General features: G+C 72.1%; 50 protein-coding genes (2 of these 50 running past the window's edge). 32 read left to right on the forward strand and 18 right to left on the reverse strand.

The genetic code is table 11. From position 1 onward, the window contains the following. The 10 genes in view from ACLJPY_RS11525 to ACLJPY_RS11570 are tightly spaced (at most 17 nt apart) and all read left to right on the forward strand, a layout consistent with a single transcriptional unit that may run on beyond the window. Positions 1 to 456: the final stretch of an MCE family protein gene (locus tag ACLJPY_RS11525; protein WP_410588002.1), read on the forward strand. The gene continues 735 nt to the left of window position 1, outside the view; the window shows 456 of its 1,191 coding nt (coding positions 736-1,191); its start codon lies beyond the left edge, outside the window; it ends in the stop codon at positions 454 to 456. Continuing rightward, a complete protein-coding gene (locus ACLJPY_RS11530; RefSeq protein ID WP_410588003.1) occupies positions 453 to 1,469 on the forward strand; it encodes an MCE family protein in 1,017 nt (338 codons plus the stop codon). Before ACLJPY_RS11525 ends, ACLJPY_RS11530 begins: the two co-directional genes overlap by 4 nt. Further along, complete coding sequence (locus tag ACLJPY_RS11535; protein ID WP_410588004.1) at positions 1,466 to 2,461, forward strand: MCE family protein; 996 nt, start codon at positions 1,466 to 1,468, stop codon at positions 2,459 to 2,461. The genes ACLJPY_RS11530 and ACLJPY_RS11535 overlap by 4 nt, the downstream gene beginning before the upstream one ends. Continuing rightward, on the forward strand, positions 2,461 to 3,459 hold the full coding sequence (locus ACLJPY_RS11540; RefSeq protein ID WP_410588005.1) for an MCE family protein: 999 nt from the start codon (positions 2,461 to 2,463) through the stop codon (positions 3,457 to 3,459). The genes ACLJPY_RS11535 and ACLJPY_RS11540 overlap by 1 nt, the downstream gene beginning before the upstream one ends. Continuing rightward, complete coding sequence (locus ACLJPY_RS11545; RefSeq protein WP_410588006.1) at positions 3,456 to 4,427, forward strand: MCE family protein; 972 nt, start codon at positions 3,456 to 3,458, stop codon at positions 4,425 to 4,427. Before ACLJPY_RS11540 ends, ACLJPY_RS11545 begins: the two co-directional genes overlap by 4 nt. Then, the gene (locus ACLJPY_RS11550; protein WP_410588007.1) at positions 4,427 to 5,533 is read left to right on the forward strand and encodes an MlaD family protein; all 1,107 of its coding nucleotides are present in this window, start codon (positions 4,427 to 4,429) and stop codon (positions 5,531 to 5,533) included. Before ACLJPY_RS11545 ends, ACLJPY_RS11550 begins: the two co-directional genes overlap by 1 nt. Next, positions 5,530 to 6,027 carry a hypothetical protein gene (locus ACLJPY_RS11555; protein WP_410588008.1) on the forward strand — a complete coding sequence of 166 codons (498 nt, stop codon included), beginning with the start codon at positions 5,530 to 5,532 and terminating at the stop codon, positions 6,025 to 6,027. The genes ACLJPY_RS11550 and ACLJPY_RS11555 overlap by 4 nt, the downstream gene beginning before the upstream one ends. Beyond that, the gene (locus tag ACLJPY_RS11560; RefSeq protein ID WP_410588009.1) at positions 6,024 to 6,623 is read left to right on the forward strand and encodes a hypothetical protein; all 600 of its coding nucleotides are present in this window, start codon (positions 6,024 to 6,026) and stop codon (positions 6,621 to 6,623) included. Before ACLJPY_RS11555 ends, ACLJPY_RS11560 begins: the two co-directional genes overlap by 4 nt. 17 nt (positions 6,624 to 6,640) lie before the next feature. Beyond that, positions 6,641 to 7,816, forward strand: a complete 1,176-nt coding sequence (locus tag ACLJPY_RS11565) for an AMP-binding protein (protein ID WP_410588010.1) — start codon at positions 6,641 to 6,643, stop codon at positions 7,814 to 7,816. Next, positions 7,813 to 8,937 (forward strand): KR domain-containing protein, encoded by a 1,125-nt coding sequence (locus ACLJPY_RS11570; RefSeq protein WP_410588011.1) that lies wholly within the window; start codon positions 7,813 to 7,815, stop codon positions 8,935 to 8,937. Before ACLJPY_RS11565 ends, ACLJPY_RS11570 begins: the two co-directional genes overlap by 4 nt. Positions 8,938 to 9,066: 129 nt before the next feature. Here the strand turns inward: ACLJPY_RS11570 and ACLJPY_RS11575 are convergent, their stop codons facing one another. The 3 genes from ACLJPY_RS11575 to ACLJPY_RS11585 all read right to left on the reverse strand — a co-directional run bounded on the left by ACLJPY_RS11575 (position 9,067) and on the right by ACLJPY_RS11585 (position 13,757). Beyond that, positions 9,067 to 10,260: a PucR family transcriptional regulator gene (locus ACLJPY_RS11575; protein WP_410588012.1), complete on the reverse strand. Its 1,194-nt coding sequence runs from the start codon at positions 10,258 to 10,260 to the stop codon at positions 9,067 to 9,069. 24 nt (positions 10,261 to 10,284) lie between these two features. Then, positions 10,285 to 11,640 carry a helix-turn-helix domain-containing protein gene (locus tag ACLJPY_RS11580; protein WP_410588013.1) on the reverse strand — a complete coding sequence of 452 codons (1,356 nt, stop codon included), beginning with the start codon at positions 11,638 to 11,640 and terminating at the stop codon, positions 10,285 to 10,287. 917 nt (positions 11,641 to 12,557) lie between these two features. Then, positions 12,558 to 13,757 (reverse strand): helix-turn-helix domain-containing protein, encoded by a 1,200-nt coding sequence (locus ACLJPY_RS11585; RefSeq protein ID WP_410588014.1) that lies wholly within the window; start codon positions 13,755 to 13,757, stop codon positions 12,558 to 12,560. A gap of 180 nt (positions 13,758 to 13,937) precedes the next feature. Here ACLJPY_RS11585 and ACLJPY_RS11590 point away from each other — a divergent pair, with 180 nt between their 5' ends. Continuing rightward, positions 13,938 to 15,134: a helix-turn-helix domain-containing protein gene (locus tag ACLJPY_RS11590; RefSeq protein WP_410588015.1), complete on the forward strand. Its 1,197-nt coding sequence runs from the start codon at positions 13,938 to 13,940 to the stop codon at positions 15,132 to 15,134. 101 nt (positions 15,135 to 15,235) lie between these two features. Then, positions 15,236 to 15,946 (forward strand): GNAT family N-acetyltransferase, encoded by a 711-nt coding sequence (locus ACLJPY_RS11595; RefSeq protein ID WP_410588016.1) that lies wholly within the window; start codon positions 15,236 to 15,238, stop codon positions 15,944 to 15,946. Here ACLJPY_RS11595 and ACLJPY_RS11600 read toward each other — a convergent pair. Then, entirely contained in the window at positions 15,836 to 16,366 is a 531-nt protein-coding gene (locus ACLJPY_RS11600) for a GtrA family protein (RefSeq protein ID WP_410588017.1), read from the reverse strand. The two genes, ACLJPY_RS11595 and ACLJPY_RS11600, sit on opposite strands and share 111 nt — an antisense overlap. Before the next feature lie 38 nt (positions 16,367 to 16,404). Here ACLJPY_RS11600 and ACLJPY_RS11605 point away from each other — a divergent pair, with 38 nt between their 5' ends. Then, entirely contained in the window at positions 16,405 to 17,001 is a 597-nt protein-coding gene (locus ACLJPY_RS11605) for a hypothetical protein (RefSeq protein WP_410588018.1), read from the forward strand. A gap of 427 nt (positions 17,002 to 17,428) precedes the next feature. Here the strand turns inward: ACLJPY_RS11605 and ACLJPY_RS11610 are convergent, their stop codons facing one another. Next, the gene (locus ACLJPY_RS11610; protein ID WP_410588019.1) at positions 17,429 to 18,610 is read right to left on the reverse strand and encodes a lipase family protein; all 1,182 of its coding nucleotides are present in this window, start codon (positions 18,608 to 18,610) and stop codon (positions 17,429 to 17,431) included. After that, positions 18,607 to 19,173, reverse strand: a complete 567-nt coding sequence (locus tag ACLJPY_RS11615) for a hypothetical protein (RefSeq protein WP_410588020.1) — start codon at positions 19,171 to 19,173, stop codon at positions 18,607 to 18,609. Before ACLJPY_RS11615 ends, ACLJPY_RS11610 begins: the two co-directional genes overlap by 4 nt. 320 nt (positions 19,174 to 19,493) lie before the next feature. On the opposite strand from ACLJPY_RS11615, the gene ACLJPY_RS11620 reads away from it, so the two are divergent. The 3 genes from ACLJPY_RS11620 (at position 19,494) to ACLJPY_RS11630 (ending at position 23,233) form a co-directional block, all read left to right on the forward strand. Continuing rightward, complete coding sequence (locus ACLJPY_RS11620; protein ID WP_410588021.1) at positions 19,494 to 20,723, forward strand: DUF6801 domain-containing protein; 1,230 nt, start codon at positions 19,494 to 19,496, stop codon at positions 20,721 to 20,723. 79 nt (positions 20,724 to 20,802) lie between these two features. Beyond that, on the forward strand, positions 20,803 to 21,861 hold the full coding sequence (locus tag ACLJPY_RS11625) for a DUF6801 domain-containing protein (RefSeq protein WP_410588022.1): 1,059 nt from the start codon (positions 20,803 to 20,805) through the stop codon (positions 21,859 to 21,861). A gap of 34 nt (positions 21,862 to 21,895) precedes the next feature. After that, positions 21,896 to 23,233 carry a DUF2252 family protein gene (locus ACLJPY_RS11630; protein ID WP_410588023.1) on the forward strand — a complete coding sequence of 446 codons (1,338 nt, stop codon included), beginning with the start codon at positions 21,896 to 21,898 and terminating at the stop codon, positions 23,231 to 23,233. A 4-nt stretch (positions 23,234 to 23,237) separates the two neighbouring features. Here ACLJPY_RS11630 and ACLJPY_RS11635 read toward each other — a convergent pair whose 3' ends face one another. After that, positions 23,238 to 23,582, reverse strand: a complete 345-nt coding sequence (locus ACLJPY_RS11635; protein ID WP_410588024.1) for a hypothetical protein — start codon at positions 23,580 to 23,582, stop codon at positions 23,238 to 23,240. A gap of 197 nt (positions 23,583 to 23,779) precedes the next feature. Here ACLJPY_RS11635 and ACLJPY_RS11640 point away from each other — a divergent pair, with 197 nt between their 5' ends. The 5 genes from ACLJPY_RS11640 to ACLJPY_RS11660 are packed head-to-tail and all read left to right on the forward strand — an operon-like array spanning position 23,780 to position 27,818. Next, entirely contained in the window at positions 23,780 to 24,976 is a 1,197-nt protein-coding gene (locus ACLJPY_RS11640) for a PP2C family protein-serine/threonine phosphatase (protein ID WP_410588025.1), read from the forward strand. Further along, the gene (locus tag ACLJPY_RS11645; RefSeq protein WP_410588026.1) at positions 24,973 to 26,577 is read left to right on the forward strand and encodes a sensor histidine kinase; all 1,605 of its coding nucleotides are present in this window, start codon (positions 24,973 to 24,975) and stop codon (positions 26,575 to 26,577) included. The genes ACLJPY_RS11640 and ACLJPY_RS11645 overlap by 4 nt, the downstream gene beginning before the upstream one ends. Continuing rightward, entirely contained in the window at positions 26,574 to 27,014 is a 441-nt protein-coding gene (locus ACLJPY_RS11650) for a response regulator (protein ID WP_410588027.1), read from the forward strand. The genes ACLJPY_RS11645 and ACLJPY_RS11650 overlap by 4 nt, the downstream gene beginning before the upstream one ends. A gap of 34 nt (positions 27,015 to 27,048) precedes the next feature. Next, a complete protein-coding gene (locus ACLJPY_RS11655) occupies positions 27,049 to 27,405 on the forward strand; it encodes an STAS domain-containing protein (protein WP_410588028.1) in 357 nt (118 codons plus the stop codon). After that, the gene (locus ACLJPY_RS11660; protein WP_410588029.1) at positions 27,402 to 27,818 is read left to right on the forward strand and encodes an ATP-binding protein; all 417 of its coding nucleotides are present in this window, start codon (positions 27,402 to 27,404) and stop codon (positions 27,816 to 27,818) included. Before ACLJPY_RS11655 ends, ACLJPY_RS11660 begins: the two co-directional genes overlap by 4 nt. Before the next feature lie 38 nt (positions 27,819 to 27,856). Here ACLJPY_RS11660 and ACLJPY_RS11665 read toward each other — a convergent pair whose 3' ends face one another. From ACLJPY_RS11665 to ACLJPY_RS11685, 5 genes are all read right to left on the reverse strand, one after another. Beyond that, the gene (locus ACLJPY_RS11665; protein WP_410588030.1) at positions 27,857 to 29,476 is read right to left on the reverse strand and encodes a phospholipase C; all 1,620 of its coding nucleotides are present in this window, start codon (positions 29,474 to 29,476) and stop codon (positions 27,857 to 27,859) included. Positions 29,477 to 29,509: 33 nt separating this feature from the next. Beyond that, positions 29,510 to 30,706: a Dyp-type peroxidase gene (locus tag ACLJPY_RS11670; protein WP_410588031.1), complete on the reverse strand. Its 1,197-nt coding sequence runs from the start codon at positions 30,704 to 30,706 to the stop codon at positions 29,510 to 29,512. After that, complete coding sequence (locus ACLJPY_RS11675; RefSeq protein WP_410588291.1) at positions 30,703 to 31,860, reverse strand: EfeM/EfeO family lipoprotein; 1,158 nt, start codon at positions 31,858 to 31,860, stop codon at positions 30,703 to 30,705. Before ACLJPY_RS11675 ends, ACLJPY_RS11670 begins: the two co-directional genes overlap by 4 nt. Before the next feature lie 207 nt (positions 31,861 to 32,067). Continuing rightward, positions 32,068 to 32,844, reverse strand: coding sequence for an ArsR/SmtB family transcription factor (locus ACLJPY_RS11680; protein WP_410588032.1), 777 nt, complete (start codon positions 32,842 to 32,844; stop codon positions 32,068 to 32,070). Between the two features lie 76 nt (positions 32,845 to 32,920). Next, entirely contained in the window at positions 32,921 to 33,712 is a 792-nt protein-coding gene (locus ACLJPY_RS11685; RefSeq protein WP_410588033.1) for a hypothetical protein, read from the reverse strand. A gap of 175 nt (positions 33,713 to 33,887) precedes the next feature. Here ACLJPY_RS11685 and ACLJPY_RS11690 point away from each other — a divergent pair, with 175 nt between their 5' ends. Together ACLJPY_RS11690 and ACLJPY_RS11695 are read left to right on the forward strand one after the other, a co-directional pair. Next, entirely contained in the window at positions 33,888 to 34,676 is a 789-nt protein-coding gene (locus ACLJPY_RS11690) for a hypothetical protein (protein WP_410588034.1), read from the forward strand. Continuing rightward, positions 34,673 to 36,625: a serine/threonine-protein kinase gene (locus tag ACLJPY_RS11695; protein ID WP_410588035.1), complete on the forward strand. Its 1,953-nt coding sequence runs from the start codon at positions 34,673 to 34,675 to the stop codon at positions 36,623 to 36,625. Before ACLJPY_RS11690 ends, ACLJPY_RS11695 begins: the two co-directional genes overlap by 4 nt. On the opposite strand, the gene ACLJPY_RS11700 is transcribed toward ACLJPY_RS11695, so the two are convergent. Next, positions 36,603 to 37,025 carry a hypothetical protein gene (locus ACLJPY_RS11700; RefSeq protein WP_410588036.1) on the reverse strand — a complete coding sequence of 141 codons (423 nt, stop codon included), beginning with the start codon at positions 37,023 to 37,025 and terminating at the stop codon, positions 36,603 to 36,605. The genes ACLJPY_RS11695 and ACLJPY_RS11700 overlap by 23 nt on opposite strands. Positions 37,026 to 37,955: 930 nt before the next feature. On the opposite strand from ACLJPY_RS11700, the gene ACLJPY_RS11705 reads away from it, so the two are divergent. The 3 genes from ACLJPY_RS11705 to ACLJPY_RS11715 all read left to right on the forward strand — a co-directional run bounded on the left by ACLJPY_RS11705 (position 37,956) and on the right by ACLJPY_RS11715 (position 41,748). Further along, entirely contained in the window at positions 37,956 to 39,722 is a 1,767-nt protein-coding gene (locus ACLJPY_RS11705; RefSeq protein ID WP_410588037.1) for a chitinase, read from the forward strand. Between the two features lie 45 nt (positions 39,723 to 39,767). Continuing rightward, on the forward strand, positions 39,768 to 40,523 hold the full coding sequence (locus tag ACLJPY_RS11710) for an IclR family transcriptional regulator (RefSeq protein WP_410588038.1): 756 nt from the start codon (positions 39,768 to 39,770) through the stop codon (positions 40,521 to 40,523). Positions 40,524 to 40,596: 73 nt separating this feature from the next. Then, positions 40,597 to 41,748, forward strand: a complete 1,152-nt coding sequence (locus ACLJPY_RS11715; protein ID WP_410588039.1) for a 4-hydroxybenzoate 3-monooxygenase — start codon at positions 40,597 to 40,599, stop codon at positions 41,746 to 41,748. Here the strand turns inward: ACLJPY_RS11715 and ACLJPY_RS11720 are convergent. Together ACLJPY_RS11720 and ACLJPY_RS11725 are read right to left on the reverse strand one after the other, a co-directional pair. After that, on the reverse strand, positions 41,727 to 43,517 hold the full coding sequence (locus ACLJPY_RS11720) for a sensor histidine kinase (RefSeq protein WP_410588040.1): 1,791 nt from the start codon (positions 43,515 to 43,517) through the stop codon (positions 41,727 to 41,729). The genes ACLJPY_RS11715 and ACLJPY_RS11720 overlap by 22 nt on opposite strands. Further along, entirely contained in the window at positions 43,507 to 44,202 is a 696-nt protein-coding gene (locus ACLJPY_RS11725; protein WP_410588041.1) for a response regulator transcription factor, read from the reverse strand. Before ACLJPY_RS11725 ends, ACLJPY_RS11720 begins: the two co-directional genes overlap by 11 nt. Before the next feature lie 155 nt (positions 44,203 to 44,357). Here ACLJPY_RS11725 and ACLJPY_RS11730 point away from each other — a divergent pair, with 155 nt between their 5' ends. Then, positions 44,358 to 47,495: a GH92 family glycosyl hydrolase gene (locus ACLJPY_RS11730; RefSeq protein WP_410588042.1), complete on the forward strand. Its 3,138-nt coding sequence runs from the start codon at positions 44,358 to 44,360 to the stop codon at positions 47,493 to 47,495. 98 nt (positions 47,496 to 47,593) lie between these two features. Further along, the gene (locus tag ACLJPY_RS11735) at positions 47,594 to 48,610 is read left to right on the forward strand and encodes a helix-turn-helix transcriptional regulator (protein WP_410588043.1); all 1,017 of its coding nucleotides are present in this window, start codon (positions 47,594 to 47,596) and stop codon (positions 48,608 to 48,610) included. A 33-nt stretch (positions 48,611 to 48,643) separates the two neighbouring features. Here the strand turns inward: ACLJPY_RS11735 and ACLJPY_RS11740 are convergent, their stop codons facing one another. From ACLJPY_RS11740 to ACLJPY_RS11750, 3 genes are all read right to left on the reverse strand, one after another. Further along, on the reverse strand, positions 48,644 to 49,105 hold the full coding sequence (locus ACLJPY_RS11740; RefSeq protein ID WP_410588044.1) for a VOC family protein: 462 nt from the start codon (positions 49,103 to 49,105) through the stop codon (positions 48,644 to 48,646). Positions 49,106 to 49,217: 112 nt separating this feature from the next. Further along, complete coding sequence (locus ACLJPY_RS11745) at positions 49,218 to 51,809, reverse strand: glycoside hydrolase family 3 protein (protein ID WP_410588045.1); 2,592 nt, start codon at positions 51,807 to 51,809, stop codon at positions 49,218 to 49,220. A 308-nt stretch (positions 51,810 to 52,117) separates the two neighbouring features. Then, the gene (locus tag ACLJPY_RS11750; RefSeq protein ID WP_410588292.1) at positions 52,118 to 52,594 is read right to left on the reverse strand and encodes an Lrp/AsnC family transcriptional regulator; all 477 of its coding nucleotides are present in this window, start codon (positions 52,592 to 52,594) and stop codon (positions 52,118 to 52,120) included. Positions 52,595 to 52,728: 134 nt separating this feature from the next. Between ACLJPY_RS11750 and pdhA the strand changes: the two genes are divergently transcribed. The 4 genes in view from pdhA to ACLJPY_RS11770 are tightly spaced (at most 55 nt apart) and all read left to right on the forward strand, a layout consistent with a single transcriptional unit that may run on beyond the window. Beyond that, positions 52,729 to 53,805: a pyruvate dehydrogenase (acetyl-transferring) E1 component subunit alpha gene (pdhA, locus tag ACLJPY_RS11755; RefSeq protein WP_410588046.1), complete on the forward strand. Its 1,077-nt coding sequence runs from the start codon at positions 52,729 to 52,731 to the stop codon at positions 53,803 to 53,805. Next, entirely contained in the window at positions 53,805 to 54,800 is a 996-nt protein-coding gene (locus ACLJPY_RS11760) for an alpha-ketoacid dehydrogenase subunit beta (protein ID WP_410588047.1), read from the forward strand. The genes pdhA and ACLJPY_RS11760 overlap by 1 nt, the downstream gene beginning before the upstream one ends. Beyond that, positions 54,793 to 55,977, forward strand: coding sequence for a dihydrolipoamide acetyltransferase family protein (locus ACLJPY_RS11765; RefSeq protein WP_410588048.1), 1,185 nt, complete (start codon positions 54,793 to 54,795; stop codon positions 55,975 to 55,977). The genes ACLJPY_RS11760 and ACLJPY_RS11765 overlap by 8 nt, the downstream gene beginning before the upstream one ends. Positions 55,978 to 56,032: 55 nt before the next feature. Next, positions 56,033 to 56,439, forward strand: the 5' portion of a protein-coding gene (locus ACLJPY_RS11770) for a hypothetical protein (protein ID WP_410588050.1). It continues 142 nt past the right edge of the window; the window shows 407 of its 549 coding nt (coding positions 1-407); it begins with the start codon at positions 56,033 to 56,035; its stop codon lies beyond the right edge, outside the window.

The raw sequence follows: 56,439 nt of genomic DNA on the forward strand, positions 1-56,439 counted from the left end.
AGCGCCACCGGCCACCTGAACGAGTTCCTGCGGAGGAACAAGGACAACCTGATCGGCGTCTCGGCCGCGAGCCGGCCCACGCTGGAGCTGCTGTCGCGGTATTCGCCCGAGTTCCCGTGCCTGTTCGACGCGGTGAACCGGCTCAAGCCGCTGATGGAGCAGGCTCTCGGCAAGGGCACGAACGAGCCGGGCCTGCACGTGACGCTCACCGTGCAGGGCCCGCGCGAGAAGTACGTCCCCGGCCGCGACACCCCGCGGTTCGACGCCGTCGGCGGCCCGAAGTGCTACGGCGGCGGCGCGGCGGCAGCTTCCGATGGTGACTTGGGACCCGCGAACTCGGTGGGTGAGAGGCAGCTGGTCGCGGAACTGCTGCGGCCGACGCTGGGTGAGGTGCCGGACTGGAGCAGTGTCCTCATCGGACCGGCGCTGCGCGGGACGGAGGTGACCGTCCGATGAGGAGCGTCACCGGACCCGCCGTCAAGGGGCTGATCTTCTTCCTGGTCACCGCGGCGGCCACCGCCGTGCTGGCGATCACGATCGCCAACTCGAACGTCGGCACCACCATCGGGTACACGGCCCGGTTCACCGACGCGACCTCGGTCAACCCCGGTGACGAAGTCCGCATGGCCGGGGTCCGGATCGGCCAGGTCGACTCCGTGCGGGTGGTCGAGCACCGCCTCGCCGAAGTCGGGTTCTCCGTCGGCCGGACGCACCGGCTCACCGCGGCCGCCTCGGTCACCGTCCGCTACCGGAACCTGGTCGGCCAGCGGTACCTCTTGATCGACCCCGGCGCCACGGACACCTCGCCGACCCTGGCCGAAGGCGCGGAGATCCCGCTGGAGCGGACCAAACCGGCGCTCGACCTCACCGCGCTGTTCAACGGCTTCAAGCCGCTCTTCCAGGCGCTGTCGCCGAACGACGTCAACCAGCTGTCGTTCGAAATCATCCAGGTCCTGCAGGGGGAGGGCAGCACGATCGACAGCCTGCTGCGGCACACGGCGTCGCTGACCTCCACCCTCGCCGGGAAGGACGCCCTGATCGGGCAGGTCATCGGCAACCTCAACACCGTGCTCGACACGCTGAACGCCCAGGGCGACCAGTTCGACACGCTCGTCGACACGACCGCCCAGCTGGTCACCGGCCTCGCCGCGGACGCCAAGCCGATCGGGCAGGCCATCGGCGGCCTCGGCGAGCTGACCACCGCGACCGCCGGCCTGCTCGACCAGGGCCGTCAGCCGCTCAAGGACAGCATCACCGGCCTCGGCGACCTGTCGAAGAACCTGGCCGACAACACCCCGGTGTTCCAGCAGTTCGTCGACAACCTGCCGAAGAAGCTCGACCGGATCGGCACGCTGTTCTCCTACGGCTCGTGGGCGAACTTCTACCTCTGCGCGGTGCAGACGGATGCGAAACCAGCGCCCGGAGGATTGCCGCCGGGTATCCCTGTCACGGCTGCGAGGTGCCGGTGAAACCGTTCCGCAGCCGCAACCCGATCGCCGTCGGCGCGGTGACCGCCCTGGTCATGGCGCTGATCGGCACGGCGACCTTCTTCTCCGACGACCTGCCGCTCATCGGCGGCGGCACCACCTACCGCGCCGAGTTCCACGAGGCCGCCGGGCTCAAGCCGAACGACGAAGTCCGCGTCGCCGGGGTCAAGGTCGGCGAGGTCAGCGACGTTCGGCTGGCCGGCGACCACGTCGAAGTGCTGTTCCGGGTCCGCGACACCTGGGTCGGCAACCGGACCACGGCGGCGATCAAGATCAAGACGCTGCTCGGCCAGAAGAACCTGGTGCTGGACCCGGTCGGCAACGCCGAACTCGACCCCGCCCAGCCGATCCCGGCCGAGCGGACGAGCTCGCCCTACGACGTCACCGACGTCTTCAACGACCTGGCGAGCACGGTCGGCGCGATCGACACGAACCAGCTCGCGCAGGCGTTCCGCGTGCTGTCCGACACGCTCGGCGCGTCCGCACCCAGCGACGTCAAAACGGCGTTCACCGGCATCGCCGCCCTTTCGCAAACGCTGGCCTCGCGCGACGAGGAACTCGTCAAGCTGTTCCGGAACACCAACCAGGTCTCGAAGACGCTCGGCGAGCGGTCCGGCCAGATCCAGGCCCTGATCCGCGACGGCAACACGCTGCTCACCGAGCTGAACGCGCGCAAGGACGCCATCGCGAAGCTGTTCACCGGCATCAAGAACCTTTCGATCCAGCTGCGCGGGCTGGTCGCGGAGAACCAGAAGACGCTCGGCCCGGCGCTCGACCAGCTCGACCGCGTGGCCAGCGTGCTGCAGCAAAACCAGGGGAAGCTGGCGGACAGCCTGCGTCTGGCCGGCCCGTTCTACCGGCTGCTCGGCAACGCCGTCGGCAACGGCCGGTGGATCGACACCTACATCTGCGGCCTGATCCCCACCGGCACCACGCCGGGCAGCTGCCGGCCGCCGAAGAACGGGGGACGCTGATGGCCCACCAGCTGATCGACCTGGGTGCCCGGGCGCGACGGCGTAGCCGGCTGCGGGCGCTCACGCTCGGGGTCGTGCTCGCGCTCGTCGTCTCGGCCGCGTGGCCGGTGGTCACCGCGCCGGGGCAGCGGACGCTGACCGCGTACTTCGCCGCCGCCGTCGGCATCTACCCGAACTCCGACGTCCGCGTCCTCGGCGTCGCCGTCGGCTCGGTGTCCGAAGTGGAGCCGAACGGCACCGACGTCAAGGTGACCATGACGCTGAAGCCCGGCGTCCAGCTGCCCGCGGACGCCGGCGCCGTCGTCATCACGCCGAGCCTGGTGGCCGACCGGTACGTGCAGCTCACGCCGGTCTACCGCGGCGGGCCGCAGCTGCCCGACGGCGCGTCGATCCCGCGCGAGCGCACCGCGACCCCGGTCGAAGTCGACGACCTGCTGCACAGCCTCAACCAGCTGATGTCCGCGCTCGGGCCGCAGGGCGCCAACAAGGACGGCGCGGTCAGCGAGGTCCTGACGCGGTCGGCGGACTACCTGAACGGCACCGGGCAGACCATCGGGCAGTCGATCAAGAACCTCGGCGAGTTCGCCCGCGCCGCGAGCGACTCGAAGGACGACCTCTTCACCTCCTTCGACAACATCAGCAAGTTCACCGGGATGCTGGCGGCGAACGACGGCCAGGTGAAACAGGCCATCTCGCAGATCGCCTCCCTGAGCAAGGTGCTGGCCGGCCAGCGCGACCAGTTCTCCGGCGCCCTGACCGAGCTGACCCAGGCGCTGAGCGTCGTGCAGGGGTTCATCAAGGACAACCGCGGGAAGGTCCAGTCCGATGTGGACAAGCTGGCCGAGGTGACGAAGGTCCTCGTCGACCAGAAGAACTCGCTTTCCGAGGCGCTCGACGCGGCTCCGAACGCCCTGACGAACCTGCTGGGCGCCTACGACCAGGCCAACGGCACCATCGACGGCCGCGGCAACCTCCTCGAGTTCGCGGAGCCGAAGTGAAGCCCCCGGTGAAGCTCGCCGCGGTGCTGGCGCTGGCCCTGGTCACCACCGGCTGCGGCAGCGGCGTCAGCGTCTACGACATCCCGCTGCCCGGCGGTGCGGCGCTCGGCGACCACCCGATCCACGTCACCGCGAGCTTCACGAACGTGCTGGACCTGGTGCCGCAGTCCGGCGTCAAGGTCAACGACGTCCCGGTCGGCCAGGTCGTCAAGGTCGAACTGGCGCCCGACTCCCGCAGCGCGGTGGTCGACCTGCTGCTCAACGGCGACGTCGACCTGCCGGGCAACGCCGTCGCCCGGCTGCGGCAGGCCAGCATCCTCGGCGAGAAGTTCGTCGAACTCGCGGCCCCGGACGACGCGACGCCGTCGGGCCGGCTCCTCGACGGCGCCACCATCCCCCTGGACCGGTCGACTCTGACGCCCGAGATCGAGGAGGTCTTCGGTGCGCTGTCCCTGCTGCTCAACGGCGGTGGCGTCGCCCAGGTCCAGAACATCAGCCGCCAGCTCAACGACGCCCTCGGCGGGCACGAGACGGCCGCGCGCAGCCTGCTGTCCAGTTTGGACACCTTCGTGCGGGGGCTCGACGAGCACCGGGGCGAGATCACCCGGGCCATCGAGAGCGTCAACAAGCTCGCGGCCACGCTGAACGCGCACACCGACCGGATCACGACCACGCTCAACGGCCTCACGCCCGGCATCGGCGTCCTGAACCAGCAGCGGGAGGCGCTGGTCGGGATGCTGAAGTCCCTGGACGGGCTGACCTCCGTCGCCGTCGACACGGTGAACCGGAGCAAGGACGACCTGGTCGCCGACCTGCGCGCGCTGGCCCCGGTGCTGCGGCGGCTGGCCGACTCCGGCGACAAGCTGCCGAAGGCCATGGAGATGATCTTCACCTTCCCGTTCCCGGACGCCGCACTGGACACGATCCGCGGCGACTACCTCAACGGCTTCCTCAAGGCGGGCCACTGATGCTGACCCGGTTCGTGCGCGTGCAGGTGACGGCCTTCGTCGTCATCGCCGTGGTCGGCGTCGCCTACGTCGGGGCCACCTACGCCGGTCTGGACAAGGTGTTCTTCGACCGCGGCTACACCGTGACGGCGCAGTTCCCGACCGGCGGCGGCATCTTCACCAACGCCGAGGTCACCTACCGCGGGGTGCCGATCGGCCGCGTCGGCGAGCTGCGGCTGACGCCGGCCGGGATGGAAGCCGACCTCGAGATCGACTCCGGCACCGCACCCGTCCCGGCCGACACCGAAGCCGTCGTCGCCGACCGCTCGGCCGTCGGCGAGCAGTACGTCGACCTGCGGCCGCGCACCGACGGCGGGCCGGAGCTGCACGACGGCTCGGTGCTCACCCAGGCGGACACGAAGATCCCGCTGCCGGTCGACGTCGTCCTGTCGACAGTGGACTCGTTCGCGAACTCGGTGCCGAGGCCCGCGTTGCGCACGGTCGTCGACGAGCTGTACAACGCGACCTCGGACGCCGGCCCGGCGCTGGACCAGCTGATCGGCCGGGGCATCGAGTTCGTGCAGGCGGCGAGCGCGCACGTCGCGCCGCTGACCCGGTTCGTCACCGACGCGCACACCGTCCTCGACACGCAGGTGCAGCAGGCCGGCGCGATCCGTGACTTCGGCGTCAACGCGAAGCTGCTGGCTTCGACGCTCAAGCAGTCCGACGGCGACCTGCGCACGCTGATCCCGGCGGTGCCCGCGGCCGCGAACGAGGTCAGCGCGCTGATCCGCGACGCCGGGCCGGACCTGGGCGTGCTGCTGGCGAACCTGCTGACCACCGCGGACGTCCTGGAGACCCGCCGGGACGGCGTCCGCCAGCTGCTGGTCACCGCGCCGCAGGCGGTCGCCGCGGCCGGCGCGATCGTGCGGCCCGACGGCGTCCACATCGGACTTTCGCTGACCTTTTTCGACCCGCCGCCGTGCACCACCGGGTACCCGGCGCCGTACCGCGACGGACTCGACACGTCGGTCCGCCCGCTGAACACGGCCGCGCGCTGTGCGCTGCCGCCGGGCGACCCGACGAACGTGCGCGGCTCGCAGAACGCACCGGGAGGACGGCCGTGAGGGTACTGGCGTGGGTGGCGGCGGTCCTGGCGACCGTCGCGGCCGGGTGGTCCGGGTTCACCTGGTGGCAGGCGGCGCACGACGACGGCGTCGCGCGCGCGGTCGTCCGGGAGGAAGCTCTGCAGGCGGGCCGGACGGCGGTCGCCGGACTGACCACTTTGGACTACCGGCAGGCGGCGCCCGGGTACCAGCGCTGGCTGGACCTCTCCGGCGGCGCGCTCCACGACGAGCTGGCGGCCGACCGGCCGGGCGGTCTCGACCGGATCGCCCAGGCGAAGACCGTCACCGCCGGGAAGGTCACCGACGCGGCGGTGACCGAAGTGGACACCGGCGCGGGGACGGCGAAGCTGATCGCCTCGGTCGAGCTCGTCGTCACGCCGGACGGCGGCGACGCCGTGACCAAACGCAACCGGTTCCAGGCCGAGCTGACCCGCGGGCCGGACGGCTGGCACGTCACCGGCCTCGGCCAGGTTCCCGTCGGGGAGGCACCGTGAAGACAGCGACGAAGAAGCGCCCGGTCAAGGTCGCCGGCCGTCACCACGACGACGTCCCGGCCGACTCCACCGAGCCGGAACTCGCGCCCGTGGCCCGGCCACGGCGCCGGGCGACGGCGGTGCTCGCGGTGGTGGCCGTGCTGATGGCCGGGCTCGCGGTGTGGTGCACGCTCGAAGCGCGCGCCACGAACGCCGTCGTGGCGCACAACAGCGCGCTGTCCGACGTCGCCGGCACCGCGGACGCCGCCAAGCAGATCGGCGCCGCGCTCGGCACGGTGTTCTCCTACCGCTACGACGATCCGGCCAAGAGCGAACAGGCGGCGAAGGACGTCCTGACCGGACCGGCGCTCGCGCAGTACGAGCAGCTCTTCGGCCAGGTCCGCAAGCTGGCCGCCGAGCAGCGGCTCGTGGTCACCTCCACCGCCGTCGTGTCCGGCGTGAAGCTCCTGGACGGCGACCGGGCGGCGCTGCTGGTGTTCCTCGACCAGACCGGCACGCGGGGCGACGGGCAGCGCAGCACCGGTGCCGCCCAGCTGAGCGTCACGGCGGAGCGCGTCGCCGGGAAGTGGCGCGTCACCGGGATGTCCGCGGCCTGAGGATGCGCGAGGAACCCATGACCCTCTCCGAGCTGCTGGCCCACCGCGCCGCGGTGGCGGGCGGCGAGACGGCGTTGACCTGGCCTGCCGCCACCTTGACCTGGGGTGAGCTGGACCGCCGCGTCTCCGCCGCCGCCGCGGCCCTGCGCCGGGTCGCCGAGCCGGGGCAGCGGGCGGCGATCCTCGTCCCGCCGTCGCCCGACCACGTCGTCGCGTTCCTCGGGGCGTTGCGCGCCGGGCTGGTCGCGATCCCGGTGGGTCCGGCCGGCCGGGCCCGGGTGCTCGCCGACGCCGAGCCGTCGGTCGTGCTGGCGACCACCGCTTCGGTGCGCGCGACCCGGCACTTCCTCTCTGCGCTGGACACCTGCGGGCACCGGGTGCTGGCGGTGGACGCCGTGCCGGATGCTCCCGGTTTCACCGCAGATCCGGTCACCCCGGAGGACGTCGCCTACCTGCAGTACCCGGGCGGGGTGATGGTCACGCACGCGAACGTCGTGGCCAACGCGCGGCAGGCGGCTCAGGTGCTGGGTCCGGCCGCCGTGGTGAGCTTGCCGCCGAGCGACCCGCTGGGGCTGGTGCTCGGGGTGGCGGTGCCGATCGTCACCGGCCGGCCCGTGGTGCACGACGAGTCCGCTCCCGGGCCGCTGCCGGGGTGTTACGTCGTCCCCGAAGCGACCGCGCTGGTCGCGTGTGGTCACCCGGCCGGGCAGGAGGTCGCGATCGTCGACCGCGGCGGACGGCGGGTGCCCGCAGGCGATCCGGGCGAAATCTGGGTGAGCGGACCGAACGTCGCCCGCGGCTACTGGCGGCGGCCCGAGGAGTCCGCGCGCGTCTTCTGCGCCCGGATCACCGGCGACGACGAACCGCGGTGGTGGCTGCGGACCGGTGACCAGGGCTTCCTCGACCCCGCGGGCGAGCTGTGCGTCACCGGCCGGGACCTCGTCGGCGGGTACCGCCAGGAGGACCTCGAAGCGACGGCCGAGGGAGCGCACCCGGCGATCCGGCCGCACGCGTCCTCGGTGTTCGCCGTCCGCGGTGACCAGGCCGTGGTCGTGCTCGAGCTGGCCGACGGCGTCGTCCCGCCGCGCGGCGAGGTCGAACGGGCGGTGCGGCACGCGGTGTCGACGCGCCACGGGCTGACGCTGCGCAGGGTCGTCGTGCTGCAGTCCTCCGCCGGGGACGAGCTGTGGTGACCGGGCCGGTGGGGCGGGCGCTGTCGCCGGGCGTCCCGTTCGCCACTTCGTCGTTCGAGGTGACCTGGCCCGAAGTGCCGTTGCCGCCGGTCGTGCCGGACGGGCCGGGCGCCTGGCTGCTGCTCACCGACGAGCACCCGGCGGCGCTCGGCCGGGCGGTCGCGCTGGCCTTGGCGCTCGCGGCGGCGGGGGACGACGCGCTGTCGCTGCCGCGCGACGACCTCGGCGAGCTGCCCGCGTTCCTGGCCGAACGGCCGGTGCGCGGGGTCGTCTACCTCACCGGGTCGCCGTACGCCTACCGCGACCCGGAGGCCGCGCAGGAGCTGCTGCTTTCGGTGCTGTCGGTGGTCGCGCACCTGGGTTTCGGCGTCCGGTTCCACCTGGTCACGCAGGCGGGCGGCGAGCCGGGGCTGGTGTTCCTGCGCGGCCTGGTGCGGGTGCTCGCGGTCGAGCGCCCGCAGCTGCGGGCGAGCATGGTCGACTTCGACGCGCGGTCCGATGTGGACGTCCTGGTGCGCGAGCTGCGGTCGGACGCGCCGGACGACGAAGTCCGCTGGCGGCACGACGTCCGGTACGCGGCGCGGCTGACCCGCGCGCCGCTCGCCGCCGACGTGCCGACCGGGCCGGGCGCGTACGTGGTCACCGGCGGCCTGGGGCCGGCGGCCGCGCGGTGGCTGGCCGGCACCGGCGCCACCCGGGTCGTCCTTTGTGGACCGGGTGCCGGCGCACCCGGCGCGGTGGTGGTCCCGGGCGACATCGCCGAGCCCGGCGTCGCGGAGCGCCTGGTCGCGACGGCCACGGCCGACGGCCTGCCGTTGCGCGGGATCGTGCACGCGGCGGGCGTGCTCGCCGACGACCCGTCGTCCGGCTGGCGCCCCCGCGTCCTGGGCGCCCGCCGCCTCCACGAGGCCACGGCGGACTGCCCACCGGAGTGGTGGCTGCTGTGCTCCTCGGCGACGGCGTTGTTCGGCGCCCCGGGCGGCACCTCCCGCGCCACGGCGGACGCCTGGCTGGAGGCGTTCGCCGCCTGGCGCCGCTCCCGCGGCCTCCCCGCCACGATCGTCCAGCTCGGCCCACCCCACCTCCCCGACCTCCCCCGCCCCTACTTCTCCACCCTCTGACCGGTCGGCCGGCGTACCCAGACGGTCGGCTGGCGTACGTGGAGGGTCGGCTCGCCATCCGACCCTCCAGGTACGCGAACCGACCCTCCAGGTACGCGAACCGACCGTCCGGGTACGTGAACCGACCGCTCAGGGGAGGGTGGCGCGGAGGGCGAGGATCATCTCGAAGCGGTCGTCCGGGTTGCGGAGGTGGTCCGCGAACAGGGTTTCCAGCTCCTGCGCGCGGGCGCGGACCGTCTGGGGGTGGATCGCGAGGCGGTCGGCGACCTCGCGGACGTTGCCGCACGTCTCCAGCCAGGCCAGCAGCGTGGGGGCCAGCCGGTTGTACTGCTTCGGGGTCAACGCCGTCAGCGGGGCCAGGCGGCGGCGGGACACCTCCGTCGCGAGGAACGGCTCCTTGCGCAGCCACAGCGTCGCGAGGTGGTCCTCGCACCACGTCAGCGGCTCGTCCGGCAGGACGTCGCCCACGAGCCGCAGGGCCTCCTGGGCCGACGCCAGCGACCGGGCCGCCTGGCGCGGCGGGACCGGCGGCCCCACCGCCGCGCGGTGGCCGGCCAGGGCCGTCGTCAGCGCGCACCGGTCCTCGGGTGCGGGCAACAGCAGCCGCGGGGTCCCGTCTTCGAAGTCCTCCAGCGCGCCCAGCCCGGTGACGTCGGCGGGCCCGTCGAGCGCCACCGCGACGAGCCGGTGCGGCAACGGCCAGTCCGCCGCCGTCGCGGCCTCCTGGACCGTCCGCGACGGCGACGGCGGGTCCGCCAGCAGCAGGTCCAGCAGCCGGCGCCGGCGCCGCTCCAGCGCGCCCGCCGCCCGCGCCTGCGCCGCCGCGTGGCCTTCGATCGACAACGCCGACAGCTCGTCGATGTAGGCGAAGATCGCTTCGGCGAGCAGGCACAGCGTCGCCGACGGCACGCCGGCCCGCGTCCCGGCCTCCGCCATCCGCCGCCAGGTCACCCGCGCGCCGACCCGGTAGGCGGCCTGCAGGACGTCGAGGTTGCGGCCCTGCGCGAGCTCGTGCACGCCGAGCCCGACGAACACCTTGCGCCGCTCGTCCGGCACCGGCCCCGACGCGGCGATCCGGTCGATGAACTGCAGGATCGCCGCTTGGACGCCGGCCCGCAGCGCCTTGCCGAACGCGCCGTCGAGCGGCCGAGCGTAGTCCGGGATGGTCCGCTGGATCTCGCGCAGCACTTCGTCGGCGACGTCGAGCAGCCGGGGCCGGAACACCGCGGCCAGCTCGCGGGGGAGCATGGCCCACAGCTGTCCCGGCCTGCCGTTGCCGCTCAGCATCGGCCCGAAGGCCGTTTCGACGGGCGATCCCGTCATGGCTCACCTCGTCGTCGAAGGGAGTCAGGAACCGAGCAGGGCCTCCGCACGCAGGGCGATCTCCATGTCGAGCCGGTCGTCGGCGTTGTCGAGCCGGTCGCCGAAGAGGTCGATGAGCTGGTGCATGCGGTAGCGGACGGTCTGCGGGTGCACCTTCAGCCGCTTCGCGATTTCGGGTGCGCTGCCGCGGGACTGCAGCCAGATCAGCAGCGTCTCGCCGAGCCGCGCCCGCTGCTTCGGCGTGAGGTCCTCGAACGGCTGCAGGCTGCGCGCGCAGAGTTCGCGGACGAGGAACTCGTCGGCGAGCAGCCAGAGCGTGGACAGGTGGTCGGTGCAGCGCGTCACCGGCGCGTCCGGGAGCACGCCGCGCTGGAGCAGCTTGAGCGTGCGGCGAGCCCACAGCAGCGAGCGCGGCGCGTCGGTGAGCCGGACGGTCGGGCCGATCACCGCCCGCCAGCCGGGCAGCCGCTCGGCGAGGTTCTTCAGGTGCCGCTCCGGATCGCCGGTGACCAGGCACGGCTCGCTGCCCTCGAGGTCGACGAGGACGTCGGCGTGCAGGTCCGGTGCCGCCAGGCTGTGCTGGTCGGCGCGCGGTTCGAGGGCGACGACGGTGACCTCCGCCGGCAGGGGCCACTGCGCCGTGGCGGCCTGCGCGGTGATGGTCTGCGGCGCGGACGGCGGATCGGCGAGCAGCAGCTCCAGCAGCCGTCTGCGGCGGCGGGCGCGGGTGCCCGCGGCGCGCGTCTGCGCCGCTGTGTAGCCCTCGATCGAGAGCGCGGAGATCTCGTCGACGTAAGCGAAGATGGCTTCGGCGCTCGTGCACAGCGTGTCCGCGGAGACGCCGGTGGCCTGCCCGAACTCGCTGATGTGCCGCCAGGCCACCCGCCCGCCGACCCGGTAGGCGGTCTGCAGGCAGTCGAGGCTGCGGCCCTCGTTGAACTCGATCTTGCCGAGGTTGCGGAACACGGTCGTCCACGTCTCGAGCGGCACGGCACCCGGGGTGCCGACACTGTCGAGGCACTGGATGATCGACTGCCGCACACCCTGCGTGATGATGTGCCCGAACGCGCCCTCCAGCGGCTGCCGGTACTCGGGCACCGCCCGCTGCACCTCCTGCAGGATGGCGCGGGCGAGCGGGTCGACCCGCGGCTTGAAGCGGATCGCCAGCTCGCGGGGCAGCGACGCCCACAGCCCGATCGCGCCGGAAGCGCGGCCGTGCCGGGGATCCGCCGGGGTGCGCGGGGCGGGTGGGTAGGCGGCCCGGGGCCGGTCGGCCGACACGGACTGCTGCCGGTAGGCCGGTCCGGGAGTGCGCTCGCCGGGGTTCGGCCGGCCGGCCCGCAGGGCGGGGGCGGCGAACCCGGTGTCCACGTCGGTCATGTGTTTTATCCTTGCTGGCAACAAAATCGGCCTCGTCGGCGGAAGCGCCGATCCGGTTTTTGTGGCTCAGGCAACATAATTTCGTGTGAACGGCACTGTCAACGGGTTCTCCGCTGACTTTGCGGTAACCCGTCCGGACTACACCCGAACGGGTGGAACACCGTGAGAGGACGTGACACTTCCGGCGCGGGCGACTGGTGCGCGCGTGACAACTTTTCCGGCGGGGGGCTCGACGGCTCAGGCTCGTGCCGAGGTGGACCGTGCGGAAAGTGTTTCACGTTTTCCGGTGCCGTCAAGTGGCTGTCCGGCCGGTGCCCGACCGCCTGGCCGCCGCAGCCGGCGGTGCACGTGCAGCCACCGCGGAGAATCACGGACGGGCGTGACAATGGGGATTGCGGAAAAGCGGCGGCGCGTGCGGGTTTTTGCGGCGTCACCGGGAATGCGTATCGACATTCCGCCGGTATCCGGTAATGCTCGCAGGTATGGTCGCAATGACGCACCGGGCGCGCTGATGTCCTGCCGCGCGAGTTTCCATTTCGTTCACGCCGGCCCGGCGCCGGGGCTGCCGCGCCGGTGGCCGGGACGCCGTCCGTGGCGGCGGGTGCTGCCGCTGCCGGTACGCGCGCTGGACCGCGCGGCCGGCGCGGCCCACGGCTTGGACGTGCGTACGTTGAGAGGTGCTGTGCGCCCGGCGGCGCAGGCGGGCTGAGCTGGGACTCACTCCCGGGTGGACCCGCCCGCCGGCTCCGGGCGCTCATCAGCCTTCGTTGCGAGTGGCCGGGCAGGAGCGCCCCAATGTGGCCTTCGGTGCGTCAGACGCACCCAAGGCCGCCTTGGGGCGTATGTGTTCGACCGACCGGCAGGAGCCGCGCAGTGACGCATCCGCCCTGGTCAACCCGCCGGAGTCACGCCGGGCGTCAGTTCTCCGGTGGCCGGTGTGCGCGCATCAGGCGTTGCGCGCGCAAGGCCAGCTGCATGCCCAAGCGGTCGTCGGCGTCCTTGAGGCGGTCGCCGAACAGCTCCTCCAGCTGGCGCAGGCGGTTGCGGACCGTCTGCGGGTGGACGCCCAGCCGGTGGGCGATCTCCGGTGCGCCGCCACGGGTTTCCAGCCAGGCCAGGAGGGTTTCGCTCAGCCGGTCGCGCTGCTTCTCGCTCAGTGAGGTGAACGGGTCCAGGCTCTGCCGGGCCAGCTCGGCCGCCAGGAAGTCCTCCGCCAGCAGCCAGAGCGTCGCCAGGTGGTCGCGGCACCAGATGATCGGGCCCGGCACGTCCGGGCCGGACAGCAGCAGCGCCCGCCGGGCCGTGCGCAGGGCCGCCGGGGCGTCGGCCAGCGGGACCGTCGGGGACACCGCCGCGCGCCAGCCGTCGAGCTTGGCCGAAAGCGGGGCCAGGTCGGCGTCCGGGTCGCGGGTCAGCAGGTACGGCTCGGGGCCCTCGAGGTCGGCCAGGACGCCGTCGCCGAGCAGGTCGGCGGGGAAGTCCGCCGCGTCGGGACCACGTTCGAGGGCCACCATCGCCGCCGTCTCCGGCAACGGCCAGCCCGCGCCGCCCGCCAGGCCCGCGATGCTGCTCGCGGCGCCCTCCGGCGCGCCGGCGATCAGCTCCAGCAGCCGCCTCCGCCGGACCGGGACAGCGCCCTCGGCCTCGGCCTGCGCCTGCTGGTAGCCCTCGATCGCGGTGGCGCACAGCTCGTCGACGTAGGCGAAGATGGCCTCCGCGGCAACCGAGATGACGGCCGGGTCGACGCCGGCCGCGACGACCGCCGGGTGCATCGCCCGCCAGGCCACCCGTGCCCCGATCGTGGCGGTGTCCTGCAGCGCGTCGAGGTTGCGGCCTTCGGCGAACTCGGCCCGCCCGCGGCCGCGGTAGAACTCGACCCAGTGCCCGTGCGACCGCTCCGGCTCGCCCATGGAATCGATGCAGTGCTGCACCGCGAACTCGACGCTCTTCACCAGCACCTTGCCGAACACGCCCTTGAGCGGCTGGCCGTAGGCCGGCACCGTGCGCTGCACCTCCTGGATCATCGACGCCGCCGCGTGCCCGATGTGCGGGCGCAGGCCCGCGCCCAGCGCGCGCGGCAGCGAAGCCAGCAGGCGAAAGCTGCGGTACTCGACCACGAATCCCCCTTCGGGTGCAGTGCGCGCCGAGCGTAACCGACGCCGATGTCACTGAAAAATCAACGACCGGTTCCCGGAAAGGGTGACGCCGACACGTCCTTTTGACACGGACGGGTGCGCGTTCTACGCTCCGTGTCAGTATTTTCGAGGTGTCAATTCTCAGCGGAGGACGGAATTCCCATGCGCGGTTCCGCTGCCTCGGACAGTTCCGTCTGGTCCCGGTTGCCGCGCGAGCTCGGGGACGCGGTGCGCCCGCGGATCCCGGAGATCGCCCGGGCCTGCATCGACGCGATCGCCGCCGAAATTCCGGATTATTCCGCGAGTTTCCGCGACGGCCCGGCCCGCGCCACCGCGATCGAGCTGGCGCGGCGCGGGATCGAGCGGGACGTCGACCGCGTCGGAACGCCCGCGCTGTGGCAGGCCGACCGGCTGGCCGAGTTCCGCGGCCACGGGCGCGACGCGTTCCACAGTGGCCTCAGCCGCGAAGCCGTGCAGGCGGCCGTGCGCGTGTCGAGCCGCGTCACCTGGCGGTGGATCGCCGACACAGCACGGGAAGCCGGCCTCTCCGGTGACGTCCTCTACGGCGCCGCCGAAGGCATGTTCGCGGACGTCGAGACGTCGATGGCGGCCGTCGCGGAAGGGTACAGCGCCGCGGAGGCCGCGGTGTCGGGCACCGGCGAACGGCACCGTCGCCTGCTGCGCGCGCTGCTGGGCGGCCGCACACCAGCCGAAGTGGACGGTCTGCTCGCCGCGTCCGGGCTGCCGGTGCCCGAGCGCGTCGCGGCGGTGGCGTTCCGCGCGCTGCCGGGTGCACCGGAGTTCCCGCCCGGCCTGCTGCCGGAGCACGTCCCCGCGGACCCCGCGGGCGACCCGCCGGCGGCGCTGACCCCGGCCCCGGACGTCGACCTGATCGGCCTGACGAGCCTGCCCCCGGGCTGGACGGCGGCGGTCGGGCCGCTGGTCCCGCCGGCCGAGGCGCCGGAGTCGTTCCGGGTCGCGCGCCGGGCGGCCGACCTGGCCGCCCGCGGCCTCCTCGACGTGCCGGGCCCGGTGATCTGGTGCCGCGACCACGTGACGACGTTGCTGCTGCTCGCGGACGAGTTCCTGGTCGGCCAGCTGGCGTCGACGACGCTGGAGCCGTTGGCGGGGCTGTCCGGGCGCCGCCGCGAGCAGCTGGCGGAGACGTTGCTGGCGCTGGTCCGGACCCGCGGGAGCGCGCCCGAGCTCGGCCGCCTGCTCGACCTGCACCCGCAGACGATCCGGGCGCGGCTCAAGAAGCTCGGGGAGCTGTTCGGGGAGAAGCTGGACGACCCGGGCGAGCGGTTGCGGCTGGAGCTGGCGCTGCTGGCGGAACGGGCGCTGCCGGACCGCGCCTGAGGCCGCGCCGGCGTTGCGGTCGCGGCCCGGCCCGGTGGACCGATCCGCGGTGTCCCGATTGGCCCGGGGCAGGCGCCCGCTTCCGCTCTAGGCTGCCCGGCATGACCGGATTGCCCACCGAGCGCCTGCGACAGGCTTCCGACAACGCCATCGCCATGTGGCGCACCCTGGCCCGCGCCCGCGGGGACGGCGTGGCCGACCACCCGGCCTTCACCGCCGTCGACGGCCGCCGCTTCCGGATCATGCTGCGGACCGCCACCCCCGGTGACCCCGCCGTCGAAGAGCTGACCGAGCTCGCCCGGGCGCGGCGGGCGGCCGGGCGGACGGTCGTCGTCGAAGACCCGTTCCGGGTGCTCGACCTGAGCGCGCTCGGGATGACCGCCGGGCAGCTGCCGGTGATGGCCCGCGAACCGGGTCCGGTGCCCGCGCCCGGCGACGTCGAGCGCGTCACCACCCCCGCCGGGCTGGCCGGGGTCGAAGATCTCGTCGTCCACGGGTTCCCGCTGGAGGAGTACCAGCCCTACTGCGCCGGCACCGTCTTCCCGCCCGAGCTGCTCGGCGGGGCCACCGCGCTCTTCCGCAAGGACACCCGAGGCGCCTGCCTCACGATGGCCCACGGCGGCGTCGGCGGCGTCTACTGGGTGACGACTCGGCCGGAGCACCGCTCGCAGGGCATCGGACGCGCGCTGATGCACGCGGTGCTACGGCACTTCGACGACGTGCCCGTCACGTTGACCGCCTCGCGGGCCGGGCGGCCGCTCTACGAGAAACTCGGCTTCGTCACCCTCGGCGACGCCGCCTGGTGGCGCTGACGGGAACACCCACCGCCGGTAGCCGAACCAGCGGAACGCCGTCCCGGCCAGGGTGCCGAGCAGCATCCCGGCGACGAAGTCCGCGATCTCCTGCGTCAGGTAGCCGACGTGCGGCACCGACAGGTGCAGCACGTACCGGGACACCAGGGCCGGCACGAGGTTGACGGCCACCGCGCCCGCGTTGACGGCGGCGAACAGCGCCGCCTCGCGCAGCCGGGGGTGCCCGGCCCGCCCCGCGAACGACCAGCGGCGGGACAGCAGGTAGGCGAGCGCCGTCGAGACGACCGTGGCGATGGCGAGGGCCGTCACCGGCTTCTCACGGCACACGGTGAGCTTCAGGCTGTAGTCGCCCAGTAGTGTGACCCCGTACGCGGCCAAGCCGACGACGGCGAAGCGGAGCAGCTCTCGCGGCTCGGGCATGGTTCCTCCAGGTGACGCCGGACAGGTGGAGGTTTTCGATGGCACGCACGGGTGGTGAGGGCGAACTCCCCTCCGTCGCCGAACTGGTGGACCTTTCGCAGACGAAGCCGCTGGTGATCCGCGGCGAGCTCGACGCGAAGCTCGCCGAAGAACCGGCCACCGAACCCGAGCCCGCCCTCGACCCGCTGGCGGTGCTCGAGGCCGAGCTGGCGGCCGACGACACCCGCCCGCAGGAGGCCCCGCCGGCCGACCGGTCCCGCCGCGCGAAGCCATACGTCCTGGCCGCGGGCGCGGCCGTGGGGCTCGGGCTGGCCGCCGTGGTGCTGCTGCAGCCGCACCAGGTGGGCGGGACGGCCGTGCCGCCGCCCGGAGCGCCGGCCCCGGTCGTGCCGCCGCCGACGTCGAGCGAAGCGGTCGAAACGATGAGTGTCTCCGCCTCGGCGCCCCCGCTCACGGCCTCGGTCCGCCACACGACGGCGGCCGAGCCGACGAGCGCCCCGCCCGGCGCGGGCCGCAAGCCCGCCCAGCCGGCGCCGGCACCCAGCTCGACGTCCCCGCAGGACCAGTGGCGCGAGTACGTGAGTTCGGTGATCAGCTCCTGGCAGCAGCGTCCGCACGGCGGCCGCAACCACTGACCGGCGGCCCGCTGCGCCGGGGTTTCGCCGGCCTGTTCGCCCCTGAGTGGCGGCGGCCCGGCGGGCTGGCCGCCGGCGGGGCTCGCCGGATTGGTACCTGCAACCGGTGAGAGACGGCTTGCCGGGGCGGGGTGGCCGTCGGCCGGGGATGCGCGGGTGCGGCCGCCGGAGTTGCTGACCGGCGGCTCGCTGCGGCGGTTTCGGCCGCTGATGACAGCGGCTGTGGCCGACTGTTGGCCGCCGAACGACACGACCACCCGCCCCACCCTCTCCCGGGGCGTCCCCAGGTCCATTCTATCGGGGCATCCCGGCAAAGCCCGGAAAAGCCGCCGCACAAACTGTCTGTCCACATCACGACTGGCCTGTGGACAGTGCGGGACCGGCGGCCCGCCGCGGCGGTTTCGCCGGAGCGGCCGCCGGGGCGGGGTCAGCAGTTCGTCGTGGCCGGTTTGCCGGCGATCCGGTCCTTCACGAAGGCCAGGACGTCCGCGTTGCCCGTGTACACCAGCGTGATGTGGTCGGTGTCGTAGGTCTTCCACGTCTCCTGGACCCCGGCCGCGCAGTACGCCTTGTGCAGGCTGTCCGCCTGGGCGAACTGCACCAGCTGGTCGCCCGTCGCGTGGTAGAGGAACACCGGTACCCGCGGTGGGGTCCCGCCCAGCTTGTTCTCGTTCAGCCGGGCCACCCACGCGGGCTTGATGTAGCCCGGGCCCGTCGTGTAGTCCGCGATCCGCTGGTTCGCGTACGTCGTGAGCAGCTCGAACGTGCACGCGCTCTGCTTCATCTCGGCCAGCTTCGCCCGCCCGTTGTCGCTGAGGAACGAGTCCAGCTGCAGCTCGGGGTACGCCTGGTCGAGGCCGAGCAGCGCGTACGCGAACACGCCGAAGCCGAACTTGCCGTCGAGCTGCAACGTCACCTGGACCAGGTCCGCCGGCACGCCGCCGGCCGCGACGCCGACCAGGTTGAGCTCCGGCGCGTACGACGGCTGCAGCTCACCCGCCCACGCCGCCGCGCCGCCACCCTGCGAATAGCCGCGGAACACCACCTTCGCCGACGCCGACAGCCCGGCCGCCGGGAGCCGCTGGGCCGCGCGGACCGCGTCGATCACCGCCGGGCCCTCGGACCGGCCCACCACATACGTCGTCTTCGGGGTCGGCTGGTAGCCCTCGTAGTCCGGGACGGCCACCGCGTATCCCGCGTCGAGCAGGTCGTCGAGGCCCGGCTGCTCGTAGAACGCGCCGATGCCGATCATCGCCGACGGTGTGCAGGCGAACGCCGGGCCGTGTGTGCCCGGCGCGAACGCGACGATCGGGGCCGTCGCGCGGTCGGCCGTCTTCGGCACCAGCACCGTGCCGGTCACGGCGTCGGGCTGCCCGAGCGCGTTCGTCGACAGGTACATCACCTGCCACGCATCCACCGACGCCTGGCGCGGACCCGCGGAAGACGGCCGCCAGCGGAGCACGTCACCCGGCTTGCCCGCGGGCAGCGGGGACGGCGGGACGTAGAAGGAGTCGTCCGCCGGTGCGGGTGCCGCGGCGGCGGCCGCGGGCGCGAACGCCGTGGCGAGGACCAGCGTCACCAGCGCGGCGAGCACGCGGCGGGCGGTCACGAGCCCGTCCCGTAGACGCGCTTGCAGGTCGCGGACTCGCCGAAGGCCAGGTCCAGTTCCGGGTTGGCCCGCAGAGCCTTGATCGGGCCCTCCGGATCGGCCAGCTTGCCCATCGTCGCGTCGGCCTCGGAAATGACCTGGCGCAGGCCGGCCTGGTCGGTCACCGTCGCCTGCTCCATCTTCGTCTTCGTCTCGGCCAGCTTGCTCCGCGTCTCGCTGAGGTTGCCGGTGGCTTTGTCCACAACGGACTGTCCATCCGGGACGGGCGGGACGCCGGCCGTGCGGATGCCGCCCGCCATGTCCTCCAGTGCGGAACCGAGCCGGCCGAGGAACCCGACCATCGCGTCCCGGGTCTTCACCGGGTCGGCGTCGTCGACCGCGGGTGGCTGGGCCAGCTTCGCCGAGCCCGCGGCGACGCCGGCGCACACCTTGTCGACCCAGGCCAGCGCCGCCGGGTCGGCGTGGCGGCCCGGGTCGGGCGGCGGGGTGTCCGAAGCGCACGCGGCGCACGACAGAAGCGCGGCCGCCGACATCGCGAGCACCGCGCTGTGCATTCTTTTCATGGGTTTCGAAGCTACGCGCCACGCGCACGCGCGAGCAAGAACAGAATGGCCGGTTGGCACGTGCGTCAACATTCCGGGATCCGGATTTGTTACGCGGGTCAGCGGTTCGGCAGTGCCGCTGTGCTGGGGAAACCTTCCCCGCCCTGCTAGGAATCCGGCCGGGGTGACGTGCCGGGGTGACAATTTGCCGCTCCCGCGTTGCCTTTTTGCGCGAAGCCCTTGATCGGGGCCAGCAGCCCTCGTTAGCTTACCGTTCGGTAGCGATTTTCGAGAAAAGGCGCCGCCGTTTCGTATCACTGTTGATACACGGAAGGACCATCGTGAGTCACCCAAAGGGCAACAAGAAGAAGGTCGCGGCCGTCGCGGCCGCGGGTGCGGTGGGGCTCGTCGCCGCCGCGCTCGTCGCCGGGGCGCAGACCAGCGCCGCCGACCCGATTTCGCTGACGCTGAACTACCACTGCACCTTCCCGCTGGTGGGTTCCCAGTCGCTGAAGGTGGTGATCAACACCGACCTCCCGACCACGGTGAACACCGGGCAGCCGACCGGCGCGTTCGACATCAAGGCCGTGTCCACGATCAACGCGGACACCGTCAGCGGCCTGAGCCTGATCGGCGCCACGACGCTGGAAGGCACGGCCACCGCGAGCGCGACCGTCGCCGCGCCGAGCCTCAACCTGCCGGTCAGCGTGCCGATCACGCTGGACAAGACGAACATCCCGGCGTCCGGCGAGATGAACATCAACGCCGCGGGCAAGACGCCGTCGCTGACGTTCACCCAGGCCGGCCAGGCGAAGATCACCGTGGGTGACCTGAACCTCAAGGTCACCCCGCGCAAGGCCGACGGCTCGGTCACCGGCATCACGCCGGACGGCACGATCGACGCGCCCTGCACGCAGGACAGCGGGCAGAACAACACCCTCGCGACGATCACCATCAACGGCGGTGGCGGGACGACGCCCCCGACCACCACGACCCCGCCGGTCACCACGCCGCCGTCGACCACCCCGCCGGTGACGACCCCGCCCACGACCACACCGCCGGGCGGGGGCATCAAGTACTCCTTCGGCATCACCGGGCAGACCGCGCTGAAGTCGCTCGGCAGCACCGCGCCGATCACCGGCTCGTTCGACGCCGACGTGGACCTGGCCAACAAGAAGTTCACCGGCAACCTGCAGCTGGACCCGACGCACACCGACTTCAAGCTGTTCGGCTTCCTGCAGGGCAGCTCGGACGTCAAGGTCGTGCAGAACGGCCCGCAGACCGGTGAGCTCGTCGGCACCGGCTTCAAGGCGCACATCAAGTTCGACACGTTCCTCACCACGGTCAACCTGTTCGGCATCCCGATCAGCACCGACCCGAAGTGCGGCACGACGACCCCGTCGACCAGCGAGATGACCACCGGCCCCGACTTCGACCTGCTCAAGGGCGGCAAGCTGTCGGGCACCTACTCGCTGTCCGCGCTGCAGAACTGCGGTTCGTTCAACGACATCATCAGCGCGTTCGCCAAGAGCGACGGCAACTCGCTGAACCTGGTGCTCGCCAAGAAGTGACCCGATCTGCCGGCCCCCGCTGCGCGCCGACTGTGCCGCGGCGGGGGCCGGTGCCACGTCTCGAGAAAGGGGAGTGCCCGTGCGGATCGCCCGGTCGTTGCTCGCCGCCTGCGTGCTCGCTCTCGCCGTCGCCGCGCCCGCGGCGGCGTCGACGCCGATCGACAAGAAGCTGAGTTTCACCTGCCCGTTCCCGTTGATCGGGCTGCAGAAGCTGGACGTGGAGGTCAAGGCGTCGTTCGAAGTGCCGTCGGCGCCGGGTGGCACGTTCACGACCGGGGACCTGGCCGTCTCGGTGACCGTGCCGGACAAGTCCGCCCGCGGCCTGGCCCTGGTCGGCGCGGCGAGCATCGAAGGGACGGCGTCCGCAGGGGTGACGCTGACCAACGGCCCGCTGACGCTGCCGCTGAGCCTGCCGCTGACGGTGGCCAAGACCGCGCTGCCACCATCCGGGGCCTTCACCACGCAGGCGTCCGGTTCGGTCCCGCCGGTGCAGTTGCCGAACGCGGGGACGACCAAGCTGACGATCGGGAACTTCAGCACCCGCCTGACGCCGAAGAAGGCCGACGGCTCGTTCACCGGGCTCGGCTCGTTCACCTCGGACTGCACGCTCGACCCGGGGCAGGATCCCGTGCTGCTGAGCTTCGACCTCGAAACGGCACCGGCCCAGCACCGGTACGCCGTGACGGGCTCGACCACGGTCAAGGCGCTGGGCGCGACGGCACCGCTCACCGGGTCGCTGGCGGCGGGCCCGGAGTTCGCGACGGCGTTCGACCGGACCGGCGCGGACTTCAAGGCGTTCGGGTTCGTGCCCGGCCACGCGGACCTGCAGTTCACCCCGGACGGCCCGCAGACCGGCGAACTCGACGGCGGCGGGTTCACCGCGCACTCGGCGTTCACGCTGGCCTTGCCGCAGGTGACGCTGTTCGGCCTGCCGGTCGCCGACCCGGGCTGCCGGGCGAGCGCGCGCATCCCGGTCGACCTGCGGACCGGCAGCGGGTTCGCACTAACCACCGGCGGTCCGGTCACCGGGACGTACGCGATCCCGCCGCTCACCGGCTGCGGCCCGTTCACCGCGTACCTCGGTTCGCTGGTGCAGGGCGAGGGGAACACGTTCGCCCTGACGTTGACTGCGCGCTGACTCCCGCTCACCCGATCCGGGTATACGTGGGGGAATGCGCCGAACCACTGTGGGGACTCTGGTCGTTGTCACGCTGCTCGCCACCGCCGCACCCGGGGAGGCGGCCGGCCTGAGCCGGGACCCGGTGGCGGTGGTGTACGACCGGGACCACGCGCTGCACCTGCTGAACGGCGGCGCCACCGACGACGAGCTGACGCTGCGGACGCAGGCGCTGGCGTCGAACGCGTGGACCTTCTTCCGCGGCACTTCGCCGCTGTACTACCGCGACCTCGGCGAACTGCCGCCGTCGGCCTACGCCACCGCGGGCGGCGACGTCTGGCTGACCGGCGACGCCCACCTGGAGAACACCGGCGCGGACCGCGGCGCCGACAACGAAGAGCAGTTCGCGATCGACGACACCGACGACGCCTGGCGCGGGTCGTGGACGTGGGAACTGCGCCGCGAAGCCGTGTCGATCGTCCTCGCCGGCCGGGCCGGCGGCCGCAGCGCGAGCCAGATCGGCACCGACCTCGACACCTTCGTCGCCGAGTACGCCCAGTGGATCGGGAAGTTCCACGGCACGAACGACGAAGCGAGCTGGCGGCTGACGTCGGGCAACACCTCCGACCTCGTCGGCGACCTGATCGACGAGTCCGCCGGCGACAAGCGCGCCGACCTGCTCGCGAAGTGGACCACCGGCGGCCACTTCAAGGACGACCCGCAGCTCCAGGCCGTCCCGGCCGCGACGCGGACCCAGCTGACCGACGCGATCGCGGCCTACCGGACCACCGCGGGCAAGCCGTTGAAGTCGTCCGAAGCCGTCGTCAAGGACGTCCGCCGCCGGACCGGGGCGGGCACCGGCAGCCTCGGCCGGTTCCGTTGGTACGTCCTTGTCGAAGGGGCCACGACGGCGACGTCCGACGACCGGATCCTCGAGCTCAAGCAGGAGGTCGACCCGGCACCGAAGCCGCTCGTGCCGAACGCCACGACCCTGACCGGCGGCCAGCGCCCGGCACTGGCCCTGCGCTGGCTGGCGAACCAGTCGGACCCGCTGGCGGGCTGGGCGAGCGTCGGGAGCACGCCGGTGCTGGTGAAGGAGAAGTCCCCGTTCGCCGAGGACCTCAAGACCGGCGACCTGACGACGTCGGCGATCTGGGACGACACCGTCCGCGACGTCGCCCGGCTGCTCGCCGCCGCGCACGCCCGCGCCGACCAGGACATCCCCGGCACCGGGGTCACCTACTCGGCGGACGCCGCGATCGACGGCGCGATCACGTCGGTCTCCGGGCTCCAGAGCGAAACGCGCGCCTTCGCCACCGGCTACGCCGACCAGGTCACCCGCGACTGGCAGGCGTACGTGACCGCCAAGAACAGCGGCCGTCCGCTGTTCTGACGGCTCACCCCCGCCGGAACAGCAGCGTGAACCCGGCGCCGGCCAGGACCAGCGCGGCGAGGAAGAACCCGCCGTGGACGTAGTTGCGCGTCACGACGTCCCCGACGAGCTGCACCACCAGGTCCACGATCCCGAGCCCGCCGGCCACCGCGAGCGCGGGACGGGCGCCGCGCCGGCCCCGGTTCGCCGCGTGGACGAGCCCGGCCCACAGCCCGGCGCACAGGGCGAACAGGAGCACCGCGAGCGGGAGCGGGAGGACGCCGGTGATCGCGGTGTGGCTGCCGGTCAGCCGGCCGGCCAGCGTCCCGAGGAACCAGCACGCCGCCGCACCCCACCAGGCAAGGGCCATCCGCGCAGCGTAGGCGCGGTGTGCCCGGATCCGGCACGGTCGCCACCCGAACCGTTATCGACCCGGTGTCACCCGGGGGTGCTATAAAACGCTTCCCCGGTGGGACCGGTTTCGCGGCCGTAGGCCGCGGTGCCCGGTGCCGCTAGGGTTGATCGTCTGGATGTGCTGGCTCAAGAGCAGCCGAACGGGAGACGCTGGTGACCGCCGCGCTCGACTCATCGTGGGATCCCCGCACGCGCCTGCGGGTGCTCCTGATCGAGGACGACGACGGCGACGCGCTGCTGGTCGAAGAGATGCTGGCGGACACGACCGTGCCGTACGCGCTGGAACGCGTCGAGACGCTCACCGCCGCGCTCAGCGGCCCGCTCACCGCCGACTGCGTCGTGCTGGACCTGCAGCTGCCCGACGCGATGGGCCTCAGCGGGCTGACCAAGCTCGGGCAGCACGCCCCCGGGGTCGCGGTGGTCGTCCTGACCGGCCAGCACGACCAGGCCACCGGCGTCGCGGCCGTCGCCGCCGGCGCGCAGGACTACCTCGTCAAGGACCAGGTCGACGGCCCGCTGCTGGTGAAGGCGCTTGCGTTCGCCCGCGAACGCAAGCGCGCCGAGCAGGTCGAGCAGCAGTTCCTCCAGCAGCAGCTCCTCGCGAGCGAGAACGCGCGCCTCGAACGCGGTCTGCTGCCCAGCCCGCTGCTGCGCGACCCCCACCTCGACCTCGCCGCGCGCTACCGGCCCGGCCGCAACGGTTCGCTGCTCGGCGGCGACTTCTACGACGCGATCGAGCTCGCCGACGGCGCGGTGCACATGATGATCGGCGACGTCTGCGGCCACGGCCCGGACGAGGCCGCGCTCGGCGTCGCGCTGCGGATCGCGTGGCGCTCGCTCGTGATGGCCGGCCTGCCGATGGCCGACGTGCTGAGCATGGTCGAGCGAGTGCTGGTGCACGAGCGGATCGAGCCGCTGTTCGCCACCGTGTGCATGGTCGTCATCGCGCCGGACCGGCGATCGCTGCGGCTGTCGCTGGCCGGGCACCTGCCGCCCCTGCTGCTCACCCCCGGCGACGGGCACCTCCTCTCCCGCGAACGCCTCGGCGTGCCGCTCGGCGTCGTCGAGGGCGCCAAGTGGGAAGCGCTGGACGTCCCGCTCGAGCCGGGGTGGTCGCTACTGCTCTACACCGACGGCGTCTTCGAAGGCCGCGTCGGCGCGGGGTCCGAGCGGCTGGGCCACGAGCGGATGGCCGCGCTGGTGCTCGACATCAAGCGGGAAACCGGGATCCACAGCCACGCCCTGCTCGACGAGCTGATCGTCCGCGCCGAACGGCTCAACTCCGGCCCGCTGGACGACGACGTCGCCCTTGCCCTGCTCAGCCACACCCCAGGGGAGCCCGCTCGATGAGCGCCGAAGCACGCGGTTGGCCGATCCGCCGCTGGCTGACCGTCCTCGCCGCCGCCGAAGCCGTGCTGCTGGTCGCCGCGCTGATCGCGGCCGGGGTCGCGCTGCACAACCTCACCGAGGCCCGGACCCGCCTGCTCGACGTGGTGGCGCCGCAGCGGCTGGCCGCGACCCAGCTGACCACCGCGCTGCTGAACCAGGAAAGCGGCGTCCGCGGCTACCAGCTCGGCCGCCGTCCGGAGTTCCTCGTCCCCTACACCGACGGTGTCCGTTCGCAGGCCGACGCGGTCAACCAGCTGCGGCAGCTCGGGGCGGCCCCGGGCACCCGGACCGGCGACGACCTGGCGGCCGTGCTCCGCGCGGCCACCGCCTGGCAGGCCGCGGCCGCGCCCGCCATCGCCCCCGGCGCGCCGCCGGTCACCGCGGCCGAGGTCGAACGCGACCGGATGCTGTTCGTCCCGGTGCGCACGGCGCTGGACACCCAGCGCGACCACCTCGCCGCGCTCCGCGACACCGGCCGCGCCGACCTGGACGCCGCGGCACGCTTCCTGAACGCCATGTTCGTGGTCGTCGGGGCGCTCGTCCTGCTGCTGTTCGCCGTGCTGTTCCTCGGGTTGCGGCAGGTGATCACCCGGCCCATCCTGCGGCTGGCCGGCGAGGTCCGCCAGGTCGCCGACGCGGACATCCGCCACCCGGTGCACGGCCGCGGGCCGCGCGAAATCGCCCAGCTCGGCGCGGACGTCGAAGCGATGCGGCAGCGCATCCTCGACGAGGTCGCCGAGCTCGAGCGCGCGCACGCCCTGCTGGACCGGCGCACGCGGGAGGCGGAGGAGTCCAACGCGATGCTGGACCGCCGCACGCGCGAGGCGGAGGAGTCCAACGCCATGCTGGACCGGCGCACGCGCGAGCTGGAACGGTCCAACGCCGACCTGGAGCAGTTCGCGTACGTCGCTTCGCACGACCTGCAGGAGCCGCTGCGGAAGGTGGCGAGCTTCTGCCAGCTGCTCCAGCGGCGTTACCAGGGCCTGCTCGACGAGCGCGGCGAGCAGTACATCGAGTACGCCGTCGACGGCGCGAAGCGGATGCAGACGCTGATCAACGACCTGCTGGCCTTCTCGCGGGTCGGCCGGAAACCGGGCGAGCACGTCGTGGCCGACGCGGGCGCGCTGGCCGACGACGCGATCGCGAACCTGGAGGTCGCGCTCTCGCTCAGCGGCGGCAAGGTCGGCCGCGGTGACCTGCCCCCGGTGCGCGTCGAGCCCGCGCTGATGACCGCGGTGTTCCAGAACCTCATCGGCAACGCGCTGAAGTTCAAGGGCAAGGCCCCGCCGGAGGTCCGGGTCACCGCCGAACGGGACGGCGACGACTGGGTGTTCTCCGTGGCGGACAACGGGATCGGCATCGACCCCGAGTACGCGGAACGGGTGTTCGCGCTGTTCCAGCGGCTGCACACGCGGTCGGCGTACCCGGGTACCGGCATCGGGCTGGCGCTGTGCCGCCGGATCGTCGAGTACCACGGCGGGCGGATCTGGCTCGACACCGAAGCCGCGGACACGACGTTCCGCTTCACGCTGCCCGCCATCGAGGACGAGGGGACCGCATGACGCAGGCGCCGACCCCGATCGACATCCTGCTCGTCGAGGACGACCCCGGTGACGTCCTGATGACCCGGGAAGCGTTCGCGCACCACAAGATCCGCAACCCGCTGCACGTCGCGGAAGACGGCGTCGAAGCGCTGCGGTTCCTGAAGCGGGAAGGCCCGTTCGGGGCGGCGCCGCGGCCGGGACTGATCCTGCTCGACCTCAACCTGCCCCGCAAGGACGGCCGGGAGCTGCTCGGCGAGATCAAGCAGGACCCCGGGCTGGCCACGATCCCGGTGGTCGTGCTGACGACGTCGGAAGCGGAGGAGGACATCCTGCGCAGCTACGAGCTGCACGCCAACGCCTACGTCACGAAGCCGGTCGACTTCGAGAAGTTCGTCGAGGTGGTCCGGAAGATCGACGATTTCTGGGTCACGGTGGTGAAGCTGCCGCACCGGTAGCCGTTTCCCGGGGAGTGCGGCACGATGGGAGGTCGTGAGCCCTTCGACGCCGGACCTGCCCGACACGGAGCTGGCCGTGGCGCTCGAGTGGCGGGGCCGGACCGCGGTGCTGGCCGTTGCGGGGGAGATCGACCTGGTCAGCGCGCCGGAGTTCGGGGAAGTCGTCGACGTGGTGCTGGCCGGTGGGCCGGAGAAGCTGGTGATCGATCTGCGTGAGGTGACGTTCTTCTGTTCGGCGGGGCTGCAGGTGCTCGCGGCGGCCCACCGCCGGCTGCCCGAGCGCGCGTTGCGCGTGGTGAGCGACTCCCCGGTGACGTCGGGGCCGTTGCGGACGACCGGCCTCGACACGTGGATCGGCCTGCACCCGACCGTCGACGAAGCAATCGCATGACGCCGGAACCGTTCCGCTGCCACGGCGTGCCCGCCGCCCCCGGCGCCCTCCGCCGCCTGCGGCACGACCTGATGGCGTGGGTCCGGTCGGCGGGGGTCGAGGAGGACCGGGCCGGCGACATCGTGCTGGCCAGTTACGAAGCACTGGCGAACGTGGCCGACCACGCCTACGCCGACGGCGAGCCCGGCGTGGTCGACGTCGACGCGGCAGCGCACCCGGGCCGTCTCGAGGTGGTGATCACCGACCACGGCCGGTGGCGGACGCCGGTCCCGGACACCCGCCCGGTGTCGTTGCGGGGCCGGGGGTTGCTGCTGCTGCGGGCGAGTGCCGACCGCGCGGAGATCACCCCGGGCGAGCACGGCACGGTGGTCACGCTGAGCTGGGACCTGGACCCGGTGCCCGAGGCGGGCTGAAGGCCACCACCGCGACCGGTGGTGGCCTTCAGCGGCGGCTACTTGACGACGGCTCCGGTCTTCGGGTCGAGGGTGACCTTGCGGGCCTTCGGCCACCAGAAGTCGAACATCCCGGTCAACGACCCGGCGCGCGCGTCGAACGACGAGTCGCCGATGCGGCCGGTGAACCAGTTGTCCTCGATGAACTTCAGCACCGACGTCTGGTCGGTCAGCGTGTGGTCGACGTGGTTGACCCGGCTGAACGGCGAAACCACCAGCAGCGGCAGGCGCGGGCCGTAGCCGCAGCGGTCGGCGTACGTGCCCAGCGTCGTCGGCTTGGCCGTGCAGATCGCCTGGTCCTGCGAAGCGTCGTGCGAGCCGTTGACGATCGGGGACTTCTGGTGGTCGTACCAGCCGTCCGAGTCGTCGTAGGCCAGCACGATCGCCGTCGACTTCCAGTCCGGGGACTGCTGGATCCGGTTGATCTCGCCGACCACGAACTGCTGCTCGTCCAGCGGGTCCGAGTAACCCGCGTGGCCGTCCTGGTACTCCGGGGCCTTCAGGAAGCTCACCGCGGGCATCGAGCCGGCCTGCAGCGAGTCGTTGAAGTCGCTGATGTCGTACTGGTGGTTCGCGCGGTCGGTCTGGCCGATCGCCTGCACCGAGGACGGCGGCAGGTGCTTCGGGTTCGCCGTCGACGGGTAGTACTGGAACGGCTCGTGGTGCGGGCTGTAGTCGACGACCGCGTTGCCGCCGACGTTCGTGTGCTTCTGGCCGCAGACCGCGTACCCGTTGGCCGTGCCGGTCGGGCGGAAGCCGCCCTGGAACCAGCCCCACGTCACGCGGCGCTGGTTCAGCAGGTCACCGATGTTGCGGCCCTGCATGGTGGCCAGGTTGTCCTTGCTCGTGTGGTTCTTGCCCGAGCAGTCGTCCCAGGCCGGGTCCGGGTCGTTGATCACCGTGCCGACGCCGTTGGCGTCCGGGGACTGCACGGCGTAGGCGTCGCTGACCGGCGCGTGCGTCACTGGGTCGACGGCTTGACCGCCGTGCGTCTGCCCGGAAATCAGGTTCAGCGCACCGGGCGTCGACGGGCCGAACACGGTGTTGAACGAGTTGTCGTTCAGCGCGTAGTGCTGGGCGTAGTTCCACATGCCGGTGACGGTGTTGCCGTCGTAGTAGTCCATCACCAGGCCCGGCTCGCCGAACAGGATCGGCTGCCCGGTGCACTTGTCCGTCTCGGTCTTCTCGACGAACTTGTCCATCTTGCCGCCGTCGAAGGCGGCCTGCTCCGCGCCGTAGTTGTGGTTCTGGTCGCAGGTCAGCGCCTGCTCGTGCGTCAGCCGCTTCGGGTTGTACGCGTTCGGGTTGGCGGTCAGGAGCTTGTGGTCCAAGCCGTTGACCTTCGGGGTGCCGTGCGCGGCGGTGAACGGGGTGCCGTCGGTGTTGGCGGCGTCCGGGTAGGTGCCGAAGTAGTGGTCGAACGAGATGTTCTCGCCGAAGATGACGACGACGTGCTTGATCGGCGTCGACGTCGGGATCCAGTGGGCGGGGAACAGGTTCAGCGGCTGGGCGTCCGCGGAGGTCGCCGCGGAGCCGGTGACGACGGCCAGCGTGGCCACCGAGGCGAGCGCCCCGGCGCCGAGCAGGCCGCGCCGTCGCCGGCGGGTCCTTGAGTCCACAGTGGATTCCTTTCGTGGTGGGGATGGAGGTGCTCAGGCGAGCAGGGCTCGCCCGAAGTGGTCGTCCGGGCCGGTGACCCCCGGCAGCGCGAAGAAGTAGCCGCCGCCGAAGGGGGAGATGTAGTCGGTCAGCGGCTCGCCGGCCAGGCGCGTCTGGACGGCCTCGAACTGGCGCTCGAGGTCCTGCTGGTAGCAGACGAAGACCAGGCCCATGTCCAGGTTGCCGTTGCTGTCGACGCCGCGGTCGTAGTTGACCGCGCGGCGCAGGATCCGGCTGGCGTCGGTCTGCGGCGTGCGCGGGTTCGCCTTGCGGATGTGGCTGGTCAGCGGGATGACCGTGCCGACGGGGTCGTCGGCGTACCCCGGGACGTCGGTTTCCGCGGTGCCGTCGAGCGGGGCGCCGGTGTCGCGGCGGCGGCCGAACATGTTCTCCTGCTCGGCCAGCGAAACCCGGTCCCAGAACTCCACCAGCATCCGGATCAGCCGGATCACCTGGTAGCTGCCGCCCGCCGTCCACGCGGGCTCGCCCTTCGTCCACACCAGACTGTCCAGTTCGGACTCGGCGGGGTTGCTGGTGCCGTCCTTGAAGCCCATCAGGTTGCGGGGCGTGCCGTCGGGGCGCGGCCGGGAGCTGAAGCCGTTGAGCTTCCAGCGCAGCTGCATGCCACCGCGGGTGGCGCGCGCGATGTCGCGCAGCGCGTGCAGGACGGTGTCGGTGTCGTTCGCCGACAGGACGAGGCTGAGGTCGCCGTGGCACTGGGCGGGGTCGAGGGCGTCGTCCGGGAACGTCGTCATCGGCTTCAGCTTGGCGGGCTTGAGCTTCGCCAGCCCGTACCGGTCGTCGAACAGGCTCGCGCCGACGCCGAGGATGACGCCGAGGTCGCTGCCGGGGACCACCGGCCCGAGCACGCCGGAGTCGGCCGGTGGCGCGGTGATCCCGAGCGACGCGGGTGCACCGCCGGCGGTGAGGAAGCGGGCCCGGTCGGTGACGGCGCGGAAGAGCTCGGTGAGTTCCGCCTTGGACTCGGCGACGGCGTCGAAGGAGGCGAAGATCGTCTGGGCCGGCGGCTTCCGGAGGATGGCCGCCTGGTGGTCGCCGTGGAAGGGCACGGGCGAGCTGCCGTCGGTGACGGTCGCGGAGGAGGCGCCGAGCCCGGCCCCGGCGGCCACGGTCAGCCCGGCGCCCATCGCGGCCCGGCGCAGGAAGGACCGGCGGGGGAGGTTCGTCACGAGACCCTCCTCGGCTCGGCGATCGCCGCGATCGGGGCCAGCAGCTCCGTCAGTTCGCTCACGTCCGCGTCGAGCTTCTGCCGCTGTGGCCGGCTCAGCTCGGCCGGGCGGACCCAGGTGCCGTCCGGGCGGCGGGCGGCGTCCAAAGCGGACTGCGTGCGGTCCAGCCAGCGGTCCACTTCGGCCAGCGCCGGGTACCGCGGCGCCAGCAGGGGGCGCAGGACGTCCAGGACCGCGCGCGTCCCGTCGAGGTTCGCGCGGGCCGTGGCCAGGTTGGTGCCGCTGCCGTAGTCGGTGCGGCCGGTCAGTTCGAACTGCAGGGTGTTCTCCATGATCTCGTGCGCGCGCAGCCCGAGGTCGTTCCCGTCGACCTGGCTGGTGGCGAAGGACGTCTGCAGCGCGTGGGCGTCGGCGTCGAGCTGATCGGCGACGGCGGCGAGCGCGCCGACGTCCTCGCCGTGCCAAAGCCCCTGCTCCAGGCGGTGGAAGCCGGTGAAACCCGGGTCGGCTGCCCCGGCGGGCCTCCCGTCGGCCGTGCCGTTGAGCGCGCCGTCGGAGTCGCCGAACGCGTCGTAGGCCGCGCCCAGCCGCTCGTAGGTCAGGTGGGCGGTCAGCCACGCCGCCCGGCTCGCCGCGCGGTCCCCGCCGTGGACGGTGGTCTTCAGCGCGCCGGTGTTCGCGACCAGCTCGCCGAGGCCCGTCGTGACGTGCTGCTGGTAGGCCTTGAGCGGGCCGAGCAGGTCGTCGTGCGTCACCGGCGCGACGCCCGGCCCGGTCCGGTCGGCGCCGCCGGTGACCCGCACCGACGGCCCGACGATCGCGCCCGCGTCCTCGGGCAGGCACCGGAACGCGTAGCTGCCGTTGCCCAGGTTGACCTGCAACGGCCGGGTGGTCGCCGCGCCGAGGCCTTCGACCTCGCCGTAGATCACGCCGGTCGCGGGGTCGATCAGGTCCACTTCGGCCGTCACCGACCCGGTGTTGTGCAGGCGGAAGGTCTGCGGCCCGGGCTTCGGGTCGGTCCAGCCGGTACCGCAGGCGGAGCGCGAAACCGCGATCTCGGGGTCGACGGCGGCGGCGTCGTCCGGCCAGAACGCCACGACACCGCCCGCCGCGGCGGCCAGCACCACGGCCACCACGATCCAGCGGCTACGCACTGTCGGCACGCCGGCTCTCCCGTCACTCGATCGGACCATCACCGGTCACGGATTATGCGAGCCTATCGCCCGGAAAACCGCATCGGATCGGGTCGAAAGAGGGAAGTTCACCGGGACTTCAGCCGGGCGCCGACGAAAGGGGGAGGATTCAGACGTTTTTCTGTGCCAGATCTGTCTGGTTCGGGTTGTTCGACCGGTTCGCCGAGGTCACGGCAGCGGCGCGCCCGTCTCCAGCAGCGTCTTCAGGCTGGACAGCAGCGCGGGCCAACCCTGGCTGCACATCGCCAGCGTCGTGCTGCCGTCGTCGAAACCGTCGTGCAGCACGGTCAGCTTGACCATTTCCCCGTGCGGTTCGATGGTGAAGGTGACTTTCGAGCGGCTTTCCTGCTGCAGTTTCGCGAGCGTTTCGCCGTCGATCCCGTTTCCGTTCGCCCAATCTGCGGTGAAAGTGTGCCACGCGTAGGACAACCGGTGGTACGGATCCGATTCCAGGACGACCTGCCCGGGGTCTTCGGTCTTCCGGCCGTTCTCGGTCCACGTCATCGGGGAGCCCTTTTGCCAGTCGGTTTCGAAGGAAACACCCCAGTACTGGCGGGTGAAGGCCGGATCGGTAAGCGCTTGCCAGAGCTTTTCCGGGGTCGTGTTGATGTAGGTGGTGTAGGCGAACTCGTTCATCGGTGCGGACTCCAGTGCTCGTTTCAGATCGGCCAGCGCGCCGGCTCGCCGCCGGTCGTAGCGGGTCATCCAGCGCTCGGCGATCGCGTTGATCGGCGCGGCGTCGAGGTGGTGCAGCTTTTCGCGGCCGCGCCACGTGGTCGTGATCAGCCCGGCCGCCTCGAGCACGGCCAGGTGCTTGCTCACCGACTGGCGGGCCATGTCGAGCCCCGAGCACAGTTCGCGCAGGGTCTGGCCGTTGCGCTCGTTGAGCACGTCCAGCAGCCGGCGGCGGCTGGGATCGGCCAGTGCCTTGAAGACCTCGTCCATCGCGCCTCTCCAAAAAGGCAGCCGGGCGGCTGCCTTTCGACGATAGGCAGCCTTCCGGCTGCATGTCAAGCGGGTGCTACCGGAAGCGGATCACCGTGATGCCGGCGAGGACGAAGAACACGAGGATGACGAGCGTGCCGGTCTGGCTCCCGGACGAGCGCGTCACGACCTGGTCGACGGCGCCGGTCAGCCGCACGCCGCACTCGGCGACGACGGTGTGCGGGCCCGCCTCGATGCGCGTGAACTCGACCGGCGCGGTGAACGCGCCGGAGCTGTCGGTGTAGGCGGTGCCGACCTCGGTGCCGTCCGACATCAACGTGACCAGCCGGCTCGGCTGGCAGCCCTTCCCGGACGCCGAAAGCGGCTCGCCGGCTTTGATGCTCGGCCGGTCGAGCACGAGTTCACCCGGCTTCGGCGCGGTGCCGGCCGTCGTCGGGGTGCCGGGCGTGGCCGGCGTGGTCGGGGACGGCGGTGTGGTGCTCGTGGGCGGCGGGGTGGTGGTCGGGGTGACCGGGGTCGTGGTGGGAGCCGGCCGGGTCGGGCGCGTGGTGGCCGGCGGCGGGGGCGGCGTGGTCGTCGCCGGCGGCGGCGGGGGCGTGGTGGTAGGGGTGCCGGTCACGGTGAACCGGCTGCTCGCGGTGAGCGGCTGCTTGGTCCGGGCGTTGGTGCACGTGCCGGTGACCGGGTAGGTGCCGGGCTGGGCGCCGGCCGGCACGGTGGCCGCGACCGTGCCGCTCGTCTGCTGCAGCGTGGCGTTCGCCGTCCACAGCGGCGTGCCGTTCCAGGAAAAGCTGATCGCGCTGCCGCACGGGTAGAAATTCCAGGAAATGGTGAAGGAACTCCCGGCCTGCCCGCTCGACGGTTTCAAACCAACCGACGATGTGTATTGTGCGTCGGCGGTGCCCGCCGCCGCGAGCAGAAGCAACGTTCCGGCCACGGCGCCGAAAAACAGGCGAACCACGAATCGCATTGGGACGTCCCTCCCCGGTGTGTGCTCGCTGTAGCATTCCGGACCAGTCGGATAAGGCAAGTAGGGGTGCCCAATGGGACGTGTCATCGCGGCGGGGGTTGCGTTGGGTTTGTGCGCGGTGCTGCTGGGCGCGCCACCGGCCTCCGCGGAGTCGGCGCCGCTGCGGCTGCAGGTGTCGATCGACCAGCGGCCCATCGAGGACGCGACGATCCCGATCGATCCGGCGAACCAGGTCGAGCTGCAGGTCGTGGCGACCAACCCGGGGACCGCGCCGGTGAAGGTCCGCAGCGTGCGGCTTTCGGGCGTCGCCCTCGCCCTGACGTTCTTCGCCTACGACACGACCGCGCCCTTCGAGGTGCCGGCCCGCGGCTCGGTGTCCCGGACGTTCGTCCTAGACCTCGGTGACCTGGCCGGGCAGGCGACCGGGCTGCTGCCGTCGTCGGTCGAGCTGCTCGACGCCGGGCGCGTCTCGCTGGGGGAGGCGACCACGGTCGCCGACGTCCGCGGCTCCTTCTGGTCGGTCTACGGCGTCTTCGGCCTGGCGATGCTCGTGCTGACGGTCCTCGCGTGGGTGACCGCGCTGCTGGCGCTGGCCCGGCACCGGCTGGCGCCCAACCGCTGGCGCCGCGGCGTGCGGTTCCTGCCCGCCGGGTTCGGCACCGGCCTGGTCGCGGTGATCAGCCTGTCGGTGCTGCGCCTGGTGCCGCCCGAGCCGGCGGTCGAAATCCCGGTGGTGCTCGGCGCGGCGGCGATCGCGTTCCTGCTCGGCTACCTGACGCCGTCCCTCGCGCCGCCGGCCGTCGCGGAAAGTGACGCCACCGTGCAGCTGCCCCTGCCGGCCACGCAGGAATTCACCCGATGAGCGCACCGGCCGAGCTGGTCGCCGCCCTGCCGCAGTACGACATCGGGGAGTCGATCGGCGAGGGCGGCATGGGTGTCGTGTTCGCCGGCGTGCACCGGACGCTGGGCCGCAGCGTCGCGATCAAGCAGCTGCCGTGGGACGTGCTCAACCACGCGTCGAGCAGCGAGCTGTTCGACCGCGAGGCCCGGGTGCTCGCCAGCCTGGACCACCCGCACATCGTGCCGGTGTACGACTACGTCCGGACCGGCCGCGAGCACCTGCTGGTGATGGAGCGGCTCGACGGCGGGACGGTGCACAGCCGCTTCCACGGCGGCGGCGTCAGCGGCGAGCAGGCGTGCGCGATCGGGCTGGCCATGCTGGCCGGGTTGCACGCGGCGCACCGGGCGGGCGTGCTGCACCTCGACGTCAAACCGCGGAACCTGCTCTTCAGCACGCAGGGCGTGGTGAAGGTGGCCGACTTCGGCATCGCACGGGTGATCAGCGAGGGCGCCACGCTGGTGACGCACGGTGGCGAGATCCTGGGAACCCCGGCGTACATCGCCCCGGAGCAGGCAATGGGCAACGCGCTGAGCCCGGCGGCCGACGTGTACGCGGCGGGGACGGTGCTGTACGAGCTGCTCTCGGGCCGGCTGCCGTTCGACAACACCCGCGGCGCGATCAGCATGATGCGCCAGCACATGTTCACCGACCCCCAGCCGATCGCGGGGGTACCGGCCCCGATCGCCGGCGTGGTGATGCGCAGCCTGGCCCGCGAGCCGGACGCGCGGTACCGGGAGGCGGAGTCGTTCGCGGCAGACCTCGCCGCGGCGGCGACGGTGGCGTACGGATCGGGGTGGCTGGAGCGGTCCGGGGTACCGGTGCTGCACCTGACGCCCCGGGTGATCGCGGGTTTGAACGCGGCGACGGCGCCGGTGCCGCCGGGAGAGGCCCGGACCCGCCCGGTGGCGCGGCCGGGGGCGACGCTCGTGGGAGCGCCCGCCGAGGTGGGCGACGCGCCGGGGTGGCCGGGCGGGCAGGTTGGTGTGGGTCCGGGCGTCGAGGGCGCCGGGTGGCCCGGCGGACCGGGTGGCGCCGGGCCCGGTGCCGGCAGTGCCGAGGGTGCCGGTGTCAGCCGGTCGGGCGGGCCTGGTGGTGGCGGGTGGCCCGGCGGTGCCTCGGGCGTCGAAGGTGCCGGCGGTGGGCGGCCCGGCGGGACCGGTGCCCGAGCGAGTGGTTCCGGGTGGCCCGGTGCTGCCGCCGAGGGTGCCGGCGCTTCTCAAGCCGTGGTGGTGTGGCTGCGGCTGGCCGCCGGGGCGGCTGCGGTCGTTCTCGTCGTGCTGGCCCTGCTCAACCCCGCTCGGCTGCCGCACCCGGCGGCCGCGCTGGTCCTCGGGGGTGCCGCCGTCTCCGCGCCGGTCGAGGTGGACCTCAGCAAGCCTGTCGTGCTCAGCGGGCCTGGGAATCCCGGGCGGGTCGAGCTGCGCCTCTCCGCCGCCGGGATCCCGCTCGGGTCCGCGGCCGCCGAGGCCAAGCCCGGCGCCAACGGGTTCACCGCCGAACTCACCCTGCCGGGGATCGCCCGGTGGATCGTCGGGGGCGCCGTCACCGCCGAGGTGCGGACCGGCTCCTCCACGCAGTCCTTCACCCTCCTCACCAGCCAGCACCCGCTGGCCAGCGCGATGGGCGCGGGCAGCCTGATCCTCGCGCTGTTCGCGCTCGCCTACCTCGAATCGGGGCTGCGCACGATCCGCAACGGCCACCGCTGGCGCGGCGCGGCCGTCGGTGGCCCGGTGCTGGGCCTGCTGTTCGGCGCCGCGGTGTGGCTGTGCTCGTCCGTGCTGCGGGTGCACGAGCCGTCGCCGGGGTTCGGGGCCGGGTGCGCGGTGGCGGGCGCCGTCGCGGCCGGGCTGGTCGTCGCCGCGGCGCGGCGCCGGGCGTCCACAGTGGTCAGTCGACCATCCGGACGGTGACGTGCGGGCTGTAGCTCTTGCGCCGGCTCCACCCGTGTTCGGCGCAGAGGCTCAGCTGGATGGCGCGGTCGGCGGGCGCCCAGTAGCCGGTGCGGACGAAGTAGCCCTCCATCGTGTTCAGCGCGCCGAGGGTCTTGCGCGCCGAGCACATCTCCCAGCCCCACTGGCGCCCGGACTTCTCGACGCCGTTGCGGCGCACGGAGATCCGCGGGTTGCCGACCGCGCGGATGTCGCCGTCGCCTTCGGTGACGTAGACGACGCCGTCGATCTTGTAGAACCGGTTGTTGTCCAACAGGGCCACCTGCCCGGAGAGGGTGATCGCGACGTGGGCGCCTTCGCCGCCCGTGAGCGTCCAATCGAGACAGAATTCCTGGACCGGGAGTTCCAGCGACTGGGTCATGACTCGTATCCCCTGTTCTCACTGAGCGTCCTTTCTGAAGATAAGGATTTCCCGGGCGGCGGGAAGGGGTGGGGGCGATCTTCACCCGATGCGGTTCCTGGGGTGGATGGGTTGGGGTGTAGGGGTTTTCAGGCGAAGGAGTGATGTGGGTACGGGGGGTGATCGGTGGGGGTTCGGGCGGGTGGTCTTCGGTGCACGGGTGGTTGTTGGTCACTGTGCGTGAGGTTGCTTGGTTGTTGCGGATCATCGGGTGCGGGGTTGGTGAGGTGGTCGCGCCGTTGATTCGGCTTCTTTTCGGGGTGGGACGGGGTTGTCCGGCGTTTGCTTTCCGCCGGCCCGAACGCCGGATTGTTCAACGGCCGCCACGCCGCGTCAAGGCGGGAAAGCGTGCCTTGACCCGGCGTGGCGGCCGCTGAGGTGGCTGCGTATCGGGTCGGCAGGGGGGTGTGGTCGGGGGATGCTGGGGGCGGGTTGGGTTGCCACCTTCTGGGGTGCTTTCCTGCGCTCGGGTATGAGGGTGGCTTGGTTGGTTTGGCGGCTCGCCTTTCGCTCGCCCGACGCGACGCGACGCGACCCGACCGACCCGACCTGACTCGACCCGATCCGATCCGACTCGACCCGACTCGACTCGACCCGAGCCAGCCGACCCGACTCGACCCGATCCGACTCGACCCGACTCGACCCGAGCCAGCCGACCCGACTCGACCCGATCCGACTCGACCCGACCCCGCGCACCCGGCCTGCGCCCCCGTAGCGCACACCAGCTATCCCGAGCCCGCAACCGCGCCCGCGTCCCCTGCAGCGCTCACCGCCCCTCCCAAGCTGCAACGGTGCCCAGCACGAGCCCCGCCCGGCCGCAACCCTCCTTTTGGTCTGGACAACTCACGCATTGGTCTAGACAATAAGGTTCTCCCTTGACTGGAGGACCCGATGAGGCGTTCCCGACTGTCCGCAACCCTCGCCGCCTTCCTGCTTGGCCTCTCCGCACTGGTCGTGGGCCCGGCTGAGGCTGCCAACCTCCTCTCCAACCCCGGGTTCGAAGCCGGGTCGCTCTCCGGTTGGACCTGTGCCAATTCCGCTGTTGTCAGCACTCCCGCGCACAGCGGGAGCTATGCCCTCGCCGGTACGCCCGTCGGGGCCGACTACGCCCAGTGCTCGCAAAGCGTCTCCGTTCAGCCCAACACCACCTACTCGCTCTCCGCCTGGGTGCGGGGGAATCCCGTCTACCTCGGCGTCACCGGTGGGCCCTCGACCTGGTCCGGCAACTCCAGCGCCTACAACCAGCTCTCCCTCACCTTCACCACCGGTAACCAGACCTCCGCCCAGCTCTACCTCCACGGCTGGTACGGCGCCGGCACCTACTACGCCGACGACGTCCTCTTCGACGGGCCCGGTGGGAACACGCCCGGGACCCCGGGCGCTCCCGGCACTCCGCAGATCGGCGCGGTCACGGCCAGCTCCATCGCCCTGAGCTGGGGCGCCGGTGCCGGGACCGTCACCGGGTACCGCGTCTACGAAGGCAGCACCGTCGTCGCCACGACCAGTGGGACCAGTGCCACCGTCGGCGGGCTCAAAGCCTGCGAGACCCACAGCTACTCCGTCGCCGCCTACAACTCCGCCGGTGAATCCGCGAAGAGCGCGACCGCCACCGGCAGCACTTCCGGCTGTGTCGACACCGGGCTGCCGAAGCACGCCCTGATCGGGTACCTGCACGCCAGCTTCGCCAACGGCTCCGGCTACGTCCGGATGGCCGATGTGCCCGCCGCCTGGGACATCATCGATCTCGCCTTCGGGGAACCCACCTCCGTCACCTCCGGGGACATCCGGTTCACCCGGTGCTCGGTCAGCGAATGCCCGAACGTCGAGAGCGACGCCGACTTCGTCGCCGCCATCAAGGCCAAACAGGCTCAGGGCAAGAAGGTGCTCATCTCCATCGGCGGGCAGAACGGCCAGGTGCAGCTGACCACCGCCGCCGCGCGGGACAAGTTCGTCAGCTCCGTCTCCGCCATCATCGACAAGTACGGCCTCGACGGGCTCGACGTCGACTTCGAGGGCCACTCGCTGTCGCTCAACTCCGGGGACACCGACTTCCGCAACCCGACCACGCCCGTCATCGTCAACCTGATCTCCGCCCTCAAGTCACTGAAAGCGAAATACGGCTCGGGTTTCGTGCTCACCATGGCGCCGGAAACCTTCTTCGTGCAGGTCGGCTACCAGTTCTACGGCGGCACGAGCGCCGGTGACGCGCGGACCGGTGCCTACCTGCCCGTCATCCACGCCCTGCGGGACTCGCTCACCGTGCTGCACGTCCAGGACTACAACTCCGGCCCGGTCATGGGGCTCGACAACCAGTACCACAACATGGGCGGCGCCGACTTCCACATCGCCATGACCGACATGCTCAAGGCCGGCTTCACCGTGGCCAACACCGGCCAGTTCTTCCCCGGCCTGCGCCCGGACCAGATCGCCGTCGGGCTGCCCGCGGCCGTCAGTGCCGGCAACGGCTACACCTCGCCCGCCGACGTCCAGACGGCGGTGAACTGCCTGGTCAAGGGCAGTGGCTGCGGTTCGTACACGCTGCGCGGGGGCACTTCGCCGAGCTTCCGCGGGCTGATGACGTGGTCGATCAACTGGGACAGGTACTACAACTGGGAATTCCAGAACAGCCACGAGCCGTTCCTGAACGCCCTGCCGTGACGCCGGCAGTGTGCCCCGCCCGCCGGGTGGGGCACACTGTCGGACGTGGTCAAGCCGGTGCAGGGCGAATCGGTGCTCCGGCGCGTCGTGCGCATCTTCGAGACCTTCGGGCCGGACACGCCCGCACTGCGCGTCACCGACATCGCGCGGCGGGCGGACCTGCCCGTCGCCACCGCGTCCCGGCTGGTCGAAGAGCTCGTCGGGCACGGGTGGCTGCGGCGCGATCCCGACCGGCGGGTCCGGGTCGGCGTCCGGCTGTGGGAGCTGGCGTCCCGCGCTTCGCCCACGCTCGGGCTGCGTGAAGCCGCGATGCCGTTCATGGAGGACCTGCACGCCGTCGTCGGGCACCACACCCAGCTCGCGGTGCTGGAGGACCGCGAAGTGCTGTTCGTCGAGCGGCTCTCGGCGCCCGGCGCGGTCGTCAACGTGACGCGGGTGGCCGGGCGGCTGCCGCTGCACGCGTCCTCCTCCGGGCTCGTCCTGCTCGCCCACGCGCCCGCCGACCTGCAGGAACAGGTGCTGGCCGGCCCGCTCGAGGCCTTCCGGCGCACCACGCTGACCGAGCCCGCGCGGCTGCGCCGGTTCCTCGCCGACGTCCGGCGCACCGGGTACGCGTTCTGCGCCGGCTTCATCGACGAGGAGACCACCGGCATCGCCGTGCCGCTGCGGGGACCGGACGGGGACGTCGTCGCGGCGCTGTCGGTGATCGTGCCCAACGACCGGAGCGCGCGGAGGCAGATCCCGGCCCTGCAGGCCGCGGCGCGCGGGATCTCGCGGGCGATGGGGAATTCTTCTCGTTGAATGAGAATGTCGTAGTCGCGGGCGGGGTCGCCGATCCATGCTCGGGCTCTGTCACGGGAAAGGACAACCGCCAGTGCGCACCCAGGTCGTCATCGTCGGCGCCGGCCCGGCCGGGCTGCTGCTGTCCCACCTGCTCGGGCTCGAAGGCATCGACTCCGTGCTGCTCGAACGGCAGACCGCGGAGTACGTCCAGGCGCGCATCCGCGCCGGCATCCTCGAAGCCGGCACGGTCGGGCTGCTGCGGGACGTCGGCCTCGGCGCCCGGCTCGACGTCGAGGGCATGGAGCACCGCGGCATCCACCTCCAGTGGCCGGAAAACCGCCACCACATCGACTTCGCCGACCTCATCGGCCGGTCGGTGACGGTCTACGGGCAGACCGAGGTGACCAAGGACCTGATGGCGGCGCGGGAAAAGGCGGGCCGCCCGGCGTTCTACTCGGCCGCCGACGTCACGCTGCACGACGTCACCGGGCAGCCGTCGGTGACCTTCGTGGACGCCGACGGGGCCGCCCGGCGGATCGACGCGGACGTCGTCGTCGGCTGCGACGGCTTCCACGGGCCGAGCCGCGGGTCGATCCCGCAGCCGCAGGTGTGGGAGCGGGCCTACCCCTTCGCGTGGCTGGGGGTGCTGGCTGACGTGGCGCCGTCGACCGACGAGCTGATCTACGCCTGGCACCCGGACGGCTTCGCGATGCACAGCATGCGCTCGCCGCGGGTGAGCCGGTTCTACTTGCAGGTGGCGCCGGACGAGGACATCGCGCGGTGGAGCGACGACCGGATCTGGACGGCGCTGTCCGAGCGGCTCGGCGTCTCGGGCTGGACGCTGGAAACCGGGCCGATCACGGAGAAGAGCGTCCTGCCGATGCGCAGCTTCGTGACGACCCCGATGCGGCACGGGCACCTCTACCTGGCCGGGGACGCCGCCCACATCGTGCCGCCGACCGGAGCGAAGGGCCTGAACCTGGCGGTGGCGGACGTCGCCCTGCTGGCGAAGGCGCTGACGGCGTCGTTCCGCGGCGACGACCGGCTCGTGGACGCGTATTCGGAGACGGCGTTGCGGCGGGTCTGGCGCTGCACGCACTTCTCCTGGTGGATGACGTCGATGCTGCACCGCCACGGCGACGACTTCGACGCCCAGCTCCAGCTCTCCCAGCTCCACCGCACGGTGACGTCGGCGGCCGCGAAGACCGAGCTGGCCGAAAACTACGCCGGCCTGCCCCTGTAGGTCACCGGCAGCCGGACGGTGAACGTCGATCCGGCGTCCACTTCGGACTCCGCGGTCACCGTTCCGCCGTGGGCCTGCACGAGGTGGCGCACGATGGCGAGGCCGAGCCCGCTGCCGCCGGTCTGGCGGTTGCGGGACTTCTCGGCCCGCCAGAACCGGTCGAACACGTGCGGCAGGTCCGCGGCGGCGATCCCGGTGCCGGTGTCCGCCACGGCGAGCGTCACCTCGTCCACAGTGGACGAGACGTGGACGGTGACCCGGCCGCCGGGCGGCGTGTGCCGGATCGCGTTCGTCACCAGGTTGCCGACGACCTGGCGCAGCCGCACCGGGTCGGCTTCCAGCGCGCAGTCGCCGGCGGTGTCCACGGTCAGCGTGACCCCGGCCGCGGCGGCCCGGTCGGCGTGCGCCGCGGCGACGTGGCCGGCCAGCTCCGCCGCGTCGAGGGGCTCGGGGTGCAGGCGCAGCTGCCCGGCGTCGGCCGCCGCGAGGTCCTGCAGGTCGTCGACGATGTGCTGCAGCAGCACGGTTTCCTCGAGCAGCGACGCGGTCAGGGCCCGGTCGAACGGCAGGTGCCCGTCTTCGGCGGCCTCCAGCCGGCCGCGGATGACGTTGAGCGGGTTGCGCAGCTCGTGGGCGATGTCGCTGACCATCGCCTTGCGTTGCTCTTCGATGCGTTCCCGCCGCGCCGTGAGGTCGTTGAACGCGGCGGCGAGGTAGCCGACCTCGTCGCGGGACTTCACCGGGGCCGGCCGGTCCTGCTTCGCGGCCTCGGTCAGCGCCCGCAGCGGGCGGGAAAGCCGCCGCGCGACGAGCGCGGTGAGCGCGACGGCCAGCAGCAGCACCCCGCCGGTCACCGCCAGGATCCGGGCGAGGTTCGCCCGCGACAGCGTGAACGTCGGCAGCGGCGAGCCGCCCGGGCCGAGGGTGAACAGCAGCGCGGGCGGCGCGACGTACGGCGTGAGCTGCGCGCGGCGGGCGGAATCGAGGCAGCCCTGCAGCGGCCCCTGGTCCTTGCGGCCGAACACTTCCAGGTCGAGGCCCAGTTTCACCTCCTCGCCGCCCTGGCTCTTCAGGCAGTTGTCGACGGCGTCGTTCAGGGTCAGCAGCGCGGCCTGCTCGGTCCGGGTCGGTTCGGCCAGTTCGTAGAGCCCGCACTTGCTCGCGAAGTAGCGGGCGGACAGCGGATCGAGCCCGGTCAGCTGCGGCCGCCCGTTCGGTGCGTCGCGCACCTGGCTGGCCAGGCCGACCCGGGCGAGGCAGGTGGTGGCCTTCGTGGCGAGGGTGGTGAGCTCTTCGCGCTCGGACGGCGGCAGCTCGAACGGGCCGACCGCGCGCGGGTCGATGCCGCTCGTGCCGGCCTGTGGCAGCAGCACCGGGTCGACGTGCAGCGGGTCGACCGACGCGGTCGCCTTGACCGGCAGGGTCACCGGCGCGCCGCCGGAGTCGCCGAGGACGTGCCGGTCGAGGGTGGTCAGCACGACCCGGCGGCCGGTCTGCTCCGACAGCATCCGCAGCCGGGGGCCGACCTGGGCCCAGGTGTGGTTGGCCGCGGCGAAGCCGAGCAGCTCGGTGTAGATCGTCGCGTCGCCGGAAAGCGCCTGGCCCTGCTCCTGCTGGATCGCGCGGGTGGTCGTCTGCACGGCGAGCCACGCGGTCGCCGCGATGGAGGCGAGCGCGATGAGCAGCGAGACAGCGGTGAGCCGGACGACGAGGCTGCGTCGCCGGGGGAAGCTGCGCTGGTGCGCCTTCCGCTCAGGGCTACGCGTCATCTTCCGCCGTCAGCTTGTAGCCGACCCCGAAAACGGTCCGCAGGTAGACGGGCTTCTGCGGGTCCGGTTCGAGCTTCTTGCGCAGGTTGAGCACGTGGACGTCGATGATCCGGGTGCTGACGAACCGGTCGTCGCCGCGGGTCAGCTCCAGCAGCTGGCGGCGGCTGAACACCCGGCCGGGCTGCCGGATCATCGTCTCCAGCAGCTGGAACTCGCCCGGCGTCGTCTCGACCGGGCGATCGCCGACCGACACCTCGTGCCGCACGGGGTCCAGCCGCAGCCCGCCCGCGCGCAACGCGGTGTCGGGCGGCTCGCGGCGGCCGGCGGTGCGCCGCAGCAGTGTCCGGACCCGCGCCATCAGCTCGCGCGGGCTGTAGGGCTTCGTCAGGTAGTCGTCGGCGCCGAGGTCGAGGCCGAGCAGCAGGTCGTCCTCGGTGGCGCGGGCGGTGAGCATCAGCACCGCGACGTCGGACTCCCGCCGCAGGATCCGGCAGACGTCGAGGCCGTCGACCTTCGGCATCATCACGTCGAGGACGAGCAGGTCGGGCCGGTCGCGCCGGGCCTCGTCGAGCGCCGCCCGGCCGTCTGCGGCCAGCATCACGGTGTGGCCTTCGCTTTCGAGGTAGAGCCGGAGGACCTCGGCCTGCTTCTCGTCGTCTTCGGCGACCAGTACACGTGCGCACACGGCGTCGAGGGTAGGCGTCCTGACACCGTTGCCACCGCATCCTGACCGGATCTTCATACGTTGCGGGCACGAGCCAGGTCTTTGTCAAAGTGTTGACCGCGGCCGCGGCGGGAGCGAAGGTCGGACCAGCGGCAGCGTCGACGAGGAGGACACCGGTGCGGGCGAGACTCATGGCGGCGATGGTCGCGGCGGCGGTGCTCGGGGCGCCCGCGGTCGCTTCGGCGGCTCCGACAACGATGTCACCGCTGGTCGGTGACCCGGCGGCGTACGTCGACCCGCTGATCGGGACCGGCCGGGGTGGCAGCTCGGTCGGCGAGATCAACAACTTCCCCGGACCGGCCGCGCCGTTCGGGATGATGCAGTTCTCGCCGGACACGCAGGGCGCGTACGCCGGCTACCAGTACCACTCCGACCGGATCCGGGGCTTCAGCCTCGACCACGCCTCGGTGGGCTGCAACGCCTTCGGCGACGTGCCGATCCTGCCGGTCACCGGCGACGTCGGCAGCGCACCCTGGGACCGCACCGAGCGCTTCGCCCACGACGGCGAGCAGGCCGAGCCGGGCTACTACGCCGTGACGCTCGCCGACTCGGACGTCCGCGCCGAGCTGACCGCGACGACCCGCACCGGGCTCGCCACCTTCACCTACCCGGCGGGCTCGACGCCGCAGGTGCTGGTCAAGGGCGGTGCCAGCCTCGCCGGGAACTCCGCGGCCACGCTGCGCATCACCGGGGACCGCGAGGTCAGCGGCTCGGCCACCACCGGCAACTTCTGCGGCAAGGGGAACAAGTACACCGTCTACTACGCCATCGCGTTCGACCAGCCGTTCACCGCGCACGGCACCTGGGACGGCTCGTCGGTCAAGCCGGGCACCGACAGCGTCGACTCGCCGCGGGCGGGCGCGTACCTGACGTTCGGTTCGCCGACCGTGCACGCCAAGGTGTCGATGTCCTACGTGGGCGTCGACGGCGCGAAGGCCAACATGGCGGCGGAGGTGCCGGGCTGGGACTTCGGTGCGGTCCGGCAGTCCACAAGGGACAGGTGGACGCAGGCGCTGGGCAAGATCCGCGTCGCGGGCAAGGACACCGCGCAGCTCAAGACGTTCTACACCGCGCTCTACCACTCGCTGATGCACCCCAACACCTTCGACGACGCCGACGGGCGGTACATCGGCTTCGACAACCAGGTCCGGACCCTGCCGAAGGGGCGGCACCAGTACGCGAACTTCTCCGACTGGGACACCTACCGCTCGCTCGCGCCGCTGCACGCCATGCTGTTCCCGAAGGAAGCCAGCGACATGGCGCAGTCGCTGACGAACGACGCCGTGCAGGGCGGCTGGTGGCCGCGCTGGCCGATGGCGAACGCCTACACCGGCCAGATGACCGGGGACAGCTCGGTCGCGCTGATCTCTAACCTCTACGCGTTCGGCGCCCGCGACTTCGACGTCAAGACCGCGCTGCGGTACCTGGTCAAGGGCGCGACCTCGGTCGACCACACGCCGGGCGCGTACCAGGAGCGGCGGGGGATCGAGGACTACGTCGCCCGCGGCTACCTGCCGAACAACGACGCCGCCCGCGGCGACCACGCCCGCGTCGGCGCCTCGATCACCCTGGAGTGGGCGATCGACGACTTCGCCATCGCGCAGTTCGCGCAGGGCATCGGCGACCGCGACGTCGCCCGCGAGTTCACGCAACGCGGCCAGAACTGGCAGAACACCTTCAACCCGCTGACCGGCTACCTGCAGCCCCGCGGGCAGGACGGCCGCTTCCCGGACGGCCCGGCCTACGTCCCGCCGCCGCCCGGGAAGTTCGGCCAGGACGGCTTCGACGAGGGCAACGCCGCCCAGTACACCTGGCTGGTCCCGCAGGACCCGGCCGGCCTGGTGACGGCGATGGGTGGCCCGGCCGCGGTTTCGCAGCGGCTGGACACCTTCTTCCAGAAGCTGAACGCCGGTCCGAACGAGCCGTACATGTGGGCGGGCAACGAGCCCGACTTCGGCGTGCCGTGGCTCTACGACCACGTCGGGCAGCCGTGGAAGACGCAGCAGGTCGTCCGCGAAATCGCGACGACGCTGTTCAGCGCCACCCCGGACGGCGAGCCGGGCAACGACGACCTCGGCGCGCAGTCGTCGTGGTACGTCTGGGCCGCGCTCGGCATCTACCCGGCGACACCGGGGACGCCGGACCTGGTGGTGCACAGCCCGCTGTTCGAGCGCGCGGTGCTGTCGCTGCCGAACGGGCGGACCATCGACGTCCACGCGCCCGCCGCGCCCGCGACCTACGTCCACGACCTGGCGCTGAACGGCCGGCACTGGGACCGGACGGCCCTGCCCGCGAACACCGCGCGCGACGGCGCCCGGCTGGACTTCACGCTCGTGTCCACTCCGGACAAGCGGTGGGCGGCCGGCTCGACGCCACCGTCCTACCGCGACGGTGAGAAGCCGTTCCTGGCGTCGGTGGCCAACCAGGTCGTCGCCGAACCGGGGAGCACCGGTGAGGTCACGGTCGGCGGGCAGCGGCTCGGCGGGCACGACCGCGTGCTGGACGTCGGCACGCGGGCGCCGGCCGGGCTCACGGTGACTGGCCCGCGGCAGCTCCGGCTCGACGACCGCACCGGCAGCGGCACCGCGAAGCTGACGGTGGCGGTGGCCGCGGGCACGCCCGAGGGTTACTACCAGGTGCCGGTGACCGTCCGCGGCGGCGGCACGACGGTGACGTCCTCGGTGGTCGTGCTGGTCGCGCCGAAGAACGGCCTCGCGGCGGCGTACTCGAACGTCGGCATCTCCGACGACGGCGACGCGGGCGCGGCCGACATCGACGGTGCCGGCAACAGCCTCTCCCGGCAGGCCCTGGCCGCGGCCGGGCTGGTCGGCGGCCGGACGGCTGTGGCGGCGGGCACGACGTTCACGTGGCCCGCGGCACCGGCGGGCCGGCCGGACAACGTCGTCCCGGCGGGCCAGACGATCCGGGTGTCCGGCACGCGGCTGGCGTTCATCGGCACGGCGTCCAACGGCGACCACCGGGCGTCGGCAACGGTCACGTTCACCGACGGCACGACGGGCCAGGCGGACCTGTCCTTCGGCGACTGGGTCTTCCCGGGCGGCGGCACGGACCCGGTGTTCGGCAACACGCTCGTGGCGCGTACGGACCACCGCAACCAGCCGGGCGGCCAGGGCGGCGGGGCGTCGGTGTACGCGACGGCGCCGTTCGACGCTCCGGCCGGGAAGCAGATCGCGTCGGTGACGCTTCCGTCGGACGCGGACCTGCACGTGTTCGCGATCGGGTCGGCCGGGTGAGCGGGCTGCGCGGGTTTTGACGGGGCTCGGCGTCCGGTGGGCGGCCCGCCCGTGGCACGATCATCCTTCGACGCTTGAAGGGATCGAGTGGCGGTGACGTGGCACGGCCGACAGCTCGGGTGCTGACGCTGCTCGAACTGCTGCAGTCCGGTGGCACCCGCACCTCTGCCGAGCTGGCCGAGCGGCTGAACGTGGATGGCCGCACGGTGCGCCGCTACGTGGAGCACCTGCGTGACCTCGGCATTCCGGTGGATTCCGTGCGCGGTCGTTACGGCGGTTACCGGCTGGCGCGCCACTACCGGATGCCTCCGCTGATGCTCACCGACGAGGAAGCACTGGCGGTCGTCTGGGGGCTGCTGCTGACGGGCCGGCCGGGGTCCGGTCCGGCCTCGATCGGTGACGTGGCGGCCGCCACCTCGAAGGTGCGCCGGGTACTGCCCCCGGCCCTGGCCCGGCAGATCGACGCGGTGGTCGACACCGTGAACTTCGCCGGCGGTCGGATCGGCGAGGCGGAGCGCACCGGGGGTGGCGAGGAGGCAAGCGCGAGAGTGCTGCTCGGCCTGGCGCAGGCGGCGGGGAACCGGCGTCCGGTTGCCTTCGACTACCTGCCGCGGCACGGACGTGCCCGGTCACGCACCGTTCACCCGCACGGCATCGTCGCCGTGAACGGGCTGCTCTACCTCACCGGCCACGACGTCGGGCGCCAGGCGGAGCGGACGTTCCGCCTGGACCGCATCGCCGGCCTGCGCCTGCTGGAGGGCACGTTCGAGGTGCCGGACGACCTGAACCCGGTGCAGCGGGTGGTGGGCCCGCTCGCGGCGGGTCCCGGGCGGCACGAGGTGTCAGTGCTCGTCGACGCCGACGCGGCGCAGGTGCGGGCGTTGTTCCCGGAGACGCTGGCGTCGGTCGAACCGGCGGCCGGCGTCGACGGAGGTGGTCACTGGCTGAGGATTTTCGTCCGTGCGGAACGGTTGGAATGGGTCGCGGGAAGACTGGCCGCGCTCGATCGGCCGTTCGTCATCGAGCGCCCGGAGGCTCTGCACGGGGTCGTTGCCGCGCTGGGGCAGAAGCTGATCGCCGCGGCGATCGTCGATCCCCGCGGCGACCCGGATTAGGAGCGCGTGGCGCTTTCCGGCCTGCGTCTGTGGTCAGTCCGCCTCGGTGGCGGGCGGCGGCATCTTGGGTGTCCGGTTCTGCTGCAGTTGCCGCGCCTGCGGCGTGACCGGCGTGTAGAGGTTGACGAGTGACCCCTCGGGGTCGCGGAGCAGAACGGACACGTTGCCCCAGGGCATCATCGTCGGCGCCTGCACGACGTCGAGGTCATCGCCGAGTTCGGTCTTCATGAGGGCGAACAGGGATTCGACGTCCGCCACGACGAACTCGACGATGGCGGTGCGGTTGGCGGCCGCTCGCGGTGGGTTGTCCGTGATGAAGGCGACCCGCTCCGGCGCGCTGAGCGCGAACGTCGCGGACGGGGTCACCAGCTCGACGAAGTCGTCGGTCAGGTACTGCGGGGTGGCGCCGGTGAGGACCTCGTAGAAGCGGACGAGCCGCGGTAGGTCGTCGGTGATCACGCGGACGGAGGCCAGTTGGACGGTGTTCGTTGTCATGATCAGGACGCTAGCCCGGATACCGGACACAACCTGTCCGGATAAGGCGTCGCGTTGATCGTGCCGGAAACGGAACCGGGCCGGGAGCGGTTCGCTCCCGGCCCGGTCGCCGTCAGGTCAAGCTCGAACAGGGTCTTGCGTCCGGATCCTTCGCCCCCTGCGGCACCCACCGCACGTTCGCGAACGAAGCCTGGAACTTCCCGTCCGTGTACACCAGGAACGGCGTGTTGATGTGCTCGAAGTCCAGCCCGTTGTTGAAGCAGGACACCGGGATCTTCACCGTCGTCTTCGCGCCGCCCGCGAGGTCCGTGAACAGCTTCGTCGCGTTCACCTCGGAGAAGCACGGGTAGACGCAGTGCATGCTGATCACCGTCCGGTTGGCCGGTGCCTGCTGGACGATCGTGTCGAACTCCAGCGCCGCGTCCGCGTTGAGGTAGCCGCGCAGGTCGTTCGTGCCCGCGGTGTTCTGCATGTACAGCTGGGCCGCGCCCGCGCCCGTCCACGTCGCCTTCAGGCCGTCGGCCTGGACGTTGACGTCCGCCGGGACGACGTTGATCTCGCTGTGCGATGCCGTGCCGTCCGGGCCGATCACCGTGCCGCCCCAGTTCTCCGCCGAGCCGATCTGGCTCGTGTACGGCGGGACGTCGGTGCGGTCGAAGATCGACAGGTCCTCGGTCGCCGTTCCGCCGCCGCCGGTCGAGCCGCACGCGGCCGGGCCCGGGGTCTCGTCCAGGACGCCGACCGTGGCGCGCTGGCCGGTCTTGAGGCCGTAGCCCAGCTTGAACAGCGGGTCGTAGTCCGGGGACCACGGGTTGAGCGGCGTCTGGCACGCGCTCTTCGGCCACGAGTAGCTCAGCGTGCCCTGGTAGCCGTTGCCGTCCTTGCCCTTGACCAGCATGTCCGCGACGCCGCCGCCCTCGGTGCCGGGCAGCCAGGCCGCCACGAACGCGTCGGAGCGGTTGATCTCCTTGTTCATGTACAGCGGGCGGCCGCCGACGTACACGGTGACGACCGGGGTGCCCTTGCCGCTGACCTTGTCCAGCACGGCGAGGTCCTCGGGGTAGAGCTTCGAGGCCTCGAGGGTCTTGCGGGTCAGGTCGCCGACGCCCTCGGCGTACGGCGTCTCGCCGATGACCGCGATGACCGCGTCGAAGCCCTTCGGGTCGACGGTGCCGGTGGCGTCGAAGGTGACGTTCGCGTCGCCCAGGTCCTGCTTGATGCCGGCCAGGATCGAGGTGGCGTTCGGGAAGTCGGCGTTGGTGTTGCCGGTGCCCTGCCAGCTCAGCGTCCAGCCGCCGGTCTGGTTCTGGATGTTGTCGGCGCTCTTGCCGACGACCAGGACCTTCGACGCCGGCTTCAGCGGCAGCACGTTGCCGTTGTTCTTCAGCAGCGTCTGCGACTCGCGGACGGCGTCGCGGGCCAGCCAGTTGTCCTTCAGCGCCTCGTCGGAGTTGGCGTAGGAGCGGTCGGACGGCTTCTGCGACTCGAACAGGCCGTCACGCAGCTTGACGCGCAGGATGCGGGTGACGGCGTCGTCGATGCGCGACAGCGGGATCTGGCCGCTCTGCACCTGGGCGACGGTGTTGGTGATGAACGCCTTCCAGTCGTTCGGCACCATCACCATGTCGATGCCGGCGTTGATCGCCTGCGGGCACGAGGAGTTCGTGCAGCCGGGGACCTGGCCGATGGCGTTCCAGTCCGACACGAGCAGGCCGTCGAAGCCGATCTTGCCCTTGAGGATCTGGTTGAGCGCCTTGTCGCTGCCGGTCAGCTTGCCCTCGTTGATGCCGAGGTCGGGGTTGGTCCAGCTGTTGAACGACACCATGACGGTCTGGGCGCCGGCGGCGAGCGCGCCGTAGTAGCCCTGGCCGTGGATGTTGATCATGTCGGCCTCGGACGAGGGGTTGACGCCCTGGTCCTGGCCCTTCAGCGTGCCGCCGTCGCCGATGAAGTGCTTGGCGGTGGCGATGACGCCGTTGTAGCCGATGCGCTTGGTGGCGCCGTCCTGGAGGCCGTTGATGGCTTCGAAGCCGTAGGAGCGCGTGATGCGCGGGTCCTCGGAGAAGCCCTCGTAGGTGCGGCCCCAGCGGTCGTCCTGGACGACGGCGAGGGTGGGCGAGAAGGCCCAGTCCTGGCCGGTCGAGCGGATCTGCCGGGCGGTGGCGCCGGCGACGTCGCGGACCAGGCACGGGTCGTGCGCGGCGCCGAGGCCGATGTTGTGCGGGAAGACGGTGGCGCCGTAGACGTTGTTGTTGCCGTGCACGGCGTCGATGCCCCAGATGACGGGGACCTTCGTACGGCTGGTCTTGGAGGCGTTCCAGTAGGCGTCGGCGAGGGTCAGCCAGTCCTGCTGGGTGGCGTGCTTGTTCGCGCCGGGCCACGAGCCGCCGCCGTTGAGGACCGAGCCGATGGCGTACTGGCGGACCTCGTCGGGGGTGATGGCGGCGATCTCGGGCTGCGTCATCTGCCCGACTTTTTCCTCCAGAGTCATGCCCTTGAGGATTTCGGCGATCCGCTGCTCGTCGCCGGCCTTCCCCTTGAACCGGCTGTCGACCTTCGGCCAGTCCGCGAGGGTCGGCAGGCTCTTCTCGATCTTGGCGCAGCCGTCCTTGTCTTTGGCGGGTTGCCCGATGACGGGCTGAGCCGGCGCGTCGGCTTGGGCCGGCGTCGCCTGGGCGATCCCGCCCAGCAGACTCAGGCTCATCAGGGTGACGAGCGAACTTCGGCGCGCACGAGACCACGCGCGGGATCTTCTGGCCATGGGTCTGGTCCATTCTGCGATGAACGGCGGACCGGCCGATCCTCACCGGGCGACGGGGAGGCCGTCAAGGGTTTCGATTGTTTGGAGAGCGTGTTAATTCTCGACATAAAATAAGAGTCGCTCGGTGGCGGGCCCACCCCTATCCGGTGGTGCGCTGAACGTCAAGAGCACTGCGGGGCAACGCTTTTGCCCGGCGGTCGCCAGGGTGCGTCCATGCGGGTGATTTCGCCGACGCGTCCGGCGCAGCGGCGTCAGCTCAGCACCGAGCCCGGCAGTTCCTCGAAGATCAACCAGGTCCGCGTCGACCGCACCCCCTCCAGCGCCTGCAGCCGTTCCAGGACCACGTCACGCAGGGTCGAGTTGTCCGGCGTCCGGACCAGCAGCAGGATGTCGAAGTCGCCGCCCACCAGTGCCACGTGGTCGACGTACGGGATCTCGTGCAGGTCCGTCGCCATCGTGCGCCAGGACGTCTGCTCCACCGTCACCATGATGTACGCCGACGTGCCCAGGCCCGCCCGGCGCGGGTCGATCCGGGCGCCGAAGCCCGTGATCACCCCCTCCGCCATCAGCCGCTCCAGCCGCGCGTACGCGTTCGTGCGCGAGATGTGCAGCTTCTCCGCCAGCGCGCGCACCGCCAGGCGGCCGTCCGCCGACAGCTCCGCCAGCATCGCCCGGTCGACCTCGTCCAGCGCCGGGACCGTTCGTCCCGCCCACGAGCCGTGCGCCAGGGCGCCTGTGGACGTTTGGTCCGCAGAAGCCGGGTCGGGAGTCCGTTTGTCGCTCATTTCCGGCAACCCTTGTACACAACACCGCCGAGAACCACCATTTCAGCATCATATGTCTGCGAGAGGTGGTGTGCGTCATGGCCGTTGAGACCCTGCTGCCGTCCGCTGCCCCGGTGCGGTTCGTCGCTGAAGACGGGAGCCGGGCCGACCAGCACGGCGCCTACGGCGAACCCACCGGTGAGCGGCTCAAGGAGGCCTACCGGCTGATGGTCCTGGGCCGCCGGTTCGACGTCCAGGCGACCGCGCTCACCAAGCAGGGCCGCCTCGCCGTCTACCCCTCCAGCGCCGGGCAGGAAGCCTGCCAGGTCGCCGCCGCGCTGGCCCTGGACAGCCAGGACTGGCTCTTCCCCACCTACCGCGACTCCGTCGCCCTCGTCGCCCGTGGCCTGAAGCCCGGCGAAGTCCTGACGCTCCTTCGCGGCGACGCGCACTGCGGCTACAACCCCGTCGAGACGCGCGTCGCGCCCCAGTGCACTCCGCTCGCGACGCAGACGCTCCACGCCGCCGGGCTCGCGCACGCGATGCAGCGACGCGGCGAAGACGCCGTCGCGCTCGCGCTCATCGGGGACGGCGCCACCAGCGAAGGCGACTTCCACGAGGCGCTCAACTTCGCCGCCGTCTTCAAGGCGCCCGTCGTGTTCTTCGTGCAGAACAACCGCTTCGCCATCTCGGTGCCCTTCGAGAAGCAGAGCGCCGCCGAAGCGCTGGCGTACAAGGGCGTCGGCTACGGCGTGCGCTCGGAGCAGGTCGACGGCAACGATGCCGTCGCCGTCCTGGCCGTGCTCGACGACGCCGTGAAGCACGCGCGCGAAGGCAAGGGGCCGGTCCTCGTCGAGGCCCACACCTACCGCATCGACGCCCACACCAACGCCGACGACGCGACCCGCTACCGCGACGCCGAAGAAGTCGCGAAGTGGCGCGAAGCCGACCCGCTCAAGCGGCTCGAAACCCACCTCAAGAACGAGAACCTCCTGCAGGACACCGAGATCGAGCAGTTCGCGGCCGACGCCGAGGTGTTCGCCCAGTCCGTGCGCGACACCCTCAACGCCGAGCCCGCGCTCGACCCGCTCTCGCTGTTCGACCACGTCTACGCCGAACCGACGCGCCAGCTCGAAGCCCAGCGCGCCGCCCTCGAAGCCGAACTGGAGGCCTGATGACGACCACCATGGCGCAGGCGCTCAACGCGGCCCTGCGAGACGCGCTCAAGGACGACGACCGCGTGCTCGTCTTCGGCGAGGACGTCGGCACCCTCGGCGGCGTCTTCCGCGTCACCGACGGCATCACCGCCGACTTCGGCGAAGACCGCTGCTTCGACACGCCGCTCGCCGAGTCCGGCATCGTCGGGTTCGCCGTCGGGATGGCGATGGGCGGGTTCCGCCCGGTCGTCGAGATGCAGTTCGACGCCTTCGCCTACCCCGCGTTCGAGCAGATCACCTCGCACGTGGCGAAGCTGCGCAACCGCACCCGGGGCGCGCTGGAAGTGCCCATGGTCATCCGGATCCCGTACGCCGGCGGCATCGGCGGCGTCGAGCACCACTGCGACTCCAGCGAGGCCTATTACACGCACACGCCGGGCCTGCGCGTCGTCACGCCGGGCACCGCGCAGGACGCCTACGACCTGCTCCGCGACGCCATCGAGTCGCCGGACCCGGTGATCTTCCTCGAGCCGAAGTGCCGCTACTGGTCGAGCGAAGAGGTCACCTTCACCCGGTCCGGCCCGGCCATGGACCGGGCCGTGGTCCGCCGGCCCGGCACGGACGTCACGCTCATCGCCTACGGCCCGATGGTCGCCACCGCACTGGAAACCGCCGAAGCGGCGAAGGCCGAAGGCTGGGACGTCGAGGTCGTCGACCTGCGCTCGCTGGCGCCGTTCGACGACGAGACGGTGACGGCTTCGGTCCGCCGCACCGGGCGCGCGGTCGTCGTGCACGAGGCCGCCGGCTTCGGCGGTTACGGCGCCGAGGTCGTCGCGCGCGTCACCGAACAGTGCTTCCACCAGCTGCACGCGCCCGTCCTGCGGGTCACCGGCCTCGACATCCCGTTCCCGGCGCCGAAGCTCGAGCGCCACCAGCTGCCGGACGTCGACCGGATCCTCGACACGATCGCGCGCCTGCAGTGGGCCGACACGCCGGTGGTGGCCGGTGCCTGACTTCCTGCTGCCGGACCTCGGCGAAGGCCTGACCGAGGCGGCGATCGTGGACTGGCGGGTCGAGGTCGGCGACACCGTCGCCGTCGACCAGGTCGTCGTCGAGGTGGAGACGGCGAAGGCGGCGGTCGAGGTGCCGGTGCCGTTCGCCGGCGTGGTGTCCGCGCTGCACGGCGAGCCGGGGCAGCTGCTGCCGGTCGGCGCGCCGCTGCTGAGCGTCGGCGGGTTCGCCGAACCGGGGGTCACGACTTCGTCCGGCAGCGGCAACGTCCTCATCGGCTACGGCACCGCGGCGCCCGCCACGCGGCGCAAGCGCGCCCGACGGCCGGTGAGCGCCACCGCGCCCACGCGGCCCAAGCAGCCCGGGGTGATCTCGCCGTTCGTCCGGAAGCTGGCCGCCGACAACGGGATCGACCTGGCGAGGGTCACCCCGAGCGGCCCGGACGGGATCATCCGCCGCGCCGACGTCGAGGCGCTGCTGAACAAGCCGGCCGCGAAGGGCAGGCGGATCCCGCTGACCGGGGTGCGCAAGGCCGTCGCCGACAAGCTGACGGCGTCCCGGCGGGAGATCCCCGAGGCCACGGTCTGGGTGGACGTCGACGCGACCGAGCTGGTCGCCGCCCGGGTCGCCCTGAACGCCAAGGCGGACCGGCCGGTCAGCCTGCTCGGGCTGATCGCGCGGTTCGCCGTCGCGGGGCTCAAGAAGTACCCCGAGCTGAACTCGCGGGTCGAGGGCGGGGAAATCGTCCTGCTGGACGAGGTCCACCTCGGGTTCGCCGCGCAGACCGACCGCGGCCTGGTGGTGCCGGTCGTGCGGGACGCCGGTTCGCTGTCGACGCGCGAGCTGTCGGCGGCGATCGGCGACCGCGCGACAACCGCCCGGGACGGCAAGCTCGCGCCCGCGGACCTGACCGGCGGCACCTTCACCGTCAACAACTACGGCGTCTTCGGCGTCGACGGCTCGGCCGCGATCATCAACCACCCCGAGGCGGCGATCCTCGGCATCGGCCGGATCATCGACCGGCCGTGGGTCGTCGACGGCGCCCTCGGCGTGCGGAAGGTCTGCGAGCTGACGCTGGCCTTCGACCACCGCGTCTGCGACGGCGGCACGGCCGGCGGGTTCCTGCGGTTCGTCGCCGACTGCGTGGAGTCGCCGGTGACCGCGCTCAGCGACCTCTGACGACTCACCGGCCGCGTTGGCCGGTGGGGACGGCGGGCGGACCTAAAGTGGTGGGGTGACGACTCCGGCCCAGCACGACCGCGACCTCGCGGAAGGGCACGTCGCCCGGCTCAAGCAGGACCTGCGGGACGGGCTCGCGACCCCGCCCGGGGACGTCGAGGCGATGGACGGGCTCGTGGCGACGGCCCACCGGCTGCTCGACGCCGAGCTGGCTTTCGACGAGGCGAAGCGGCGGCTCGCCGACGCCGAGCTCGAGTCCCGGCACGCGGCGACGCAGCGCGCGGTCGTCTGGTTCGCGGCCGCGCCCCTGCTGGTTCCGCTGGTCGCCGCGGCGCTGGTGCTCTTCGAAGTGCTTTCACCGGTGTGGCTGCTGGCGCTGGTACCGCTGTTCGGCGCGGGCCTGTGGATCGGCTTCGCCCCGGTCCGCCGGTCCGGGGCGGTCCTCCGCGCGCGGACGCGGAC

This window comes from Amycolatopsis sp. lyj-23, from assembly GCF_046549135.1.
In the GTDB taxonomy this organism is placed as follows: Bacteria; Actinomycetota; Actinomycetes; order Mycobacteriales; family Pseudonocardiaceae; genus Amycolatopsis.

What these genes read in the sequence shown, in the direction of transcription:
- ACLJPY_RS11540 (WP_410588005.1), top strand. Translation starts at nt 2,461, where the DNA reads ATGGCCCACCAGCTGATCGACCTGGGTGCCCGGGCGCGACGGCGTAGC.
- ACLJPY_RS11700 (WP_410588036.1), bottom strand. Translation starts at nt 37,025, where the DNA reads ATGACCCAGTCGCTGGAACTCCCGGTCCAGGAATTCTGTCTCGATTGG.
- ACLJPY_RS11595 (WP_410588016.1), top strand. Translation starts at nt 15,236, where the DNA reads ATGACCGGATTGCCCACCGAGCGCCTGCGACAGGCTTCCGACAACGCC.
- ACLJPY_RS11590 (WP_410588015.1), top strand. Translation starts at nt 13,938, where the DNA reads ATGCGCGGTTCCGCTGCCTCGGACAGTTCCGTCTGGTCCCGGTTGCCG.
- ACLJPY_RS11645 (WP_410588026.1), top strand. Translation starts at nt 24,973, where the DNA reads ATGAGCGCCGAAGCACGCGGTTGGCCGATCCGCCGCTGGCTGACCGTC.
- ACLJPY_RS11650 (WP_410588027.1), top strand. Translation starts at nt 26,574, where the DNA reads ATGACGCAGGCGCCGACCCCGATCGACATCCTGCTCGTCGAGGACGAC.
- ACLJPY_RS11740 (WP_410588044.1), bottom strand. Translation starts at nt 49,105, where the DNA reads ATGACAACGAACACCGTCCAACTGGCCTCCGTCCGCGTGATCACCGAC.
- ACLJPY_RS11580 (WP_410588013.1), bottom strand. Translation starts at nt 11,640, where the DNA reads ATGACCGACGTGGACACCGGGTTCGCCGCCCCCGCCCTGCGGGCCGGC.
- ACLJPY_RS11605 (WP_410588018.1), top strand. Translation starts at nt 16,405, where the DNA reads ATGGCACGCACGGGTGGTGAGGGCGAACTCCCCTCCGTCGCCGAACTG.
- ACLJPY_RS11660 (WP_410588029.1), top strand. Translation starts at nt 27,402, where the DNA reads ATGACGCCGGAACCGTTCCGCTGCCACGGCGTGCCCGCCGCCCCCGGC.
- ACLJPY_RS11720 (WP_410588040.1), bottom strand. Translation starts at nt 43,517, where the DNA reads ATGACGCGTAGCCCTGAGCGGAAGGCGCACCAGCGCAGCTTCCCCCGG.
- ACLJPY_RS11695 (WP_410588035.1), top strand. Translation starts at nt 34,673, where the DNA reads ATGAGCGCACCGGCCGAGCTGGTCGCCGCCCTGCCGCAGTACGACATC.
- ACLJPY_RS11530 (WP_410588003.1), top strand. Translation starts at nt 453, where the DNA reads ATGAGGAGCGTCACCGGACCCGCCGTCAAGGGGCTGATCTTCTTCCTG.
- ACLJPY_RS11705 (WP_410588037.1), top strand. Translation starts at nt 37,956, where the DNA reads ATGAGGCGTTCCCGACTGTCCGCAACCCTCGCCGCCTTCCTGCTTGGC.
- ACLJPY_RS11550 (WP_410588007.1), top strand. Translation starts at nt 4,427, where the DNA reads ATGCTGACCCGGTTCGTGCGCGTGCAGGTGACGGCCTTCGTCGTCATC.
- ACLJPY_RS11600 (WP_410588017.1), bottom strand. Translation starts at nt 16,366, where the DNA reads ATGCCCGAGCCGCGAGAGCTGCTCCGCTTCGCCGTCGTCGGCTTGGCC.
- ACLJPY_RS11615 (WP_410588020.1), bottom strand. Translation starts at nt 19,173, where the DNA reads ATGAAAAGAATGCACAGCGCGGTGCTCGCGATGTCGGCGGCCGCGCTT.
- ACLJPY_RS11690 (WP_410588034.1), top strand. Translation starts at nt 33,888, where the DNA reads ATGGGACGTGTCATCGCGGCGGGGGTTGCGTTGGGTTTGTGCGCGGTG.
- pdhA (WP_410588046.1), top strand. Translation starts at nt 52,729, where the DNA reads ATGGCCGTTGAGACCCTGCTGCCGTCCGCTGCCCCGGTGCGGTTCGTC.
- ACLJPY_RS11635 (WP_410588024.1), bottom strand. Translation starts at nt 23,582, where the DNA reads ATGGCCCTTGCCTGGTGGGGTGCGGCGGCGTGCTGGTTCCTCGGGACG.
- ACLJPY_RS11575 (WP_410588012.1), bottom strand. Translation starts at nt 10,260, where the DNA reads ATGACGGGATCGCCCGTCGAAACGGCCTTCGGGCCGATGCTGAGCGGC.
- ACLJPY_RS11565 (WP_410588010.1), top strand. Translation starts at nt 6,641, where the DNA reads ATGACCCTCTCCGAGCTGCTGGCCCACCGCGCCGCGGTGGCGGGCGGC.
- ACLJPY_RS11760 (WP_410588047.1), top strand. Translation starts at nt 53,805, where the DNA reads ATGACGACCACCATGGCGCAGGCGCTCAACGCGGCCCTGCGAGACGCG.
- ACLJPY_RS11745 (WP_410588045.1), bottom strand. Translation starts at nt 51,809, where the DNA reads ATGAGCCTGAGTCTGCTGGGCGGGATCGCCCAGGCGACGCCGGCCCAA.
- ACLJPY_RS11630 (WP_410588023.1), top strand. Translation starts at nt 21,896, where the DNA reads ATGCGCCGAACCACTGTGGGGACTCTGGTCGTTGTCACGCTGCTCGCC.
- ACLJPY_RS11680 (WP_410588032.1), bottom strand. Translation starts at nt 32,844, where the DNA reads ATGGACGAGGTCTTCAAGGCACTGGCCGATCCCAGCCGCCGCCGGCTG.